The organism is Streptomyces hebeiensis (assembly GCF_052983195.1).
The window spans coordinates 3,448,861-3,506,008 of record NZ_CM129812.1; the positions used below are offsets into that span (position 1 = coordinate 3,448,861).

Annotated in this window: 53 protein-coding genes and 1 tRNA gene (2 of these 54 running past the window's edge); 22 read left to right on the forward strand and 32 right to left on the reverse strand. The window is 69.8% G+C overall.

Features of this window, described 5'->3' with window-relative positions; all coding sequences use genetic code 11:
- On the forward strand, positions 1-352 hold the 3' end of the coding sequence (gene sftH, locus ACU6P3_RS15065; protein ID WP_447197550.1) for a DNA 3'-5' helicase SftH. The gene continues 2,141 nt to the left of window position 1, outside the view; 352 of the gene's 2,493 nt are visible here — the last part of the coding sequence; the start codon falls outside the window, past its left edge; it ends in the stop codon at positions 350-352.
- On the opposite strand, the gene ACU6P3_RS15070 is transcribed toward sftH, so the two are convergent.
- The 7 genes from ACU6P3_RS15070 to ssd all read right to left on the reverse strand — a co-directional run bounded on the left by ACU6P3_RS15070 (position 291) and on the right by ssd (position 5,568).
- Complete coding sequence (locus ACU6P3_RS15070; protein WP_447197551.1) at positions 291-626, reverse strand: Rv3654c family TadE-like protein; 336 nt, start codon at positions 624-626, stop codon at positions 291-293. The genes sftH and ACU6P3_RS15070 overlap by 62 nt on opposite strands.
- A gap of 125 nt (positions 627-751) precedes the next feature.
- Positions 752-1,216, reverse strand: coding sequence for a TadE family type IV pilus minor pilin (locus ACU6P3_RS15075; RefSeq protein WP_447197552.1), 465 nt, complete (start codon positions 1,214-1,216; stop codon positions 752-754).
- Complete coding sequence (locus tag ACU6P3_RS15080) at positions 1,203-1,340, reverse strand: DUF4244 domain-containing protein (protein WP_234314865.1); 138 nt, start codon at positions 1,338-1,340, stop codon at positions 1,203-1,205. Before ACU6P3_RS15080 ends, ACU6P3_RS15075 begins: the two co-directional genes overlap by 14 nt.
- A 292-nt stretch (positions 1,341-1,632) precedes the next feature.
- Positions 1,633-2,382: a type II secretion system F family protein gene (locus ACU6P3_RS15085; protein ID WP_447197899.1), complete on the reverse strand. Its 750-nt coding sequence runs from the start codon at positions 2,380-2,382 to the stop codon at positions 1,633-1,635.
- Between the two features lie 26 nt (positions 2,383-2,408).
- Entirely contained in the window at positions 2,409-3,299 is an 891-nt protein-coding gene (locus ACU6P3_RS15090) for a type II secretion system F family protein (protein WP_447197553.1), read from the reverse strand.
- On the reverse strand, positions 3,296-4,471 hold the full coding sequence (locus ACU6P3_RS15095) for a TadA family conjugal transfer-associated ATPase (protein ID WP_447197554.1): 1,176 nt from the start codon (positions 4,469-4,471) through the stop codon (positions 3,296-3,298). Before ACU6P3_RS15095 ends, ACU6P3_RS15090 begins: the two co-directional genes overlap by 4 nt.
- Complete coding sequence (ssd, locus tag ACU6P3_RS15100; protein ID WP_447197555.1) at positions 4,468-5,568, reverse strand: septum site-determining protein Ssd; 1,101 nt, start codon at positions 5,566-5,568, stop codon at positions 4,468-4,470. The genes ACU6P3_RS15095 and ssd overlap by 4 nt, the downstream gene beginning before the upstream one ends.
- Positions 5,569-6,082: 514 nt before the next feature.
- On the opposite strand from ssd, the gene ACU6P3_RS15105 reads away from it, so the two are divergent.
- Positions 6,083-6,922, forward strand: coding sequence for an HAD family hydrolase (locus tag ACU6P3_RS15105; RefSeq protein ID WP_447197556.1), 840 nt, complete (start codon positions 6,083-6,085; stop codon positions 6,920-6,922).
- A 394-nt stretch (positions 6,923-7,316) separates the two neighbouring features.
- Here ACU6P3_RS15105 and ACU6P3_RS15110 read toward each other — a convergent pair whose 3' ends face one another.
- Positions 7,317-8,207 carry a Fic family protein gene (locus ACU6P3_RS15110; RefSeq protein WP_447197557.1) on the reverse strand — a complete coding sequence of 297 codons (891 nt, stop codon included), beginning with the start codon at positions 8,205-8,207 and terminating at the stop codon, positions 7,317-7,319.
- 102 nt (positions 8,208-8,309) lie between these two features.
- Here ACU6P3_RS15110 and ACU6P3_RS15115 point away from each other — a divergent pair, with 102 nt between their 5' ends.
- The gene (locus tag ACU6P3_RS15115) at positions 8,310-9,296 is read left to right on the forward strand and encodes an ATP-binding protein (RefSeq protein ID WP_447197558.1); all 987 of its coding nucleotides are present in this window, start codon (positions 8,310-8,312) and stop codon (positions 9,294-9,296) included.
- 218 nt (positions 9,297-9,514) lie between these two features.
- Here the strand turns inward: ACU6P3_RS15115 and ACU6P3_RS15120 are convergent, their stop codons facing one another.
- Complete coding sequence (locus tag ACU6P3_RS15120) at positions 9,515-10,798, reverse strand: polysaccharide deacetylase family protein (protein ID WP_447197559.1); 1,284 nt, start codon at positions 10,796-10,798, stop codon at positions 9,515-9,517.
- Positions 10,799-11,319: 521 nt separating this feature from the next.
- On the opposite strand from ACU6P3_RS15120, the gene acs reads away from it, so the two are divergent.
- From acs to ACU6P3_RS15145, 5 genes are all read left to right on the forward strand, one after another.
- Positions 11,320-13,275 (forward strand): acetate--CoA ligase, encoded by a 1,956-nt coding sequence (gene acs, locus ACU6P3_RS15125; RefSeq protein ID WP_352088598.1) that lies wholly within the window; start codon positions 11,320-11,322, stop codon positions 13,273-13,275.
- Between the two features lie 251 nt (positions 13,276-13,526).
- Positions 13,527-14,966 (forward strand): Na+/H+ antiporter NhaA, encoded by a 1,440-nt coding sequence (gene nhaA / locus ACU6P3_RS15130; protein ID WP_447197560.1) that lies wholly within the window; start codon positions 13,527-13,529, stop codon positions 14,964-14,966.
- 66 nt (positions 14,967-15,032) lie between these two features.
- Positions 15,033-15,527: a phage holin family protein gene (locus ACU6P3_RS15135; RefSeq protein ID WP_447197561.1), complete on the forward strand. Its 495-nt coding sequence runs from the start codon at positions 15,033-15,035 to the stop codon at positions 15,525-15,527.
- The gene (locus ACU6P3_RS15140) at positions 15,524-16,609 is read left to right on the forward strand and encodes an alpha/beta fold hydrolase (protein ID WP_447197562.1); all 1,086 of its coding nucleotides are present in this window, start codon (positions 15,524-15,526) and stop codon (positions 16,607-16,609) included. Before ACU6P3_RS15135 ends, ACU6P3_RS15140 begins: the two co-directional genes overlap by 4 nt.
- A 187-nt stretch (positions 16,610-16,796) precedes the next feature.
- On the forward strand, positions 16,797-16,979 hold the full coding sequence (locus ACU6P3_RS15145) for a hypothetical protein (protein WP_344269973.1): 183 nt from the start codon (positions 16,797-16,799) through the stop codon (positions 16,977-16,979).
- A gap of 205 nt (positions 16,980-17,184) precedes the next feature.
- Here ACU6P3_RS15145 and ACU6P3_RS15150 read toward each other — a convergent pair whose 3' ends face one another.
- The 3 genes from ACU6P3_RS15150 to nth all read right to left on the reverse strand — a co-directional run bounded on the left by ACU6P3_RS15150 (position 17,185) and on the right by nth (position 20,536).
- Entirely contained in the window at positions 17,185-18,384 is a 1,200-nt protein-coding gene (locus tag ACU6P3_RS15150; protein WP_447197563.1) for a MarP family serine protease, read from the reverse strand.
- 203 nt (positions 18,385-18,587) lie between these two features.
- On the reverse strand, positions 18,588-19,322 hold the full coding sequence (locus tag ACU6P3_RS15155) for an NUDIX hydrolase (RefSeq protein ID WP_447197564.1): 735 nt from the start codon (positions 19,320-19,322) through the stop codon (positions 18,588-18,590).
- A 356-nt stretch (positions 19,323-19,678) separates the two neighbouring features.
- Positions 19,679-20,536: an endonuclease III gene (gene nth / locus ACU6P3_RS15160; protein ID WP_344269967.1), complete on the reverse strand. Its 858-nt coding sequence runs from the start codon at positions 20,534-20,536 to the stop codon at positions 19,679-19,681.
- A gap of 327 nt (positions 20,537-20,863) precedes the next feature.
- On the opposite strand from nth, the gene ACU6P3_RS15165 reads away from it, so the two are divergent.
- Positions 20,864-21,538, forward strand: a complete 675-nt coding sequence (locus tag ACU6P3_RS15165) for a Crp/Fnr family transcriptional regulator (RefSeq protein WP_030353254.1) — start codon at positions 20,864-20,866, stop codon at positions 21,536-21,538.
- A gap of 131 nt (positions 21,539-21,669) precedes the next feature.
- Here ACU6P3_RS15165 and ACU6P3_RS15170 read toward each other — a convergent pair whose 3' ends face one another.
- From ACU6P3_RS15170 to sp36, 4 genes are all read right to left on the reverse strand, one after another.
- Positions 21,670-22,500 (reverse strand): MBL fold metallo-hydrolase, encoded by an 831-nt coding sequence (locus ACU6P3_RS15170; RefSeq protein ID WP_447197565.1) that lies wholly within the window; start codon positions 22,498-22,500, stop codon positions 21,670-21,672.
- Entirely contained in the window at positions 22,497-23,441 is a 945-nt protein-coding gene (locus tag ACU6P3_RS15175) for an NUDIX hydrolase (protein WP_447197566.1), read from the reverse strand. Before ACU6P3_RS15175 ends, ACU6P3_RS15170 begins: the two co-directional genes overlap by 4 nt.
- 83 nt (positions 23,442-23,524) lie before the next feature.
- Entirely contained in the window at positions 23,525-24,022 is a 498-nt protein-coding gene (locus ACU6P3_RS15180) for a RidA family protein (RefSeq protein ID WP_344269959.1), read from the reverse strand.
- Entirely contained in the window at positions 24,019-24,180 is a 162-nt protein-coding gene (gene sp36 / locus ACU6P3_RS15185; protein WP_075033571.1) for a Sp36 family protein, read from the reverse strand. Before sp36 ends, ACU6P3_RS15180 begins: the two co-directional genes overlap by 4 nt.
- A gap of 195 nt (positions 24,181-24,375) precedes the next feature.
- Here sp36 and bagA point away from each other — a divergent pair, with 195 nt between their 5' ends.
- Positions 24,376-25,341 carry an ATPase BagA gene (bagA, locus tag ACU6P3_RS15190; RefSeq protein WP_447197567.1) on the forward strand — a complete coding sequence of 322 codons (966 nt, stop codon included), beginning with the start codon at positions 24,376-24,378 and terminating at the stop codon, positions 25,339-25,341.
- Positions 25,338-26,744 (forward strand): ATPase BagB, encoded by a 1,407-nt coding sequence (gene bagB / locus ACU6P3_RS15195; protein ID WP_447197568.1) that lies wholly within the window; start codon positions 25,338-25,340, stop codon positions 26,742-26,744. Before bagA ends, bagB begins: the two co-directional genes overlap by 4 nt.
- 596 nt (positions 26,745-27,340) lie before the next feature.
- On the opposite strand, the gene ACU6P3_RS15200 is transcribed toward bagB, so the two are convergent.
- The gene (locus tag ACU6P3_RS15200; protein ID WP_030353248.1) at positions 27,341-27,685 is read right to left on the reverse strand and encodes a WhiB family transcriptional regulator; all 345 of its coding nucleotides are present in this window, start codon (positions 27,683-27,685) and stop codon (positions 27,341-27,343) included.
- A gap of 450 nt (positions 27,686-28,135) precedes the next feature.
- On the opposite strand from ACU6P3_RS15200, the gene ACU6P3_RS15205 reads away from it, so the two are divergent.
- The gene (locus tag ACU6P3_RS15205; RefSeq protein ID WP_447197569.1) at positions 28,136-30,448 is read left to right on the forward strand and encodes a transglycosylase domain-containing protein; all 2,313 of its coding nucleotides are present in this window, start codon (positions 28,136-28,138) and stop codon (positions 30,446-30,448) included.
- Between the two features lie 205 nt (positions 30,449-30,653).
- On the opposite strand, the gene ACU6P3_RS15210 is transcribed toward ACU6P3_RS15205, so the two are convergent.
- A complete protein-coding gene (locus tag ACU6P3_RS15210) occupies positions 30,654-31,121 on the reverse strand; it encodes a GatB/YqeY domain-containing protein (protein WP_030751179.1) in 468 nt (155 codons plus the stop codon).
- A 76-nt stretch (positions 31,122-31,197) separates the two neighbouring features.
- Here ACU6P3_RS15210 and ACU6P3_RS15215 point away from each other — a divergent pair, with 76 nt between their 5' ends.
- The 3 genes from ACU6P3_RS15215 to ACU6P3_RS15225 all read left to right on the forward strand — a co-directional run bounded on the left by ACU6P3_RS15215 (position 31,198) and on the right by ACU6P3_RS15225 (position 34,249).
- On the forward strand, positions 31,198-32,124 hold the full coding sequence (locus ACU6P3_RS15215; RefSeq protein ID WP_447197570.1) for a metallophosphoesterase: 927 nt from the start codon (positions 31,198-31,200) through the stop codon (positions 32,122-32,124).
- A gap of 171 nt (positions 32,125-32,295) precedes the next feature.
- Positions 32,296-32,369: transfer RNA gene (locus ACU6P3_RS15220), tRNA-Pro, on the forward strand.
- A gap of 239 nt (positions 32,370-32,608) precedes the next feature.
- Positions 32,609-34,249: a PE-PGRS family protein gene (locus ACU6P3_RS15225; RefSeq protein WP_447197571.1), complete on the forward strand. Its 1,641-nt coding sequence runs from the start codon at positions 32,609-32,611 to the stop codon at positions 34,247-34,249.
- On the opposite strand, the gene ACU6P3_RS15230 is transcribed toward ACU6P3_RS15225, so the two are convergent.
- The 4 genes from ACU6P3_RS15230 to ACU6P3_RS15245 form a co-directional block, all read right to left on the reverse strand.
- Positions 34,179-35,021 (reverse strand): PE-PGRS family protein, encoded by an 843-nt coding sequence (locus ACU6P3_RS15230; RefSeq protein ID WP_447197572.1) that lies wholly within the window; start codon positions 35,019-35,021, stop codon positions 34,179-34,181. The genes ACU6P3_RS15225 and ACU6P3_RS15230 overlap by 71 nt on opposite strands.
- Before the next feature lie 157 nt (positions 35,022-35,178).
- Positions 35,179-36,708, reverse strand: coding sequence for a LacI family DNA-binding transcriptional regulator (locus ACU6P3_RS15235; protein ID WP_447197573.1), 1,530 nt, complete (start codon positions 36,706-36,708; stop codon positions 35,179-35,181).
- A gap of 48 nt (positions 36,709-36,756) precedes the next feature.
- Positions 36,757-37,122 (reverse strand): helix-turn-helix domain-containing protein, encoded by a 366-nt coding sequence (locus ACU6P3_RS15240; protein ID WP_447197574.1) that lies wholly within the window; start codon positions 37,120-37,122, stop codon positions 36,757-36,759.
- Between the two features lie 66 nt (positions 37,123-37,188).
- Positions 37,189-37,467, reverse strand: coding sequence for a helix-turn-helix domain-containing protein (locus ACU6P3_RS15245; RefSeq protein WP_447197575.1), 279 nt, complete (start codon positions 37,465-37,467; stop codon positions 37,189-37,191).
- Positions 37,468-37,954: 487 nt separating this feature from the next.
- On the opposite strand from ACU6P3_RS15245, the gene ACU6P3_RS15250 reads away from it, so the two are divergent.
- From ACU6P3_RS15250 to ACU6P3_RS15270, 5 genes are all read left to right on the forward strand, one after another.
- Complete coding sequence (locus ACU6P3_RS15250) at positions 37,955-38,878, forward strand: hypothetical protein (protein WP_447197576.1); 924 nt, start codon at positions 37,955-37,957, stop codon at positions 38,876-38,878.
- A complete protein-coding gene (locus tag ACU6P3_RS15255; RefSeq protein ID WP_447197900.1) occupies positions 38,875-39,570 on the forward strand; it encodes an ATP-binding protein in 696 nt (231 codons plus the stop codon). Before ACU6P3_RS15250 ends, ACU6P3_RS15255 begins: the two co-directional genes overlap by 4 nt.
- An 89-nt stretch (positions 39,571-39,659) precedes the next feature.
- Complete coding sequence (locus tag ACU6P3_RS15260; RefSeq protein ID WP_447197577.1) at positions 39,660-41,000, forward strand: hypothetical protein; 1,341 nt, start codon at positions 39,660-39,662, stop codon at positions 40,998-41,000.
- A 45-nt stretch (positions 41,001-41,045) separates the two neighbouring features.
- Positions 41,046-41,684, forward strand: coding sequence for a plasmid mobilization protein (locus ACU6P3_RS15265; protein WP_447197578.1), 639 nt, complete (start codon positions 41,046-41,048; stop codon positions 41,682-41,684).
- The gene (locus ACU6P3_RS15270; RefSeq protein ID WP_447197579.1) at positions 41,685-43,409 is read left to right on the forward strand and encodes a relaxase family protein; all 1,725 of its coding nucleotides are present in this window, start codon (positions 41,685-41,687) and stop codon (positions 43,407-43,409) included.
- A gap of 727 nt (positions 43,410-44,136) precedes the next feature.
- Here ACU6P3_RS15270 and ACU6P3_RS15275 read toward each other — a convergent pair.
- The 3 genes from ACU6P3_RS15275 to ACU6P3_RS15285 all read right to left on the reverse strand — a co-directional run bounded on the left by ACU6P3_RS15275 (position 44,137) and on the right by ACU6P3_RS15285 (position 45,979).
- Entirely contained in the window at positions 44,137-44,391 is a 255-nt protein-coding gene (locus ACU6P3_RS15275; RefSeq protein WP_447197580.1) for a hypothetical protein, read from the reverse strand.
- Positions 44,392-44,730: 339 nt separating this feature from the next.
- Positions 44,731-45,210 (reverse strand): hypothetical protein, encoded by a 480-nt coding sequence (locus ACU6P3_RS15280; RefSeq protein ID WP_447197581.1) that lies wholly within the window; start codon positions 45,208-45,210, stop codon positions 44,731-44,733.
- 82 nt (positions 45,211-45,292) lie between these two features.
- A complete protein-coding gene (locus ACU6P3_RS15285) occupies positions 45,293-45,979 on the reverse strand; it encodes an SPDY domain-containing protein (RefSeq protein ID WP_447197582.1) in 687 nt (228 codons plus the stop codon).
- Positions 45,980-46,241: 262 nt separating this feature from the next.
- On the opposite strand from ACU6P3_RS15285, the gene ACU6P3_RS15290 reads away from it, so the two are divergent.
- Entirely contained in the window at positions 46,242-47,480 is a 1,239-nt protein-coding gene (locus tag ACU6P3_RS15290; RefSeq protein WP_447197583.1) for an IS256 family transposase, read from the forward strand.
- A gap of 1,074 nt (positions 47,481-48,554) precedes the next feature.
- Here the strand turns inward: ACU6P3_RS15290 and ACU6P3_RS15295 are convergent.
- The 7 genes from ACU6P3_RS15295 to ACU6P3_RS15325 all read right to left on the reverse strand — a co-directional run bounded on the left by ACU6P3_RS15295 (position 48,555) and on the right by ACU6P3_RS15325 (position 55,721).
- On the reverse strand, positions 48,555-49,142 hold the full coding sequence (locus ACU6P3_RS15295; RefSeq protein WP_447197584.1) for a hypothetical protein: 588 nt from the start codon (positions 49,140-49,142) through the stop codon (positions 48,555-48,557).
- Positions 49,143-49,543: 401 nt separating this feature from the next.
- Positions 49,544-50,566 carry a glycosyltransferase gene (locus tag ACU6P3_RS15300; protein ID WP_447197585.1) on the reverse strand — a complete coding sequence of 341 codons (1,023 nt, stop codon included), beginning with the start codon at positions 50,564-50,566 and terminating at the stop codon, positions 49,544-49,546.
- Position 50,567: 1 nt separating this feature from the next.
- Positions 50,568-51,860, reverse strand: a complete 1,293-nt coding sequence (serS, locus tag ACU6P3_RS15305; RefSeq protein ID WP_447197586.1) for a serine--tRNA ligase — start codon at positions 51,858-51,860, stop codon at positions 50,568-50,570.
- Positions 51,853-52,563, reverse strand: a complete 711-nt coding sequence (locus ACU6P3_RS15310; protein ID WP_447197587.1) for a histidine phosphatase family protein — start codon at positions 52,561-52,563, stop codon at positions 51,853-51,855. Before ACU6P3_RS15310 ends, serS begins: the two co-directional genes overlap by 8 nt.
- Positions 52,560-53,486: an aminoglycoside phosphotransferase family protein gene (locus tag ACU6P3_RS15315; protein ID WP_447197588.1), complete on the reverse strand. Its 927-nt coding sequence runs from the start codon at positions 53,484-53,486 to the stop codon at positions 52,560-52,562. The genes ACU6P3_RS15310 and ACU6P3_RS15315 overlap by 4 nt, the downstream gene beginning before the upstream one ends.
- Entirely contained in the window at positions 53,486-54,736 is a 1,251-nt protein-coding gene (locus tag ACU6P3_RS15320; RefSeq protein WP_447197589.1) for a methionine adenosyltransferase, read from the reverse strand. The genes ACU6P3_RS15315 and ACU6P3_RS15320 overlap by 1 nt, the downstream gene beginning before the upstream one ends.
- Positions 54,737-54,827: 91 nt before the next feature.
- Positions 54,828-55,721, reverse strand: coding sequence for a phosphotransferase family protein (locus ACU6P3_RS15325; protein WP_447197590.1), 894 nt, complete (start codon positions 55,719-55,721; stop codon positions 54,828-54,830).
- Between the two features lie 215 nt (positions 55,722-55,936).
- On the opposite strand from ACU6P3_RS15325, the gene ACU6P3_RS15330 reads away from it, so the two are divergent.
- A protein-coding gene (locus ACU6P3_RS15330) for a helix-turn-helix domain-containing protein (protein WP_447197591.1) crosses the window boundary here: on the forward strand, positions 55,937-57,148 show its 5' portion. The gene runs 9 nt beyond the window's last position; 1,212 of the gene's 1,221 nt are visible here — the first part of the coding sequence; it begins with the start codon at positions 55,937-55,939; its stop codon lies beyond the right edge, outside the window.

The window sequence follows — 57,148 nt, forward strand, 5'->3', positions numbered from 1 at the left end:
ACTCCCGCTCTTCGCCACCTGCGACCGCCGGGACATCGGCGGCGTGTCCGTACCGCTCCATCCCGACACCTCGCTGCCCACCGTCTTCGTCTACGACGGCCACCCCGGCGGGGCGGGCTTCGCCGAGCGCGCCTTCCGTACGGCCCGTGCCTGGCTCACGGCGACCCGCGAGGCCATCGCCTCCTGCGAGTGCGAGGCCGGCTGCCCGTCCTGCATCCAGTCCCCCAAGTGCGGCAACGGCAACGACCCCTTGCACAAGCGAGGAGCCGTACGCCTCCTGGCCGAGTTGCTCAGGTCGGCCCCGGCGCCGAACGAACCGGCCCCTGGCTCACCGGCCCCGCCCGTGCCCTGACCTCCGGGCCGTACGGACCGGCCCGCACCCGGGCCGCCACCTCCGCGGTCTCGCCGCTCACGGCACAGCGCACCACCTCCGCCCCCTGTGCGGCCGCCACGTCGGCGGCCTCCCGGCAGGCCGCCGCCGGGCCGAGCAGCGCGCGGTCCGCGGCGGCGAGTGCCGCCAGGTCGGCGGCCGCGCCGACCCGGTGCCGGGCGACGATCGCCTGCCCCAGGGCGAGTGCGACGGCGAAGACCGCGCACATCGTGGCCGCCGCAAGTGCCACCCACACCGTCGCGGAGCCCCGGTCCGGGTACCGGATTCGGTCATGAACACGGAGATGAACACGGAGACGGACTCGGTTTCGGGTCCGGTGACGGATCGGGTTCCGGACCATGGAGCGGTTCGCCGCCCGCCTCATGACGCCGACCTCCCCGGGTCCGGAGCCGGGGCCCCGCCCGCGGCGCCTTCCCCCGCCGCGGATTCCAGCCCGTCCTCCGCCGACGCTGCCGCCTCGGCCGAGAGCGTCAGGCCCAGCGCGCCGGGCCCGGGTGCTCTGGCGTCCACCCGTACCCGCCACAGACCGTCCGTGCGCTCGACCGTCACCGTGGCCCCGTCCGGCGCCGCCGCCCGGGCGGCGGTCTCCGCCACGGCCCTGGGCTCGGACCGGGCCGCCGCCCGGGCCCCGGCCCGGGCCGCGTCCACGCACTGGATCTGCGCCGCGGCCGCCGTCAGGGCCCAGACCAGCGCCAGCGTGAACCCCACCAGCACCGGTACCGCCACGGCCGCCTCGGCCGTCACGAACCCTTCGTCCGCACCGCACCGCCGGCCGGCCCGGCCGGTGGGGCGGCGCGGATCCCGGTCCGTCTCAGAACTGCGCACTGAGCGCCTTCCCGATCAGCGATTCCAGCGCCGCGGCGACCGGCCCGCTCGTGGCCACCTTGTAGAGCACCCCCGCCAGCGCGCAGGCGGCGATCGTCCCCACCGCGTACTCGGCCGTGCTCATGCCCGCGTCCGCCCGTGCCCGGCGCAGCCACTCCCGTGGCATCCGCCGCAGGCCCGGGACATGCCGTGTCCGGGGCGCCTGTCCCGCCCCCGGGGCCCATCGCGCCCCCGGCGTGCGGCGCGCCCGCCATTCGTGTCGCGCACACCGTGCCCACCGCATCCGGTGCGTCTGCCGTGTACTCGTCCGCATGTCTGCCTCCCCGTTGGGTCGTTTGATCGTTCGCACATAAATCCCGGTCCAACGCGGCCGAACCTGTCGGCCACGGCTCGTCCGGCGGCACGCCGCCAGGCACTCAGCCGCCTGCCAGCAGGCCACTCGCCAGCCCGATGACAACCGGCGCCACCCCCACCGCCAGGAAGGCGGGCAGGAAGCACAGCCCCACCGGCGCGGTGATCAGCACCTGGGCCCGCTGTGCCCGGGCGAGGGCCCGTCGGGACCGCTCGGCCCGAAGGCCCTCCGCCAACCGGGACACCGGCTCCGCCGCCGGCGCTCCCGTCGCCCCGGCCCGCTCCAGACAGCGGGCCAGCCCGGCCGCGCCCGGTATCTCCCCGAACCTCCCCCATACGGCGGCCGGTTCGCCTCCGAGCCGCAACTCGGCGGCCGTCCGTGCCAGTCGGTCACCGACGGGCCCGCCCAACGACTCCCCCACCGCCTCCGCCGCCTGACGCGGTCCTGCCCCGACCGCGAGGCAGGCGGCCAGCAGATCGGCCGCGAGCGGCATTCGCCGCGTCATCTCGTCCGTCCGGGCGCGGTCCTCGGGCTTCCTCGTCCGCAGCCACCCACGGAGCGCGTACGCCGCCACGAGGCCCACCAGCACCCCGGCCGCACCGCCGACCAGCACCCAGCCGGTGGCCACCGCGCCCAGCGGCGGGCCCCAGCGACGCGCTCGGCTCCGCATCCCCGTCCACGTGCCGCCCCCGCCACGCCGCGCCCGCTCCACACCGAGGAGCGCCGCGAGCCGTCCCCTCACCCGTCGTTCCCGCCTGCCGGCCACCACCGCACAGCCCAGCCCGCCGACGGCGGCCAGGACAGCGGCGGCCATCCACAGCCTGCGCATGAACTCCCCCGTCACACCGTCTCCCCCTTCCGTACGATCCGGGCCGCCCACCACAGACCCGCGCCCTCCAGCAGTCCGCCCACCACCAAACAGCCCAGACCGGCGGGGGTGTGGAACAGCACCCGAAGGGGGTCCGCCCCCATCGCCCAGCCCATCGCCAGCCCCACCACGGGAAGGAACGCGAGCACGACGACCGTCGACCACGCGCCGGCCAAGTGGGCTCGCAACCCCTCTCTCTGGTCTCGCTCCGCGCGCAACACCGCCTCCAGCCGGTCCAGGCCGGCGCCCAGCCCGGCCCCGCCGTCCACCGTCACTCGCCAGCAGGCCGCCAGCCCCACGAGACCGTCCGCCCCCGGAGCGCTCCCGGCCCGTCGCAGCGCGCCGGGAACGTCCCCGCCGAACCGGGCGGCGGCCAGGACGGCGGCCTCCGCGCCACCGAGGCCACCGGTGGACCCCGCGGCGGCCGCCAGAGCACTCGCGGGCTGAAGACCGGCCCGTAACTCCCCCGCCATGGCACCGCACAGGGCAAGAACCTGGGAGGCTCGCAGATCCTCCGCCTTACGGCGCCGCCCGGACCGCAGCCGCCGCCCCACCAGCGGCACCGCCAGCACGCCACCGATCAGCGGCAGCACCGACTTCCCCAGCAGGGCGAGAACCACCGCCACCGGAAGACACAGCCACACACCGGGCACCCGACGCGCCCACCCGCGCGCCCTTCGCCTCCACCGCTCCCGCGCACACGCCCCCGGCACTCCGCCCGGCGCCGGGCCACCCGCCACGCCGGCATCCCCGAACAGCGCCCGGGCCCGCCGCAGGCCGCGTTCCTGGCACACCGTCGGCCGCACCGCGGCCACGACGCACACCGCCGCGCCCGCGAGTGCCGCCACCGACCCCCCGGTCACAGCGCATCACTCAGCGTTTCGCCCAGCAGCCGCCGCAACCGCGCCCAGCCCCGCTCGTACGCGAACCCCTCCGCGCCCCAGCGCAGCGCGGGCACCGGAACCACCAGCCCGGCGTCGTCCCGCTCCAGCACATGCACTTCGGCGATCCGCCGGCGCCCGGAACGGTCCCGTACGAGGTGGATCACCACGGACAGCGCCGCGGCGAGCTGGCTGTGCAGCGCGGCCCGGTCGAGCCCCGCCGCCGTCCCCAGTGCCTCCAGCCGGGCGGGGACGTCCGCCGCGGTATTGGCGTGCAGAGTGCCGCAGCCACCTTCATGCCCTGTATTGAGGGCGGCCAGCAACTCCGTGACCTCGTCACCGCGCACCTCCCCGACGACCAACCGGTCCGGGCGCATCCGCAACGCCTGTCTGACGAGGTCCCGCAGCGTCACCAGGCCCGCGCCCTCCTGGTTCGCCGGGCGGCCCTCCAGCCGCACCACATGGGGATGGTCCGGTCTCAGCTCCGCGGAGTCCTCCGCGAGCACGATCCGTTCCCGCTCGCCGACCAGCCCCAGAAGGCTCGACAACAGGGTCGTCTTGCCTGTGCCCGTCCCGCCGCTGATGACATAGGACAGCCGGGCCTCGATCAGCGCCCGCAGCACCCGTTCCCCACCGGGCGGCACGGTCCCCGCCGCGGTCAGCTCCGCCAGCGAGAACGCCTTCGGCCGCACCACCCGTAGCGACAGACACGTCGAGCCGACCGCCACCGGCGGCAACACCGCGTGCATCCGTGTGCCGTCGGGCAGCCGGGCGTCCACCCAGGGCCGGGCGTCGTCCAGCCGGCGCCCCGCCACGGCGGCCAGCCGCTGCGCCAGCCGCCGCACGGAGGCCGCGTCCGCGAACGACACGGACGTCGGCTCCAGGCCACCGCCGCGGTCCACCCACACCTGGTCGGGCGCGGAGACCAGCACGTCCGTCACCGACGGGTCGGCGAGCAGCGGCTCCAGCGGTCCCGTCCCCACCAGCTCGCACCGTAATTCCTCCGCCACTCCCAGGACTTCCGTGTCCCCGAGCAGCCGGCCCTGGGCGCGCAGCGCCGCCGCGACCCGGGCCGGCGTGGGCTCGGCCCCGCTCTCCGCGAGCCGTTGCCGTACGGCGTCGAGCAGTCCGCCGCCCGTCGTCACGGCGCTCATGACACCACGCTCCCGTCCCCGGCCAGGGCCCGCTCCCAAAAGGCCGTACAGAACCCGGCCAGCGGCCCGCGCGCACGGGCGCCCGGCGGCATCGCACCCTGGTCCCGGGCGTCGAACAGCCCTGGCTCCAGGGGCAGTTCACCCACCAGCGGCAGCCGCAGCGCGTCGGCGATCCACCGGCTGTCCAGCCCGGGCGCGTACGGTCCGCGCACCACCACCCGCAGGTCGCGCAGCACCATGCCCACTGTCGAGGCCACCCGCCGCGCCGCCGCGACGGCGCGCAGCTCGGCCGGCACCACCAGCAGCCCCACGTCCAACTGCGCCAGGGCCTCCACCACGGCCTCGTCCACCCGGCGCGGAAGGTCCACGACCACCACACCACCGCCTCGGCGGGCGGCGGCCAGTACCGACCGCATGGCCTCCGGCCGCACCACCACGGCATCGCCGCGATCCCAGCTCAGCAGGCGGAGCTCATGCAGACGGGGCAGCGACTCCTCCAGCGCACCGCCCGCGACCCGCCCCTTGGAGGCGGCGAAATCCGGCCATCTTCGACCGGCCTCCCGCTCGCCTCCGAACAGCACATCGAGCCCGCCTCCCAGAGGATCACCGTCGACGAGCACCGTCCGCCGGCCCGCTCGCGCCGCCGTGACCCCCAGGGCACAGGCCAGCGTGGAAGCTCCGGCGCCGCCCCGCCCACCGATCACACCGACCGTGACGGCCTGCCGTCCCACACCCTCGGCCGCGTCCGCGATCCGGTCCACGAGCCAGCTCTCCGCATCGGGGAGCCGCAGCACGCACTCGGCGCCGATCTCCACCGCCCGCCGCCACACGTCCGGATCGTCCTGGTCCCGCCCGACCAGCAGCACGCCCTTCCGTCGGGCGGCGCCCCGGCAGCGGGCGGCGGCGTCGTCGCCGACGAGCACCAGCGGCGCCTCCTCCCAGCTCGCCTTCCGCTCGGGCACCGTGTGGTGCACCTCCGGATCGGCACCCGCGGCGGCACACAGCCTCAGCAGATCGTCGAGCAGCTCCGCGTCCTCGGTGACGATCAGCGGTCCGGTCCGCCGTTCTTCGGCGCCCGGTGAACGATCGGAAGTCATGGATCCCACCACGATCTCCGCCCCCCCTATCTCCGTCCGGATCCGGGATGCGCGAGTGCTTCTCGCGCGATCTCGGAGTGATCCGGTATCTGCGATTCCGGCTACCGCGAACTTCGCCGGCCGGAATCACCGTGCGGCAGAACGGAAAATCGTGTGGATCTTGCTTGAAAACTGTGGACAACCGGCCGGTTGTGAATATCCCGGTAGCTCATACCGGTGACTCCCGGAGAGCAGCGCATCAACTACGCACAGTGACGGGTAGAGGGCCGACAACCGCCGGGCTCGCGCGGCGCGCGAAAGGGGGGAGAGTGGGTCTGGAGGCCGGAAAACACGTCCGGACATGCGACGACCCCCGCCGGGGGGGAGAGCGGGGGTCGTCCCCAGGGCCGACTCGGGGGGGGAGGAGCCGGACCCGGTTAGCACGGTCGCGAACGATCCGTGACTTCCATGGTGTACCCGAGAGCCTTCTCAGGCAAACCCACGCGCCCCACCTTACGCCGAATGGTGGGCGCATATGCTCGGCCCCGTGGAAAACCACTCCTTGCCGCGCACAGCAGCCTTCTTCGACCTGGACAAGACGGTCATTGCGAAGTCATCGACCTTGACCTTCAGCAAGTCGTTCTACCAAGGCGGCCTGATCAACCGCCGCGCCGTACTGCGCACCGCATATGCACAGTTCGTCTTCCTCGCCGGCGGCGCCGACCACGACCAGATGGAGCGGATGCGGGAGTATCTCTCGGCCCTCTGCAAAGGCTGGAACGTGCAGCAGGTCAGAGAGATCGTCGCCGAGACCCTGCACGACCTGATCGACCCCATCATCTACGACGAGGCGGCGTCCCTCATCGAGGAGCACCACACCGCCGGCCGCGACGTGGTGATCGTATCCACCTCGGGAGCGGAGGTCGTCGAGCCGATCGGTGAGCTGCTCGGCGCCGACCGGGTCGTGGCCACACGGATGGTCGTCGGCGCCGACGGCTGCTTCACCGGGGAGATCGAGTACTACGCGTACGGACCGACCAAGGCCAAGGCGATCAAGGCGCTCGCCGAGTCGGAGGGATACGACCTCTCCCGCTGCTACGCGTACAGCGACTCCATCACCGACACCCCGATGCTCGAGACGGTGGGGCACCCGCACGCGGTCAACCCGGACCGGGCGCTGCGCCGGGAGGCGACCGCACGGGAATGGCCGATTCTCGTCTTCAATCGCCCCGTCCGGCTCAAGCAGCGGTTGCCCACGTTCAGCATGCCGCCCCGCCCTGCGCTGGTCGCCGCGGCGGCGGTGGGCGCGGCGGCCGCGACCGCCGGCCTGGTCTGGTACGCCAGCCGCCGTCGACCGTCAGCGCCCGCCTCGTAGACCAAGAGCGCCTGCCGGGACGGTTATCGGGAGCAGCCCGCGGACCGGTCTGTTTCTCCTGTTTGAACCTAAAAGTAAAGAAGTTCGGGCAGGGCTTTCGCATCAGTGGGCTCAGGAGTACAAAGGAATCAACGGCCCGCGAGACCAGTGGACATCCGAGAGGATCACCCGTTAACGCATAGGCCCCACGGACCGAGCACGAAAACGGAGCACCCACGCGACGTCGACCCGTCGATTACGGGCCAGCCGCACCAGGAGACGGGCGAAGTACCCGGCCTGATGGGCAATACATCGAGGACGCCTGGTAACTCCGTGGACGTGCCAGCGGCGGCGCCGGAAGGTGCCGCCGCATTTTCCGTGACCGGAGCATCCGCCCCACCCCGGGTTCCGACGCTCACGCGGCGCCGCGCTGAAGCGCCTCGCACACCGCCGTGGACTCCCTCACTCCCAGTTCGACGGCGCGTCCGCAGTGTGTGATCCACCGGGCCATGCCGTCCGGGGTCCCCGAGAGATACCCCTCGAACGCGGCGGCGTACGCCGCGCGCCCCAGCTCCGCGTGACCGACCTCCGCCGGGCAGACCGACTTGGGATCGAGGCCGCTGCCCACCAGGACGACACGCTCGGCCGCCCGCGCCACGAGGCCGTTGTACGAGCCGAAGGGCCGCAGTGCCAGCAGCTCGCCGTGCACGACCGCCGCCCTCACCAACGCGGGTGCCCCGCTCGCCGCGAGCACCAGCTCCGAGAGGCCCTCCAGTCGTCCGGCCACTTCCGCCGCGTCCGGCAGCGGGGCTTCGGTCAGCGGACCGGTCACCTCACCGCCCTGAACCCCGCCGGGAACCTCCACGACCGGCTCGCCCGCCAGGCGGGGCCGCCCCACCGTCTCGTCCGGGACGCCGGCGCCGCCGGCCGCCACCAGGTGCAGTCGCGCGAGGACCCGCAACGGGGACTGGCTCCAGATGGAAAGGAGTTGACCGGCCTCGGCGTTCAGCCGCAGGGCCGCGCCGACCGTACGGGCCTCGGCGTCGGCCCCGAAGTCGCCACGCCTGCGCACCTCTTCCAGCGCCCAGTCGGCACCGGACAGCGCCGCGGAGCCGCGCGCCGCGCGCAGGGCCGCCTCCGAGGCGACCTCGCTGCCGCGACGCCGCATCACGCGGTGACCGTAGACACGGTCGACGGCCCTCCGTACGGAGTCCACCGCGTCGGGGACCCCGGGCAGCGAGGCAAGCGCGGCCAAGGGGTCTTCGGGCCGTGGCGCGGACGAAGCGTCAGGGGCACTCGTACTCATAGGTAGGGAGGCTACGCGCCCAGGGCGTGCGCCCCACCTTGGAGTGGTCTTCCTCACCCATTACCCTCACCCTTCGAAAGAGAGCGACTACTCTACGCGAACATGAAGATCGCTTTCGTGGGCAAGGGCGGCAGTGGCAAAACCACGCTGTCCTCGCTCTTCATCCGTCATCTGACCGCCAACGAAGCTCCCGTCATCGCGGTGGACGCCGACATCAACCAGCACTTGGGGGCCGCGCTCGGGCTGGACGACGCGGAGGTGGCGGCACTGCCCGCGATGGGCGCGCATCTGCCGCTGATCAAGGACTACCTGCGGGGCGGCAACGCTCGGATCACCTCGTCCGAGTCGATGATCAAGACGACACCGCCGGGCGAGGGATCGCGGCTTCTGCGCGTCGGCGAGGACAACCCGGTGTACGAGGCGTGCGCGCGTACGGTGCGGCTGGACGACGGGGATGTCCGGCTGATGGCCACCGGCCCCTTCACCGAGTCCGACCTCGGGGTGTCCTGCTACCACTCCAAGGTCGGCGCGGTCGAACTGTGCCTCAACCACCTGGTCGACGGTCCGCACGAGTACGTGGTGGTGGACATGACGGCCGGGTCGGACTCCTTCGCCTCCGGGCTGTTCACCCGGTTCGACCTGACGTTCCTGGTGGCCGAGCCCACCCGGAAGGGGGTCTCCGTCTACCGCCAGTACAAGGAGTACGCACGGGACTTCGGCGTCTGCCTGAAGGTCGTCGGGAACAAGGTGCAGGGCCGCGACGACATGGAGTTCCTCCGCACGGAGGTCGGTGACGACCTGCTGGTGACGGTCGGGCAGTCCCCGTGGGTCAGGGAGATGGAGAAGGGCAGGCCGGCCCCGTTCGACCGGCTGGAGGTGGACAACCGCCGCGCGCTCCAGGTCCTCCAGGACGCGGCGGAGGACTCGTACGAACAGCGCGACTGGGAGCGGTACACCCGGCAGATGGTGCACTTCCATCTCCGCAACGCCGAGAGCTGGGGCAATGCCAGGACGGGCGTCGATCTCGCGGCGCAGGTCGATCCGGACTTCGTCCTGAGCGAGGCGCTGGCCGCCCCGCAGCCCACCTGACCGCACCTGTCCGTCGCGCCGTCCGAACCGCGCTCCCGGCCGCGCCGACCGCACGGCACGGGCCAGCGCCGTTCGGCGGCATCACCGGATCCGCACCGTCCGGCCCGCCCGGCCCGCCCCGGCTCGTCGCGACCGGGACCGGGGCCGGGCCGGCACGGCGTGCGTTTCAAGTGGCAATGCGCGGCACGCTTACGTCGGTGCCGTACGTGCTGTCCGGCTCAGTGCCGTACGTGCTGCCCGGCGTGGGCGGCCGCGCGGCCCGACGCGGGTGCGGGGGAAGCCGGGGCCGGGGTGGCCGTGTACCGCTCCCAACCGCCCTCGGGCGCCTGCCCGACACGGAGTGCGCGCAGTTTGTCCAGGGTCTTCGGGTCCTGTGCGTCGAGCCAGTCGACGAGTTGGCGGAACGAGACACACCGCACGTCCTTCTGCCCGCAGACCGCCTTCATCGTTTCCTCGATCGCCCGCATGTACGTGCCGCCGTTCCAGGATTCGAAGTGGTTCCCGATGATCAGGGGGGCGCGATTGCCCTTGTGGGCGCGGTCGAAGGCCTGGAGCAGGCCGTCCCGCATCTGGTCGCCCCAGTACTCGTGCTGCGAAGGATCGCCGCTGGCCGTGCCGGACTGGTTGTACATGAAGTTGTAGTCCATGGAGAGCGTCTCGAAATCACGGCCGGGCACCGGAACCAACTGCAGGGGGATGTCCCAGAGGCCGTCCTTCTTCTTCGGCCAGACCTGGTTGCCGATACCGCTGGAGTCGTAACGGAAGCCCATCGTCCGCGCGGCCCGCATCATGTTCTTCTGCCCTTCCAGGCAGGGAGTTCGGCCGCCGATCATCTCCTTGTCGTAGTCGAAGGGCAGCGGCGGCTCGTTGTTCAGGCCCGCATTGGTCTTCCAGTTCTTCACGAAGGACTTGGCCTGTTTGATCTCGCTCCGCCACTCCCCGACGGACCACTGCCCGACACCGCCCTCCTTCCCGCAGAAGTGACCGTTGAAGTGCGTGCCGATCTCGCTGCCGTCGCGCCACGCTCCGCGCAGCTCCCGCAGCGTGTTCTTGATCCCGTCGAGGTCGTTGAAGCCGATGTCGGAGCTGCCGCGCGGGTGCTGGGGCGGCTCGTACAGCGATGCCTTCTCCTCCGGGAGCAGGTAGACACCACTGAGGAAGTACGTCATCGACACGTCGTACTTCTTTCCCACCTCCCGGAAGTGGGAGAAGAGTTTCTGGCTGTCCTCGCCCGCGCCGTCCCACGAGAACACCACGAACTGCGGTGGTTTCCGGCCCGGCTTGAGGCGCGCCTGTTCGGAACGGTGCGGTTGCGGGCCGGTGTACGCCGTCGAGCCGTCGCCGATGAGCCGGACGACGTTCTTCGGTGCCCCGTGTGCCCCTTTGGCGCCATGGGCTCCGGCACGTCCTTCCGGGGAGCCGGAACCGGAGCATCCGGCGACACCGACGGCGAGCGCCGTGACGGCGGCACCGAAAGCGACTCTGTTCGTGGCGGCCAGCATCCGCGCACCCTCTTCCTTCGAGTTCTCGTACCGAAGTGCCGGGCGGCGGCGGTCCGGCCGGCGCCGAGCGCCGACAACGTCCCATCAAGAATGAAGATATGAATAAACGACAAGCCGTATGAAATTACTAATCACTAGCACAGGTGAATAACTACGCTATTTGCCTCGAATATCTCACCAAAATTTTTACCGTCCATTACGATTCATTTACCGATTCTTGAATCAGCCAAGGAAGCGCGCCGCTCCAGGCGGCGCCGCGCGCGAGGTGGTGTACGGGTCCCGGACGTGCCCCAGCCGGTCGCGCGCCTGAACCGCTCCCGCGCCCCGTCCGTGAGAGTGTGTGCCCCCTTCCCCCGCGCCCCGGGGGAGCGGGCCGCCCTCCGCCGGACCGGGCGTCACCTTGGAGGGCGCGCCGTGCCATACAGGTCTAAACCAATTTTCCGGAAGACCCCTTGTCACCCGGCCACTCGACTGATGAGCTGGTCAGGGACACATAGGACGCCCTGGGAAAGGGAGATGTCGTGAGCAAAGAAAGCCTGGCCAACCTGCTCAAGGAGGAGCGGCGGTTCGCACCACCGGCCGAACTCGCCGCGCACGCCAATGTGACGGCGGAGGCGTACGACCGGGCCGCGGCGGACAGGCTTGGTTTCTGGGCCGAGCAGGCGAGGCGGCTCACCTGGGCCACCGAACCGACCGAGGTCCTGGACTGGTCCAACCCGCCGTTCGCGAAATGGTTCGCCGACGGCGAGCTGAACGTCGCCTACAACTGCGTCGACCGCCATGTGGAAGCCGGCCACGGCGACCGGGTCGCGATCCATTTCGAGGGCGAGCCCGGCGACAGCCGCTCGATCACCTACGCGGACCTGAAGGACGAAGTCTCCCGCGCCGCCAACGCGCTCACCGAACTCGGCGTCCGCAAGGGGGACCGGGTCGCGGTCTACCTGCCGATGATTCCCGAGGCCGCGATCACCATGCTGGCCTGCGCGCGGATCGGGGCCACGCACTCCGTCGTGTTCGGCGGCTTCTCCGCCGACGCGGTCGCCTCCCGTATCCAGGACGCCGACGCCAAGCTGGTCATCACCGCCGACGGCGGCTACCGGCGGGGCAAGCCCAGTGCCCTGAAGCCCGCCATCGACGCTGCCGTCGCCAAGTGCCCGCAGGTCGAGCGGGTGCTGGTGGTCCGTCGTACAGGCCAGGAGACCGCGTTCGACGCGGCACGGGACGTGTGGTGGCACGACATCGTGGGCCGGCAGTCGGCGGAGCACACCCCGGAGGCGTTCGGCGCCGAGCACCCGCTCTTCATCCTCTACACCTCGGGGACGACGGGTAAGCCCAAGGGCATCCTGCACACCTCGGGCGGCTATCTCACCCAGGTCGCCTACACCCACCACGCCGTCTTCGACCTCAAGCCGGAGACGGACGTGTACTGGTGCACGGCCGACGTCGGCTGGGTCACCGGCCACTCGTACCTCGTGTACGGCCCGCTCGCCAACGGCGCCACCCAGGTCATGTACGAGGGCACCCCCGACACCCCGCACCAGGGCCGGTTCTGGGAGATCGTCCAGAAGTACGGGGTGACGATCCTCTACACCGCGCCGACCGCGATCCGTACGTTCATGAAGTGGGGCGACGACATCCCCGCCAAGTTCGACCTCGGCTCGCTGCGCGTGCTGGGTTCGGTCGGCGAGCCGATCAACCCCGAGGCGTGGATCTGGTACCGGGAGAACATCGGCGCGGGCAAGGCCCCGGTCGTGGACACCTGGTGGCAGACCGAGACCGGCGCCATGATGATCTCCCCGCTGCCCGGCGTGACGGAGACCAAGCCGGGCGCGGCACAGCGCGTCCTGCCGGGTATCTCGGCGACAGTGGTGGACGACGAGGCCAACGAGGTGCCGAACGGAGGCGGCGGCTACCTGGTGCTGACCGAGCCGTGGCCCGCGATGCTGCGTACGATCTGGGGCGACGACCAGCGGTTCGTCGACACGTACTGGTCCCGTTTCGAGGGCGCGTACTTCGCCGGGGACGGCGCCAAGAAGGACGACGACGGGGACATCTGGCTGCTCGGCAGGGTCGACGACGTGATGCTGGTCTCCGGCCACAACATCTCGACCACCGAGGTCGAGTCCGCCCTGGTCTCCAACCCCAAGGTCGCCGAGGCCGCGGTCGTCGGAGCGGCCGACGAGACCACCGGGCAGGCCATCGTCGCGTTCGTCATCCTGCGCGGCAGCGCCACGGTCGACGACGGGCTCGTGGCGGAGCTGCGCGACCACGTCGGGTCCGCCCTCGGCCCCATCGCCAAGCCCAAGCGGATCCTGCCGGTCGCGGAGCTGCCGAAGACCCGTTCCGGCAAGATCATGCGGCGCCTCCTGCGGGATGTCGCCGAGAACCGCGAGCTCGGAGATGTCACCACCCTCACCGACTCGTCCGTCATGAAGCTCATCCAGAGCCAGCTGCCGTCGGCGGCGAGCGAGGACTGAGCGGCCCGGTCCCGCCGAGGGACGAGGGGGCGCCCGGCACGACGCGCGCCGGGCGCCCCTCGGAAAGCGCCACTTCCCGTCCCGGGCCGGGGGCTGCCCGTCGTGGTCGAAGATCGCCCTGTGCGGTTGTCCGACGTCGCGGGTAGGGTGAGTTCCACGTCAACAACTCAACAAGACGTTCAGGGTGCGCCGGGAAGTCTGGTCGGCATGTGGTAAGTCGTGTCCGCCTACCGTCCCGGAGGTCTCCGCCCGTGCCCGCTCCCGTCCCCACCGCTCGTAAGGCCGCTGCCTCCGGCCGTAAGTTCCTCGGCCGCCTGCCGCTGCCCGAACGGACCTATCTCGCGGACGCGCTCCGTACCGAAACCGTCGGCGGGGTACTTCTCCTCATCGCCGCCGTCGCCGCCCTGATATGGGCGAACACCCCGTTGAGCGGCAGCTATGAAGCCGTACGCGACTTCCACGCCGGTCCCGGCGCGCTGGGGCTCGACCTCTCCGTGCAGCACTGGGCGGCCGACGGCCTGCTCGCCGTCTTCTTCTTCGTCGCCGGCATCGAGCTCAAACGCGAACTGGTCGCCGGAGAGCTGCGCGACCCCAAGGCCGCGGCCCTCCCCGTCATAGCGGCGCTCTCCGGCATGATCGTGCCCGCGCTCATCTACGTGCTGGTCAACAACCTCGGCGGGGGATCGCTCGGCGGCTGGGCCGTCCCGGTCGCCACCGACATCGCCTTCGCGCTCGCCGTCCTCGCCGTGATCGGCACCTCTCTGCCCTCCGCGCTGCGTGCCTTCCTGCTCACCCTCGCCGTCGTCGACGACCTCTTCGCGATCCTGATCATCGCCGTCTTCTTCACTGGGGAGCTGAACTTCGCGGCGCTCGGCGGCGCCTTCCTCGGCCTCGCCCTCTTCTGGCTGTTGCAGCGCAAGGAGGTGCGTGGCTGGTACGTGTACGTCCCGCTGGCCCTCGTCATCTGGGGCCTGATGTACAACAGCGGTGTCCACGCCACCATCGCCGGCGTCGCGATGGGCCTCATGCTGCGTTGTGTACGGCGCGAGCACGAGGACCGTTCGCCCGGGGAGCGCATCGAGCACCTGGTGCGGCCGCTGTCGGCCGGGCTCGCCGTACCGCTGTTCGCCCTCTTCTCCGCGGGCGTCTCGGTCTCCGGAAGCGCGCTCGCCGGCGTCTTCACCCGGCCGGAGACGCTCGGCGTGGTCCTCGGGCTGGTGGTCGGCAAGGCGGTCGGCATCTTCGGCGGTACCTGGCTGGCCGCGCGCTTCACCAAGGCCGAACTCAACGAGGACCTCTCCTGGCCCGATGTCCTCGCCCTCGCCTCGCTCGCCGGAATCGGCTTCACGGTCTCCCTGCTCATCGCCGAGCTGGCCTTCACCTCCGACCCCGTCCTCACCGACGAGGTGAAGGCCGCCGTGCTGGCGGGCTCCCTGATCGCCGCCGTCCTTGCGACGGTCCTGCTGAAGCTCCGGGTCCGTACCTACCGCGCGCTGTACGAGGAGGAGGAGCGCGACGAGGACCAGGACGGTGTCCCGGACGTCTATGAACAGGACGATCCCGGGTACCACCTGCGCATGGCCGAGCTGTACGAGGCGAAGGCCGCGGAGCACCGGGCCCGTGCCGCGGAACGCCGTCGGCTGGCGGAACACGCGGGGCCGTCGCACGATGACGACGACAGTCCGGCATGATCTGACCACGGACCGATGGTCGAGCAGAGATCTACGGTCGAGCAGAGCGAGAAGAGGGAGTCACCGATGAGCGACCCCGGCAGGCACGGCGCCGACACTGTCAGGACCGGCACGGTGGTCGAGCCCGTCAGCAGCGACCGCACCATCGGACAGCTGGTCGCCACCGCGACCGCCGAGATGTCCGCCCTGGTGCACGACGAGATCGCCCTGGCCAAGGCCGAGCTGCGCCAGGACGTCAAGCGCGGCGCGTCCGGCGGCGCGGCCATCAGCATCGCCGGTGTCCTCGCCCTGTTCTCGCTGCCGGTGTTCAGCTTCGCCGCCGCCTACGGGATCCACAACCTCGGGCTGGGACTCGCCTGGTCCTTCCTGATCGTGGGCGGGGCCTATCTGGTGCTCGCGGGGGTGCTCGCGCTGCTCGCGCGGAGCAAGTTCAAGAAGGTCAAGAAGCCGGAGAAGAGCATCGCCTCCGCCAGGCAGACGGCGGCCGTGCTCCAGAACGCGAAGCCGCATCCGCGCGAGGGCCAGGACCACGGCCGGACTGTGGCACGCTCGTCCACATGACCGCCCCTGATTCCGACCGGCCGGACAGCACTCCCCCGGACCGGTCGACGCCCCCGGACCGGTCGACGCCCCCGGACCGGTCGACGCCCCCGGGCCCGTCGGTCCCCTCGGGGTCGTCGGTCCCCTCGGGGTCGTCGGCGTCCCCGGGCCCCTCCGCGCACGGCGCGACGACGCCCGCCTCGGCCGTACGCCTCGACGGGCCGTGGACCCACCGCGATGTGGCGGCCAACGGCGCGCGCTTCCACATCGCCGAGATGGGTGACGGCCCCCTGGTACTGCTGCTGCACGGCTTCCCGCAGTTCTGGTGGACCTGGCGACACCAGCTGCCGGCCCTGGCGGAGGCCGGTTATCGCGCGGTGGCGATGGACCTGCGCGGCGTCGGCGGCAGCGACCGTACGCCTCGCGGTTACGACCCCGCCAACCTGGCCCTCGACATCACCGGCGTGGTCCGTTCGCTCGGTGAGCCCGACGCGGCGCTCGTCGGCCATGACCTGGGCGGCTACCTCGCCTGGACGGCGGCGGTGATGCGTCCCAAGCTGGTGCGCCGGCTCGCCGTGACCTCGATGCCGCACCCGCGCCGCTGGCGCTCGGCGATGCTCTCCGACTTCGCGCAGAGCCGGGCCGGGTCGTACATCTGGGGCTTCCAGCGGCCGTGGCTGCCGGAGCGTCAGCTGGTCGCGGACGACGCGGCGCTGGTGGGGCGGCTGATCCGGGACTGGTCGGGGCCGAAGCTCGCCGACGACGAGGCGGTCGAGGTGTACCGACGCGCCATGACCATCCCGTCGACCGCGCACTGCTCGATCGAGCCGTACCGCTGGATGGTGCGTTCGATGGCACGCCCCGACGGCGTCCAGTTCAACCGGCGCATGAAACGTCCGGTGCGGGTGCCCACGCTCCAGCTCCACGGGTCGCTCGATCCGGCGATGCGGACGCGCAGCACGGCGGGGTCGGCAGAGTACGTGGAGGCGCCGTACCGCTGGCGGCTGTTCGACGGGCTGGGGCACTTCCCGCACGAGGAGGACCCGGTCTCCTTCTCCTCGGAGCTCATCCACTGGCTGAAGGACCCCGAGCCGGATCGCTGACAAACCGACAAGCCGACAAGGCGTCGGCCTCCGGCCGTGAACCGACAGGCGCCCACCACGGCGGCGGTGGGCCGCCTGGCCCCATGGTGTGAACGCTTGTCCTACGAACAGCCAATTGCCGCCCGCATAGGCCAATTGGCCCTCCCTCTGGCGGTTACCGACCATGGGGCCCGGGAAACGTCGGGGTATGGGCTGGACGCACGACTACGGTGACGCAGCAGCACGCAACCGCCGCTCGGCCTCTGCGCCGATCACCCACAAGAGGGGCGGTCCGGGAGACCAGGGAGACGATCCCCGGCTCGGCATTTCCCTCATCCTCCGCCGCAGGGCCCGCTGGGTGTCGGCACGGCTGCGTCATCAGCGTACGTAGCGCTTCCGCGAACGGTTGTCGGGTGTATGCGACCGATTGTCGCTGTGCTGCCGCCCGTTCGGGCCCGGTTGCCGCCGGCCCGGGCTCCCGAGCGCTCGCGAGCGCGACGAAGTCACCACACCGCTCGTGGGCGCCGCAGGTCGGCGACGCCCACGACGAGCGGTGACGGCCTCGCCGCACACAGCCCGAGCTCACGCAGCCCGGGCTACAGCGCGCACTGCTGGGTGTCGACCTGCTGATTGGCCGCCCGGCCGAGCGTGATGTCCTCGCGGATCTCATCCGCCGTCAGCGCGTAGCCGGTCTGGGCGTCGTCCAGCGACCTCGCGAAGATCACTCCGTACACCTTGCCCTCCGGGGTGAGGAGCGGGCCGCCGGAGTTGCCCTGGCGCACGGTCGCGTAGAGCGAGTAGACATCGCGGCGCACCTCACCACGGCGGTAGATGTCGGGCCCGTTGGCGTCGATACGGCCCCGGACGCGCGCGGAGCGCACGTCGTACGCCCCGTTCTCCGGGAACCCCGCGACGATCGCGCTGTCGGACGTCTTGGCGTCCGTGTCCGTGAACTGGAGCGGGGTCGCGGGGAGGTTCGGCACGTCCAGCACGGCGATGTCGCGCTGCCAGTCGTAGAGGACGACCTTGGCGTCGTACAGCCGGCCTTCACCGCCTATCTGGACCGTGGGCTCCTCCACGCCGCCGACCACGTGCGCGTTGGTCATCACGCGGCGCTCGGAGAAGACGAAACCGGTGCCTTCGAGGATCTTTCCGCAACTGGAGGCCGTGCCGACGACCTTGACGATGGACTTCTGGGCTCGGGCCGCGACCTCGCTGCCCTCGAGCGCCGGGTCCGGCGGGCTGACCTCGGGGATGGGCTCGTTGGCGAAGGGGCTGAAGACCTGCGGGAGGCCGTTCTGGGCCAGGACGGACGAGAAGTCGGCGAACCAGGTGGACGCCTGGGTCGGCATCACCCGCGAGACCCCCTCCAGCACCTGTGAACTGCGGACCTCCTTGCCGAGCGTGGGCAGCGGGGTCCCGGCGAGCGCGGAGCCGATCAGCCAGGCCACCATCAACATGGCCACGACATTGACCAGCGCCCCGCCGGTGGCGTCCAGGGCACGGGCGGGCGTCCAGGTGATGTGCCGGCGCAGCTTGTTGCCGAGGTGCGTGGTGAACGCCTGCCCGACCGAGGCGCAGACGATCACTATGACCACCGCGACGACGGCGGCCGTGGTGGAGACCTCGGAATTCTGAGTGATCTTCGCCCAGACCATGGGCAGCAGGTAGACGGCGACCAGGCCGCCGCCGAGGAATCCGATCACCGACAGGATGCCGACGACGAAACCCTGGCGGTAGCCGACGATCGCGAACCATACGGCGGCGAGCAGCAGCAAAATGTCCAGCACGTTCACCGTCAATAGCCTCGCTTGCCTCGCGGATCGGTCTCCGGGTGCCTGGCCCGGGGGGCGGTACGAACACCCGTTACGGGTGGTCCCGGACGGATGGCCGGGTGGGGTCCGGCCCGGCCGAGCGGTGTCACCGGACCCGGCGACGTCGACGGGCCGCACGTGTCACAGTCCCGGGCAGGGCGGGGATGAGCATGTGAGTCAGCCTGTCATGCCCGCCAGTCCAACGAGACGTGCCTGGCCCGGTCCCACGGCCGCTCCCACCCCGCGAAGTGCAGCAGGCGGTCGATCACGCCGGCGGTGAACCCCCAGACCAGGGCCGAGGCGACCAGGAAGGCGGGGCCCTGGTGGCCTCTGGGGTGCAGGGCGGTCGCCCGGTTGGCGGGGTCCGTGAGGTCCGCCACGGGCACCGTGAAGACCCGGGCCGTCTCGGCCGGATCGACGACGCCGACAGGGCTGGGCCTGCGCCACCAGCCGAGCACGGGAGTCACCACGAAACCGCTCACCGGGATGTACAGCTTCGGCAGCACCGCGAAGAGCTGGACGCCCGACGGATCGAGGCCGGTTTCCTCCTCCGCCTCCCGCAGCGCGGCCCGCAGCGGCCCCGCTCCCTCCGGATCCCCGTCCTGCGGGTCGAGGGCGCCGCCGGGGAAGGACGGCTGGCCCGCGTGCGAGCGCAGGCTGCCGGCCCGCTCCATGAGCAGCAACTCGGGGCCCCGGTCGCCCTCACCGAAGAGGATGAGCACGGCGGACTGCCGACCGCCGCCGCCCGCCGGCGGCAGGAACCGGCTGAGCTGTTCCGGCTTCACGGTCCGCGCGGCGCGCACGACGGGCGCGAGCCAGTCGGGCAGCCCGTCTGCCGTGACCGTGACGGCATCAACGGCGCCGACGGCACCAACGACCTCCGCCGCGGGTCCGTCGTAAGTCTCTCCAGCGCACGTCATAGGCACCCCTGTCGTACAACGCCTGGCCCTACAACGGCTGCCGTCCACCGGATCGTTCCGCCCGAGCGCGGCTCCACCGGCCCACTCCCCATCCGACTTCCCTCCTTCATGCCTTCATACGGCCCCGGTCCGGTCCGTGCTCACCGGCACGGGCCGAAGCCGCGTGCGTCCCGCGCGTGTCCCGTGTTCCTCCCGGGCCGCACGCCGGGCTGCCGGGCCCCTCCCCGCCGTACGGGCTTCCCTCGGTGCATGTCCCGCGCGGCCGGATCTCATGCCGGGTCCTCGCTCCAGGCCCTCGCTCCGTGGCCCCGGTCCGTGGCCTCGGTCCGTGTGCCCCGGTCCGTGTGCCCCGGTCCTCATGCCGGGTCCGCCGTGGCGCCCAGGGGCGGCGCCGGCCTGCCCGGGTAGTCGGGAGGAGGACTCAGGCGCTGACCCGGATATCCGCCCATCTCGTACTTGAGCAGCTTCTTCGCCTTCTCCGGGTCCGTCTCGCCCTCTCCGTACGACGGGCACAGATGCGCGATGGGACAGGCGCCGCAGGCGGGCTTGCGGGAGTGGCAGATGCGGCGGCCGTGGAAGATCACCCGGTGCGAGAGCATCGTCCACTCGCTCTTGGGGAAGATGTCCGCGATCTCCGCCTCGACCTTCTCCGGATCCTCCTGCTCGGTCCATTTCCAACGGCGGACCAGGCGGCCGAAATGCGTGTCGACGGTGAGCCCCGCGACACCGAACGCGTTGCCGAGGACGACGTTCGCCGTCTTGCGGCCGACGCCGGGCAGGGTCACCAGGTCGGACAGGGTGCCCGGCACCTCGCCGTCGAACCGGTCCCGCAGAGCGGTGGACAGCCCTATGAGGGACTTCGCCTTGGCGCGGAAGAAGCCCGTCGGCCGGATGACCTCCTCCAATTCCTCCGGCACGGCCGCGGCCATGTCCTCGGGCGTGGGGTACTTCGCGAAGAGGGCCGGCGTGGTCTGGTTGACGCGGAGGTCGGTCGTCTGGGCGGAGAGCACCGTCGCCACCAGCAACTCGAACGCGTTCCGGAAGTCCAGCTCCGGGTGGGCGTACGGATAGACCTCGGCCAGTTCACGGTTTATCCGGCGGGCCCGGCGGACCATCGCCAGTCTCGATTCCGGCTTACCGGCCGCACGTTTTGCGGCTTTTTTCGGTTTCGCCGAGGGTTGTTCGCCCACAGCGGAATTACGCTCCGCGGACACTCTTCCAGCCCCCTTGGCCTGCGCTGTCGCCGGACTGTCACCGGCTGGTCGGAACACTCGGCCAGCGTAAAGCCCGGCGCTGACATCCGTCCCGGGCCCGGCCGGTCGCCACCCGAATCGGCCCCCGGGGCCCGGCACGGCGGGCCCATAGGTCAGACTTGTGACTGATCACATGGTTTCGCGCAACCGGAATCCGGTAGATGGGCGAAGCAGCCCAGGATGCCAAGCCACCCGAGAAGAAGCGGCAGGTACGGCATCATGGGGACGACGGTCCCCGGAGCAGGTGGGGACCACAGTTCCCTGAGCAGGTCGACAAGGAGAGAACACGTGGACGACGTTCTGCGGCGTGCCCCGCTCTTCGCGGCGCTCGATGACGAGCAGGCGGCGGAGCTCCGCGCCTCGATGAGTGAAGCGACGCTCGCCCGCGGTGATGCGCTCTTCCACGAGGGCGATCCCGGCGACCGGCTGTACGTGGTCACCGAGGGCAAGGTCAAGCTCCACCGCACCTCCCCGGACGGCCGCGAGAACATGCTGGCCGTACTCGGCCCCGGCGAGCTGATCGGTGAGCTGTCCCTGTTCGACCCGGGCCCGCGCACCGCCACAGCCAGCGCGCTGACCGAGGTGAAGCTCCTCGGCCTCGGCCACGGCGACCTCCAGCCCTGGCTGAACGCGCGCCCGGAGGTGGCCACCGCTCTGCTGCGCGCCGTCGCCCGGCGGCTGCGCAAGACCAACGACCAGATGTCCGACCTGGTCTTCTCCGACGTTCCGGGCCGGGTGGCCCGTGCGCTCCTCGACCTGTCGCGCCGCTTCGGCGTGCAGTCGGAGGAGGGCATCCACGTGGTGCACGACCTGACCCAGGAGGAGCTGGCCCAGTTGGTCGGTGCCTCCCGCGAGACGGTCAACAAGGCGCTCGCCGACTTCGCGCAGCGCGGCTGGCTGCGGCTGGAGGCACGCGCGGTGATCCTGCTGGACGTCGAGCGGCTGGCGAAGCGCTCGCGCTGATCACGCGCCGTTCCCGGGAATCCCTCGTCCCGGGAACCTCTCCTTCCTGGAGATCTCCCGTCCCTGGAAATCTCCGGATCCGGGGCCCCGCGACCCGGGAGTCCCTGGAGCCGGAGACCCCTACCGGGGCCCTAGATGAGGCCGTGTTCGCTCAGGTACTCCAGTTGTGCCCGCACCGAGAGCTCGGCCGCGGGCCACAGGGACCGGTCCACCGCCGCGTACACCTCCGCCACCACCTCGGACGGTGTACGGAGGCCGTTCTCGACCGCGGTCTCCACCTGGGCGAGCCGGTGCGCCCGGTGGGCCAGGTAGAACTCCACCGCGCCCTGGGCGTCGTCCAGGACCGGGCCGTGGCCCGGCAGGACCGTACGGACCCCGTCGTCGACCGCGAGGGAGCGCAGGCGACGGAGCGAGTCGAGGTAGTCACCGAGCCGGCCGTCCGGATGTGCGACGACCGTCGTCCCGCGGCCGAGGATCGTGTCACCGGTCAGGACGGCGCGATCGGCGGGCAGATGGAAGCAGAGCGAGTCGGCGGTGTGCCCGGGGGTGGGTACGACGCGTAGTTCCAGGCCGCCGGTGGTGATCACGTCGCCCGCCGCCAGTCCCTCGTCCCCGAGGCGCAGCGCGGGATCCAGTGCGCGAACGGACGTACGAGTGAGTTCGGCGAACCGTGCCGCGCCCTCCGCGTGATCGGCGTGCCCATGGGTGAGCAGGGTCAGCGCGACGCGCTTGCCGGCCTTTCCCGCGGCGGCGACGACCGCTTCGAGGTGTACGTCGTCGAGCGGGCCGGGGTCGATGACGACCGCCAGCTCCGAGTCCGGCTCCGAGACGATCCAGGTGTTGGTGCCGTCGAGGGTCATCGGAGAGGGATTCGGGGCGAGCACGCTGACGGCACGGACGGTAGCCGGTCCGGACAGCACGGAGCCGCGCGGCTGACCGGGGAGGGCGGCCGCGTCGGTCATCGGCCCTCCCCGAGACGGCCGGCGGTCCGGGAGGACCGGGGCACGGCGGTACGACCGGGCGCCACGTCCCCGGAGGCGGCCGAGGGCGTCGCGTCGACACGTCTGGTGAACTCGTCGTGGCCCGGCCAGCTGAGCACCAGTTCCTCGCCCTCCAGCCGGGCCGTCGCCAGCACCGGCGCCAGATCCCGCCCGGCCGCGGCGGCCAGCGCCTCGGCGACGGTGCCGTACGGCCGGAGCTGACGCAGCGTCGAGATGGTCGGCGGCATCATCAGCAGCTCACCCCTGTCGTACGCCTCCGTCGCCTCGGCGGGCCGGATCCACACCGTGCGGTCGGCCTCGGACGAGGCGTTCCTGGTCCGCTGCCCGGTCGGCAGGGCGGCCACGAAGAACCAGGTGTCGTAGCGTCGCGGCTCGAACTCCGGCGTGATCCAGCGCGCCCACGCGCCCAGCAGATCACTCCGCAGCACCAGCCCGCGCCGGTCCAGGAAGTCCGCGAAGGACAGCTCACGGTCGACCAGGGCGGCCCGGTCGGCCTCCCAGTCGTCACCCGTGGTGTCGTCCACCACGGTCCGTGCGGTCGCCCCGGCGAGCAGGACGCCCGTCTCCTCGTACGTCTCCCTGACCGCCGCGCACACGACGGCCTGGGCGGACGCGGCATCGACGCCGAGGCGCCGCGCCCACTCCGCCCGGTCGGGGCCCGCCCAGCGGACGAGCGGGCCGTCGTCACGCGGATCGACCCCGCCGCCCGGATACGCGTACGCGCCGGCCGCGAAGGCCATGGACGTACGGCGGCGCAGCATGTGGACGGCGGGCCCGCCCAGCTCGTCCCGCAGCAGCAGGACGGTCGCGGCCCGCCGGGGCGTCACCGCCACGATCTCCCCCGCGGCGAGGGCACGGATCCGCTCGGGCCACTCGGGCGGGTACCACTGACCATTGGGCATGGCCGGATGCTATGCGCTCACGCCAGGATGTTCGAGGGGCTGTCGGGGCCGTCGGGGCCGACAGCCCCGTCGGCCCGTCGGTCTCAGTCGTCCGTCAGCTCGACCTGGAGCTCGACCTCGACCGGCGCGTCCAGCGGCAGCACGGCCACGCCCACGGCGCTGCGCGCGTGCACGCCCTTGTCGCCGAAAGCCCGCCCGAGCAGTTCACTCGCGCCGTTCAGGACCCCTGGCTGGCCGGTGAAGTCCGGGGCGGAGGCCACGAAACCCACCACCTTGACGATTCGCGCGACGCGGTCGAGGTCGCCGATGACGGACTTCACCGCGGCCAGTGCGTTCAGCGCACAGATCTCGGCGAGTTTCCTCGCCTCCTCCGGGGTGACCTCCGCGCCGACCTTGCCGGTGGCCGGCAGTTCGCCGTCCACCATCGGGAGCTGCCCGGCCGTGTAGACGTACGCGCCGGTCCTGACGGCCGGCTGGTAGGCGGCCAGCGGCGGGACGACCTCGGGCAGCGTCAGCCCCAGCCCGGCGAGGGCGGTCTCGACGGCTCCCGGGGCGCCCACGGCCCCGGAGGCCGCACTCACGCGGACTTCTCCCGCTTCAGGTACGCCACGAGCTGCTCGGGGTTGTTCGGCCCGGGGACGACCTGGACGAGCTCCCAGCCGTCCTCGCCCCAGGTGTCCAGAATCTGCTTGGTCGCGTGCACGAGAAGGGGCACGGTCGCGTATTCCCACTTGGTCATGCAGCCGACTGTAGCCGCACCGTCCGACAGCCCCGTGCCGAGCCCGCCGATCTCCCCGTGTCCGGAGCCGCCCGAGCCGCGGGCCTCCTCCTCTCGCGGTCCGCCGGCCTCCCCCGCGGTCCGCCGGCCTCCTCGCTCGCGCTCCGCCGGCCTCCTCATGCGTAGCCCACGGCCTTACTGGTTAGGCTCGCATACGTGAGCAGGCTCCAGGTCGTCAGCGGCAAGGGCGGTACCGGTAAGACGACGGTCGCCGCCGCCCTCGCGCTCGCCCTCGCGACCGAGGGCAAGCGCACCCTCCTCGTGGAAGTCGAGGGCCGACAGGGCATCGCACAACTTTTCGAGACGGAGGCGCTTCCCTATGAGGAACGGAAGATCGCCGTCGCTTCGGGCGGCGGCGAGGTCCACGCACTCGCCATAGACGCCGAGCGCGCGCTTCTCGACTACCTCCAGATGTTCTACAAGCTCGGCAGCGCGGGCCGCGCGCTCAAGAAGATAGGCGCGATCGACTTCGCGACGACGATCGCGCCGGGCGTACGGGACGTCCTGCTGACGGGCAAGGCGTGCGAAGCGGTGCGCAGGCGCGACAAGCAGGGACGGTTCGTCTACGACTACGTCGTGATGGACGCGCCGCCCACCGGCCGTATCACCCGTTTCCTGAACGTGAACGACGAGGTCGCGGGGCTGGCCAGGATAGGGCCGATACACAATCAGGCGCAGGCCGTCATGCGGGTCCTGAAGTCGCCGGAAACGGCCGTCCATCTGGTGACGCTGCTGGAGGAGATGCCGGTCCAGGAGACCGCGGACGGCATCGCCGAGCTGAAGGCGGCCGGGCTCCGTATCGGCAATGTGATCGTGAACATGGTGCGGCCCCACCTCCTCGACGAGGCCGCCGTCCGCGCGGCGGCCGGGGACCACCGCAAGGAGGTCGCCAAGGCGCTCGCGTCGACCGGGGTGGCCGCGCCCACCAAGCTCGTCGGCCCCCTCCTCGAACAGGCCGCGGAGCACGCCCAGCGCGTCGAGCTGGAGCGCGAGCAGCGAGCGGTCCTGACCAAGCTGGGGCTGCCCACGTACGAACTCCCCCTGATCGGCGAGGGAATGGACCTCGCCGGGCTCTACCGGCTGGCGGGGGACCTACGGCAACTTGGAGAGGCCTTCGCATGACCCTGGACGCGGCCGTCGCCCCGCTCGACGTCGATCCGCTGCTGGACGACCCGGAGACACGCATCATCGTGTGCTGCGGTTCGGGCGGCGTCGGCAAGACGACGACCGCGGCGGCCCTCGGACTGCGGGCGGCGGAGCGTGGCCGGAAAGTGGTCGTCCTGACCATCGACCCCGCCCGCCGACTGGCCCAGTCCATGGGGATCGACTCGCTCGACAACACACCGCGCCAGGTCAAGGGCGTCGAGGGCAGCGGCGAACTGCACGCCATGATGCTCGACATGAAGCGGACCTTCGACGAGATCGTCGAGGCCCACGCGGACAAGGACCGGGCCCGCGCCATCCTGGAGAACCCCTTCTACCAGTCCTTGTCGGCCGGTTTCGCCGGTACGCAGGAGTACATGGCGATGGAGAAGCTCGGGCAGCTGCGGGCCCGCGACGGCTGGGACCTGATCGTCGTCGACACTCCCCCGTCGCGCTCCGCGCTGGACTTCCTGGACGCGCCGAAGCGGCTCGGTTCCTTCCTCGACGGGAAGTTCATCAGGGTGCTGATGGCTCCGGCGAAGGTGGGCGGCCGGGCCGGGATGAAGTTCCTGAACGTCGGCATGTCGATGATGACCGGGACGCTCGGCAAGCTGCTGGGCGGTCAGTTCCTACGGGACGTCCAGACGTTCGTGGCGGCGATGGACACGATGTTCGGCGGGTTTCGCACACGCGCGGACGCCACGTACCGGCTGCTCCAGGCGCCGGGTACGGCGTTCCTGGTGGTCGCGGCGCCGGAGCGGGACGCACTGCGGGAGGCCGCGTACTTCGTGGAACGGCTGGCCGCCGAGGGGATGCCCCTGGCCGGTCTGGTGCTCAACCGCGTCCATGGCAGCGGCGCCGCGCGCCTGTCGGCCGAGCGGGCGCGCGCCGCGGCAGAAAATCTTGAAGAGGGGCGCATTGTGGATCAACGAGGCGGGAAAGCTGTTGATCGTGGCGCCGATGCCCCGGACAGCTCCTCCCCCGCAGCGTTCGAGGCGCATGAGGCCCCCCAAGCCCCCGCATCCGCCGGAGCCACCACGTCGTCCGAGCCCTCCCAGCCGTCCGAGTCGTCCGAGTCAACAGATCCACCGGAGCCGTCCGATCCGTCTGCGACGGGTTCTACGCGCGCGCCCGCGTCCATGTCCGCGCCGACGTCCGCTGCCTCCGCCACCACGGTGGAACAGCTGACTGCGGGTCTGCTGCGGCTGCACGCCGAGCGCATGCAGGTACTCGCGCGCGAGGAGCGCACGCGCGATCGTTTCACCGCTCTGCATCCCGAGGTGCCCGTGGCCGAGGTGGGCGCCCTGCCCGGCGACGTTCATGACCTCGCCGGGCTGAGGGCGATCGGCGACCGTCTCGCGGCCGGTCGGGCTGCGACCTGAGCCACGGCAGTCGCCGGTGACCAGTGGCCGGTGCGGCTGATCGAGCCGCGACGGCCGTGACGTACCGCGTGCGTTGCGTACGACCACACACGTTGCGTACGAGCACGCGCAAGACTCCGATTGCGGACGGCGCGGAAGGCGCACGACTGTCCCGCTCGGTGCCCGCGGCGGACGGCACCGCGCACATGGCCCGACGCGCCTTGGGGATCGAGGCGCACCGAACCGAGCACTGCCGCCCGCCCTGGGCAGACCGACCACACCGCTGTTCAAGCACCCGGCGGACACCCGCCCTGTGCAGGGCACAGGCACTCGGCGTCCAGCGTCCGTCGCTCGCGCGGCTTACGCGGGACAGCCCGTACACGCATGGCCCGCACGCGCCTGGCCCGCACGCGCCTGGCCCGTACAGCGCGACCGTCCGTACACACCACGGCCCGCACGTACGGAACGGACCACGCGGGCCGCACCGCAGCCCGCCGACGCTCGCCGCCCGCCGCACCAGCCGGCCGTACGAACAGGTCACCCGCGCAAGCAGGTCGCTCGTACGGATCAGCCGGCTGCCCGGGGCTTGGCCGCGGTCCTTGTCGGCGGCGGCCGGCCTACCCCACCGCCGCGTAGGTCTCGTACGTCTCGTCATCCTCCAAGCCCACCGGCAGCAGACCCGCGCTGCGCTCGTACTCCGTACGAGCGGTCTCGAGCAGCCGTCGCCACGAGGTGACGGTCGGCCGCCTGCGCAGCAGCGCCCGGCGCTCGCGCTCCGTCATTCCGCCCCAGACACCGAACTCGACGCGGTTGTCGAGCGCGTCGGCCAGGCACTCGGTCCGCACCGGGCATCCGGTGCACACCGCCTTGGCCCTGTTCTGCGCCGCACCTTGAACGAACAGTTCGTCCGGATCGGTAGTGCGGCAGGCAGCCTGCGCACTCCAGTCGGTTACCCAGCCCATGCTGGCGCCGTCCTCTCCCGAATTGAGGCTCCCCCACGGCGGCACCGGCATATTCACCGTTGCCAGTTGAGGACGTTACGGAAGGTGGGCACAGCGCAACACCCCCGTCGGGCCCAATCTTGAATGGCCCGAACGGACTATGGGTACGCGGCAGATCACCCAGGGGAGTGACCCAGGGGCATAACTCGCCAACCCGACAGAGCCGGAGATTTCGGTTACCCCAAAAGGGAATGTTCCATGACACGCGGGGAGGACTCGGGCAGCAATGTCCCGCAGTTCAGGCTCATCGGAATTGTTCACCAGAGATGTCATAGATCTGTGATGACGGCTGGTGAGAACCGGTGAAAGCTTGCAGATGCTTGATACACGACCGCACTGCTGTGACAGTTGGGGGCAGCTTAGGCCAGAGCATTGACGCCTGTCCGGCGATTGAGAACGTAGGCTTCGTCCATGCCAAAGACGCGTTCGGGCGGGGGTCTGTCCGGGACCCAGCAGGCCGCCAAGTTCCTCGGTGTCAGCGTGCTCGCGGGAGCCGTGCTCGCCGGAATCGCCCTGCCCGGCTTCGGAGCACTGGGGCTCGCCGCCAAGGGGACGGTCGAAGGCTTCGACGAGATCCCCGCCAACCTCAAGACCCCGCCCCTGAGCCAGCGCACCACCATCCTGGACTCCGAGGGCGGCCGTATCGCCACGGTCTACTCCCGTGACCGGACCGTCGTCCCGATCGAGGACATCTCCCCGTACATGCAGAAGGCGATCGTCGCGATCGAGGATTCGCGCTTCTACGAGCACGGGGCGATCGACCTCAAGGGCGTGCTGCGCGCGGTCAACCGCAACGCGCAGTCGGGCGGCGTCGCGCAGGGCGCCTCGACCCTGACCCAGCAGTATGTGAAGAACGTGTTCGTGGAGGAGGCCGGGGACGACCCCACCAAGGTCGCGCAGGCCACCCAGCAGACCCTGGGCCGGAAGATCCAGGAGCTGAAGTACGCGATTCAGGTCGAGGAGGAGCTGGGCAAGAAGAAGATCCTCGAGAACTACCTGAACATCACGTTCTTCGGCCAGCAGGCGTACGGCATCGAGGCCGCGGCCCAGCGCTACTTCTCCAAGCCGGCCAAGGACCTGAGCCTGGAGGAGTCGGCGATGCTGGCCGGCCTGGTCCAGTCGCCGAGCCGCTACGACCCGGTGAACGACGAGCAGGAGGCCGCCAAGCGGCGCAACACCGTCCTCCAGCGGATGGCCGCCGTCGGCGACATCTCGCAGGCGGAGGCCGACCGGGCCAAGGCCACCCCGATCAAGCTCAAGGTGACCCGCCCGAAGAGCGGCTGCATCACCGCGGTCAGCGGGGCCGGTTTCTTCTGCGACTACGTGCGGAAGGTGTTCCTCACCGACCCGGTCTTCGGCAAGACCCGGGAGGAGCGGGCGAAGCTCTGGAACCAGGGCGGCCTGACGATCCGTACGACCATGGACCCGCAGGCGCAGGAGTCGGTCCAGCAGTCGATCAAGAACCATGTGAACCAGAGCGACTCGGTCGCCACGGCGGTGACCCTGGTCGAGCCCGGCAGCGGCAAGATCCTGGGGATGGGCCAGTCCAGGCCGTACGGCTACGGCAAGAACGAGACCGAGATCAACCTGTCGGTCGACCACGACATGGGCGGCTCGAACTTCGGCTTCCCGACGGGATCCACCTTCAAGCCGTTCCTGGCCACGGCGGCCATCGAGCGTGGCGTACCGGCGACGCAGTCGTACCCGTCGCCGTACAAGATGCCGTACCCGGCCTCGATCCAGACGTGCAGCGGCAGGCCGTGGGTCAACACGGACAACGACACGGCGGAGAACGAGAACGAGTCCGAGGTCGGTCCGTACGACCTGAAGGAGGCGATGGCCCTTTCGGTCAACACCTACTTCGTGCAGATGATCGGGCAGATCGGCATGTGCCCGGTGACGGAGTCGATCGCGAAGCTCGGCGTGGTCCAGGGTGACGGGAAGAAGCTTCCCGAGTCGCCGTCGGCTCTGACGCTGGGCTCGCAGGGCATCTCGCCGCTGCGGATGGCCAGCGCGTACGCGGCCTTCGCGAACCAGGGCACCTACTGCACGCCGATCGCCCTCTCCTCGATCAAGACGGCGACGGGCGAGAGCCTGAAGGTGCCGAAGACGAGCTGCAGCCGGGCCATGTCGGAGAACACGGCGAACACGATCAACACCCTGCTGATGGGCGTGACGGACTCGGGTACCGGTAAGACGGCCGGCCTGACGAGCCGGGACAACGCGGGCAAGACGGGTACGACCGACGGCCGCAAGAACGCGTGGTTCGTGGGCTACACCCCGAACATGTCCGGCGCGGTGTGGGTCGGCAGCCCGTCGCAGCAGGTGGAGATGACGGACATCACCATCGGCGGCGTCTACCACGACCTGGTCTTCGGTGGCGCGGTGCCGGGACCGATCTGGAAGGACGCGGTCACGGGCGCGCTGGACGGCAAGGAGGCGCCCAGCTTCACGACGGTCAACATCCCGGACGGGCCGAAGGGCGGCGACCAGGACAAGCCGGACGACGGCGGGAACAACCAGGACCCGGGCCGGGGCAACGACAAGCCGGACGACAAGCCGGGCGACGGCAATCAGGACGGCAGCCCGTGGCCGCCGCCCGTCGAAGGCGGCAACCAGAACGGCGGGAACGGAAACGGCGGGAACGGAAACGGCAGGAACGGCGGGAACGGCTGGCCCGGGTGGCCCGGAGGCCCCGACGACGGCGGCGGAAACTTCCCGTAGGCCATCCATAGGAGACGCCTGAACGAAGGCGATTCCTGAACGAAGACGCCCGGCCGGTGACACTTCTTGGTCACCGGCCGGGCGCTTTCGTACGGGTACGGGTACGAGTCCTGAGCGCCCGCGGACAGAAGCCGCAGGCCGGCCGACGTCACCCGAGAAGAGGTGTCAGCCGAGAAGGGGTATCAGCCGAGGACAGGGGTCATGATCATCCGGCGGCGAGGGACTTCTTCACCAGGGCGGCGACGCGGCCCCCCTCGGCCAGCCCCGCGACCTTCGGGCTGACGATCTTCATCACGGCACCCATGGCCCGCGGCCCCTCGGCCCCCGCGGACTTCGCCTCCGCCACGGCCTGCGCCACGATCGCGGCCAGTTCCTCGTCGCTCAGCTGCTGGGGCAGGTACGCGTCGAGAACGGCGCTCTCCGCCTTCTCCCGCTCGGCCTGCTCGGCGCGGCCACCCTGCGTGAACGCCTCCGCCGCCTCCCGGCGCTTCTTCGCCTCCCGGGCGATCACCTGGCGCACCTCGTCGTCGGAGAGCTCGCGCGCCGACGTGCCCGCGACCTCCTCCTTGGTGATCGCGGAGAGGGTCAGCCGGAGCGTGGCGGAGCGCAGCTCGTCACGCGCCCTGATGGCCTCGGTGAGGTCTTCCTTCAGCTTGGACTTAAGGCTGGTCATGCGGTCAGTGTGGCAGGTGTGCCGAGGTGGCCGCCCACGGATTTCACACCGGTACGGCGTCTGCGACGATGGGCGCATGCGCGCACGCTACGCAGTACCTCTGGGAATCTCGGCAGTCGGCGCGGCCGGCCTCGCCTACGCCGTCGGTTTCGAAGCACGATCGTTCCGGCTACGCCGGATTTCCGTGCCGGTGCTTCCGAAGGGGATGCGTGATCTGCGGGTCCTCCAGGTCTCCGACATCCACATGGTGAGCGGTCAGCACAAGAAGCGGCGCTGGCTCCAGTCGCTGGCCGGCCTGCGCCCCGATTTCGTCGTGAACACGGGCGACAACCTGTCCGACCCCGAGGGTGTACCGGAGGTGCTGGACGCCCTGGGACCGCTGATGGAGTTCCCGGGGGTCTACGTCTTCGGTTCGAACGACTACTACGGGCCCAGGCCCCGCAACCCCGCCCGCTACCTCCTGGAGAAGGTGCAGGGACGCCACGGCCTGAACGGCAATCCGCCGGTCGTCGGGGCGGTCCACAACCCCTGGGAACCGATGCGGGACGCCTTCGACGCGGCGGGCTGGGTCGGCCTGAGCAACACCCGTGGCCGGCTGAAGCTGGACGGCCGCGAGATCGCGTTCACCGGCCTGGACGACCCGCACATCAAGCGGGACCGGTACGAGCGGGTCGCGGGCGGCCCCGAGGCGGACGCGGACTTCTCCGTCGCCGTCGTCCACGCCCCCTACCTGCGCACCCTGGACGCCTTCACGGCGGACGGTTACCCGCTGGTACTGGCCGGTCACACCCACGGGGGCCAGATCTGCGTCCCCTTCTACGGAGCGCTGATCACCAACTGCGACCTGGACACGGACCGCGTCAAGGGCCTCTCCACCCACCGGGCCGAGGGGAACACCGCGTACCTCCACGTCTCGGCGGGCTGCGGCACCAACCGCTACACCCCCGCCCGCTTCGCCTGCCCCCCGGAAGCCACCCTCCTGACCCTGACCGCCCGCGCCTGACCCGCCGACGCTCCCCGGCCCCCGGGCGCCTGGTCCCCCCGGCCCCTGCGCCCGGGGGGACCAGCGCCTGCGGAGCCCGGTGCCCGGGCGGGCTCGGGCACCGTAATCCGGATTTCGTCTCCGGCCTGCGGTGGGCTAAAGTAATCGATGTCGCCGCGACAAGGGCGACATCGGGGTGTAGCGCAGCTTGGCAGCGCGCTTCGTTCGGGACGAAGAGGTCGTGGGTTCAAATCCCGCCACCCCGACAGTCGAAACAGCAGGTCAGGCCCGGTACTGAGAGATCAGTACCGGGCCTGATTTGCGTTTCGACCCTGTTTTGGGAGCCATTTGGGAGCCAACTGGGTGTGATCTTCGGGAGTCGGCTCCCAGGTTGGCTCCCGAGCAGTGGCCTTCCGCCGCCTCCTAGCGCGATGTACGCCTCGCGCCGCGAGTGAGTCACTGCACGGCTTGTGCCAAGCAGACCTGAGACGGTACGACGATCGCTATGCACCCTTGGTCTCCGTTAAATGACCGGCAGCTCGCGCTCCTCACCCGCATCGGAGGCGGAACCGACCCCGTCACTTCTGACAGCCCCGAGCTCGCCGTCACGGCTCGCGCGCTCAGGGACCGGGGCTTGGTGACCATGCCCAGGAAGAAGGGGAGGTGGCAGGCGGAGATCACTGACGCGGGTCGCTTCTATCTGGAGCACGGTCACCATCCCGACCGTCCGGAACTGGCTCCACGCAAGCCTCGCGCGGCGGCGTCTGAAGCCGAGACGCCGGTTGCCGCTGGCCCTCGGCAGGATGCCGATCCTCCGACGGAGTCGAAGCCCGTATCGAAGCGTGCCGTGCAACCTCCGCGCCCGTCGCCGGCGGCTGTCGGGCCGGCGCTCATCGCGCAGGTGCAGAAGGCCGGACGATTCCTTCGGATCCCGGACCCTAGTGCCGAGGAACGGGCTCGGTATCGCAGGGCGTTCGACGCAGCACGGCAGTGCGCTCCGGACGGGTACCACCTGAAGTACAGCGGGCGGGCGAAGGGAGACTTCTTCCTCGGTCTGCTCCGGGTGACTGGTGAGGACGACACCGAGTGGAATCGGATCCGCCTGGCACGCAGCCGTGTGATCACCGACGTCGAGGACGTGCTCGCCGCGGTTGCCAAGGACCACAGCGCCTTCGAGATCTCCGAAGAGGTCCTGCCGAGGGTGCTCGCGCTGATCCGGCTCCTGGCCGATCAGGCACTCGCGCGGTACGGCGAGATCGCAGTGTCCAAGAAGCGCAGGCAGCCGAGGCCGCTGCTCACTGTCCACGGCAGGACGTACGAGGTCGGCTTCCGTGAGCGGCAGAAGCAGGTCCGGTACGTCCCCAAGCAGCCGGGCCGACGCACGTACGACTGGCAGCGGGTTACGCCTGCCCACAAGTCCGAGCCGTCCGGCGAACTGGAGCTGCTGGTCAGCGAGAACTCGGGTTACAGCTACAGCTACGGCTGGAAGAAGGATTGGGCTGACACTGCCAAGAAGCCGTTGGAGGAGCAGATCGGCTCCATCTTCCGGGCGTTGAAGGCACGCGCGGAGGAGCAGGAGCGGGCCCGGCTGGAACGAGAGACGGAGCAGCGGCGTCTGCGAGAGGAGCGGGAGCGGCAGGAGGCCGAGCGTCGGCGGCTGGCGGCGGAGCGGGAGGAGCGCGAGCGGCGGGAGTGGGAGGCCGCGGTAAGTGCGGCTTCGGTCAAGGCGGTTCACGCCGTACGAGCCGAACACTTCGGCACGGCCCTGGAACAGTGGCGGGCCGCAGGTGAGATCCGGGCGTTCTGCGCCGCGCTGGATGAAGTCGCCGCCGCGTCGGAAGATGCCTCCGAAGCTGAGAGGCTGCGTGAGTGGTCGGCTTGGGGAAACTCGGAGGCCGATCAACTCGACCCCACTACCAACGGTCAGGGCCTGGCCGCCCGTGACTTCCACGCGGAGCCGACGAAGAAGCAACTGCGGCCGTTCCTCGACGGGTGGCACCCGGACCGGCCGGAGAAGGAGAAGCCTCCGGCTCAGCCAGCGCCTCCCATGGCGGAGCTGGACCCATGGCGCGGCGTCATCGACGCACGTCAGGATCAAGGGTGGCGATATGGACGCCAAGGTCGCGCTCAATGGTGGAGGCGATGACACCGTGACCTCGGTCGCGTAGGGCCTTGACCGCTTTCTCGACGAGTTCTCCGAGCCGGATGACCTCGGCTCGCAGGGCTACCAACTCATCGTAGCGGTCGGCCTTGTCTTCGCCGCACCAGGCCCGGACGGTTCGCAGGACAGCTGCCTCCGCGTCCAGCTTCCGGTCGTCCCGCCGACTGTAGGAGTACCAGGAGGACTGGGCACGCTCCTGCTCGATGCCCTGTTGCTTGCGGTCCACCTCCGGAAGGATCTCGTCGGCGAGGCGGCCGGCGACCTGGCGGGCGACCCGCTCGGTGACCGCCCACCCAGCCAGGCACATGCCGTGGCGGTTCTCGTAGACCATGGCGTCGCCGCGGAGTTCAGCTGCGTCCATGCCGATGAGCGGTGCCGTCTCATCGAGGCGGCTCAGCTCCAGGACCCCGGCGTCGGCCACCGTTCGGCGCAGGCGCAGCCTGTTCTTCGGGCGGACGAAGCCGAGGATCATGCGGGCGGCTTCGAAATCCGTGCTGCCCCGGACGTGGCGAGAGGACTCCGCCAGAGCCAGCTCCGCCACGTCATCCGCGCGGAACGTATCAACATCCGCCCACGGTGCTACGAGGGAGCCGGAACTGACCCACTCCTGCAGGCCAGCGGCATCGCCTTCGAGGAACCGCACGTGGACCCAGCCAGACCTGCCGGGGCCGCCAACGCGTACGACCTCCACTTGGCGGACCTCGCTGCCCAGGTCTTTCGGCCTCGCGCGGTACACCCAGTGCTCGCCAATCTCCATGTGCCTATTGAGCCAGGTCTGCCGGCCCTCTCACCGGGCGTTTGCCATAACCTCCGGAGCGAGGTGACTTCCAGGAGGTTGACGCTGCTCCACAAGGCGTCGCCAGAGACGGCTGTGCCTCTGGAGGTGACCGCCAGAGGCACAGCCGTATTCACCGCTAGGACTCCACAGGATCACGTGATTCCCTGCGTGCACGTAGGACATCGCCGAGTACGCGTACTGGTGACGTGGGGCTCATCGCCAAGCGGGCGTCGAGTGCCGTCTCCCAGTGCTCGGTCAATCCGAGCATGAGGCGCGTGCGCATCCCGGGGGTGACGTGGGCATAGCGCGCCGAAACGGAGCCGTCGATGTGGCCCATGCGGTCGTCCATGAGGACCCTCTCGGTACCGAGATCCTCCATCACCGTTCGGTGGGTGTGGCGGAGGCCATGGGGTGTGAGGCCCTTGGCGATCGGGAGCCAGCAGGCGTCGGCCCGGTCGCTGGCGCCACGCCCTCGGGCTGGGACGCCGGGCCACGGCTCACCGAGGAGCGGTACGGGGCGGGCTTCCTGCGGTGCCTTCTTCGGGTACCAGCCGGAGACCGCCGGGGTGAACAGCCAGGTGGCGAAGCCGTTTCGGCGCCAGTGGGCTGCGTGCTGCGATACGGCGCCGCCGCGCACGAACCCCAGGTCTGTGATGGCCTGTTCCACCCTGACCCGCTTGGCTTCGGTGACGCGATCGGGGTGGTTGAGGACGTTGGATACCGTGCCGGTGGAGACTTCGGCTCGGCGGGCGACGTCGACGAGTTTCGCGCCGTGGTGGCCGCCGGTGCGGGCTGTGCCCTGGCCCCGGAAGACGTAGGTCTTGCCGTGGCACGGGCAGGGCTTCGGCTTCGTGCGGGCGACATGGTCGGCGACCAGGGCCGACAGCCAGTCCATCGCGTCGATGGTGCGGTAACTGTCGTCCTTGGGCGGGCAGCGCACCAGCTCGCCGGTGTCGAGTTCGTACAGTTGCCACTCGACGCGGACGGCCCCGGGGCGGGCGAACTCCGTCTCCAGGCCAACGATTTCGCCCCAGCGCATGCCGGTGTACCCCTTGAGGACGACGGCCACAAACTCGTCGTCACGGCCGGAGAGCACGGCGGCGCGCTCGGCAGTGAGCAGGATTCCAAGCGGGTCGGTGACGACCTTCTCCGGGCCGCGGTCGCGGGAGCGGCCGGCGCGCTTGCCGCGTCCGCGTCGTCTGGCAGCCGGGTTGGACGTGATCAGACCCTCGTCGATCGCGTCCTCGAAGATCAGGTGGAGCGTCGAGCGCCAGGTTTTGACGCTGGAGGCCGCATAGACGGCCTTCTCCTTCTTCTCCCACAGGTCGACGTCCGTGCGCAGGATGCCGGCGAGCGCCTTGTCCTCGAAGTCGGGGAGCAGGTGCTCCTCAATGTGGCGCTTGTAGTTCTGCATGGTCGAGGCGGCCAGGTCCTGGGCCTCGTACCAGCGGTTCGCGTACTCGCCGAAGGTCTCCTGGCCGAGTGCCGGGTCGCGCCAGTCGCCGCGCCGGTACTTGTTCTCGGCCTCGCTCGCGGCACGCTGAGCCTCCCCCTTGGTGGCGAACCGGATCGCCTTGCCGGTGTCGTCGACCACCGTAAGGTGCTTCCCGGGCGCGGTCTTGTACCGGCCGCGCCAGTAGTTTCCGCGCTTCTCCGCGAAACCCAACTTCCGTCTTCCTTCCCTGTTCTTGGCTTGTGACTGAGCGTGGGCGCGCTACGCGACGGTCTCGTACTGGGTGCGGCGCGGCGGTCGGGCCCGCAGACGCCCTGTCGTCGGAGCCGTAGTCGGCCCAGGAGGCTGGGCGGCACGCGTTCGTGCAGCGGGTTGTCTTGTTGCTGCCGGACTGGCCGACGCGCTGCTGACGGATCGCCTCGGGCGTTCTTCGTTGAGGCGCACGATCTCGGCGAGGTGTGTGGCGGTGAAGCGATAGGCGCGGCCGACGCGGGTGTGCGGGATGAGTCCGCGTCGGGCCCGGTCCTTGACCCACCAGGCGGAACAGCCGAGGGCTTCGGCGATTTCCTCGGGGCGGTAGAGACGGGGCAATGGAGCTCCGCCCTCGGTGCCAGGAAGGCGTCGCACGAGGGCAGGGGGTATGTCGGAGTGGTGCAAGAAGGGCGGGTCCTCACTGGGTGGGAGCGTGCTCTGTCAGCGGCGCTGGGCGAGCCTCGTCACGTGGCGGTCGGTCTGCAGCAGCACGAGAGGCGAGACGAGGAGCGCTTCGGCGATCACGACGAGGTCGTCGGCATCACAGCGTCGCTGAGCGCGTTCGATACGGGACAGCATGGTGTTAGACATCGGGTGGCCAAGGGCGGTCACGCGGCCAGCCAACTGCCGTTGTGACAAGCCTCGTTCGGTGCGGAGGATTCCAATATTGCGGGCCGCCTGTATTCCAGCGGGTCCGACTTCCAATGAGCGTGGGGGCATGACTCCAATTGAAAGGTCCAATCGCCGGTTTTGGTAACCGGCGATCGTCGGCTATGTTGCGCTCGCGCGGTTCGCCGCGAAATGGTTCCTGAGGGACCGGGAACGGCGCGGAGCGGTGCATCAATCAGGGCTGTGACGTGGGGTGTTGTGTTGTAGCTTCCCTGTCGGCGGCGCGTCAACGGCTTGCCGATGTGATGCTTCTGGCTCTGCGGTCCGGGCAACTATTTGGTCAACAGCGGATCGTGCCTTACGGTTTTCCTCCCGCCCGCCACCCAGCCCCGTTTCTCGCAGCCTTTCTGCCGTGAGAGATTGCGCCGGATAGGGCTGGACTTGCGCGACGGGGGTGTGGCTATGTTGACGACACCCCCGGAAGCGCAATCGCTTCCCGGCGCGCGTCCGCGCCAACGTCTCCCGCTCGAATCCCGCCCCGACCGACGGTGAGCCGTGCTGTCCGCGCACAGGCCACCGAGTGAGGACCGCCCCGCACTTGGCACGAATCCGCACCATCAAGCCCGAAGCCTTCGTCTCCGAGTCCTTGGCCGCCGTCTCCCTGACCGCCGAGCGCACCTTCCTCGGCCTGCTCACCCAGGCCGACGACCAGGGCCGCCACCGCGACCACGCCGCGATCATCGCCGGACAGTTGTGGGTCCTGCGCCCGGAGCACACCCCGTCCGATGTCGAAACGGACCTCGCGCAGCTCGCCGACGCCGGGCTGATCTGCCGCTACAAGGCGCCGGATCACAAGCGGTACCTGCACATCGTCACCTGGGGCCTCCATCAGAGGATCAACCGGCCCAGCAAGAGCCGCCTCCCTGCATGCCCGCATCACGAGGTTCCGGCCGGAGTCGCACCGAGCCCAGCCCAGGCCGAATTCGCGGAGCCCTCACTGCCGTCTCACGGAGCCCTCCGCGAGGACACAAGGGGAATGCGCGAGCCCGCAGCGAATCCGGGCACCACATGCGAAACCGCAGGTCAGGACAGATTCATGGAGGACTCCATGAAGACTCATGAAGTCCTCCCGGAGCCGTCGGTGAACCCTCACTGCTCGGATCTAGGACCTAGGACCATGGATCTAGGAGATACCCCTTCGGGGGGCGCAAGCGCCCACGCGCTCGACACCGTCTCGGCCAAGCAGCTCCTCGGCGAGTACATCGCGGCGTGCAACCACCGCCCGCCGGACGCCTTCCTGAACCACCTCGGCAAACAGGTGCGCGCACTGCTCGACGAGGGCATCGCCCCCGCCCACCTCCGGGCCGCCCTCGAACGCCACCGGGCCAAGGGGCTGTCCCCGAGCGTCCTGCCCAGCCTCGTCCACGAGGTGATGAACGCCACCTCCCCCGCCACGCCCGCAGCCCACCGGGCATGGACGAACCCCACCGACGTCGTCTCCGCCTACGGAGATGAACTCTGACCGCCACCCTCACCCGCGCACCCCAGCGCGTCGGCCCGCTCGCCGACCGGCTCAACACGATCCTCGCCAACCGCGGCATCGACCCCGCCGCTGCCACCCAGGAGCCGGCGCCCGAGACCGTCACCGCCCTGGAACTCGCCGACGCCCGCATCCCCGCCCGCTACCGCCGCGCCCTGGCCGACCACCCCCAGATCACCACCTGGGCCGACCAGACCGCCCGCGCCGGACGACCCGGCCCAACCGGACCCGGCATCGCCGAGGGCCCGTCGCTGCTGATCGCCGGTCCCACCGGCACCGGCAAGACCCACCAGGCGTACGGCGCCGTACGCGCCCTCCTCACCCGAGGCGTCCGCCTGCGCTGGGAGGCCACCACCTCTGCCGACTTCCACGCACGGCTCCGCCCCCGTGCCGGCCACGACGGCGAACGAGAACTCCAGACGCTGGCCCGCTGCCCGCTGCTGCTCCTGGACGACCTCGGCGCGGCCAAGACCAGCGAATGGACCGAGGAGCTGACCTACCGGCTGATCAACCACCGGTACGAGCACATGCTCCCCACCCTCATCACCACCAACCTCCCCACCGCCGAGCTGCGCACCGCACTCGGCGACCGCGTCGCCTCCCGTCTCGCCGAGATGACCGAGCGGGTCATCCTCACCGGGCCCGACCGACGCCGCACCTCGCCCGCCGCCTGACGGCAGCCCGCGTCTCCCTCCTTCCACCACCTCACTCCGCCCGCGCACAGGCATGCCCTCGGCCGCGCGAGCCCTTGGAGAACCCCTGCATGACGTCCGGCAACACCGTCCCCGCAAGCGCCGAAGAGACTCCCACCGCATCCGTGGCGCAATGGATCACCTCGCCCACGGCAGTCGCACTCCTGCTCGCTGTCCTCGCCTCGGTCGCAACATGGCAGTGGCAGCGCTCCCGGAAGCCCGACAAGGGGCAGCGGGGTGGCACCGCCGCGATTCCGGTGGCTGCCGTCGCCGCGATCGGCTGCACCGCCTACAGCGCGGACACCAGCTGGCGCTTCGCCGCCGACTACCTCGACATGGGCGGCACCATCGAGCGCGCCGCGATGTTCGCCGCCGCCGAGCTCGGCCTGTTTGCCACCGCTCTGATGGCCCGGCAGAATCTCCACGGTCCGAAGCAGGCGCCCGGGCTGCCGGGCACGCTCACCTGGGTGATCACCGGCGTGCAGATCCTGCCCGCCTACGCCGAATCCGGACCAGTGGGCGGAACCGTGCGAGCCTTCGTCGGCCCGGTCCTGGCAGCCATGCTGTGGCACCTGGCCATGGGCATCGAACTGCGCAACCGCAGCCCGCACGCCGACTCCCACAGCCTGGCAGCCGTCCTCGCCCGGCAGATACGTGAACGGCTGCTGGCCCGCCTGGGAATCGCCGACCGGGACGCGGACGCCGCTCGGATCATCCGCGAGCGCGCCCTCGATCGGGCCGTCACCCTGATCCTCCGGGCAGAGACCATGACGCCTGAGCGGCGTTCCAAGATGCGAGGCCGACGCCTCACCCGCCGCCTGCACCAAGCACTGGAGCAGGCCGACGTCGACCGCGACGAGCGCCAGGACGAGTTGCTGCTGCGCAAGCTCGCCACCCGCCAACAGGCCCTCGCCCTGGCCGCCATCCCGCTGCCCGCCCGCTGGCTCGGCTCCTCCCCCGGTTCTCCGGGGTCTCCGGGCGGATCCACGATCGCCCGCCCGCAAGCCGCAGCAGTGACGCAGGCAGAGCTTCCCGGCAGCCCGCCTTCAAAGATCACGGGCGATTACGCCGCCAATCGGGCAGCTCGCCCTCAGCCCGAAAACCGCCCACGACAGCCCGGCCGTACCGCGGTCAGCCCGGAGTCGAAGCCGGGCGAGGAACCGCCGGACGTCGATCCGGGCAAGGCCGCACGGGCGAAGCCGAATCGCCCGGGTCACAAGGCACGGGCGACACCCGAGCTCCTCACCACCTACGCCCAGCGCCTCCTCCGCGAGACCGGACGTCTCTCCCGTGACCTGTTGGAGGACGCCGTACGCAAGGACGGCTACAGCGTCGCCAGCGACACCGCTGGAGAAGTCGTACGCAGCGTCAAAGCCGACCTGCGGGCCGGGCCTGCCGACCACCCGCACTGAGAACCAGACCACCCCTGCTCCCAAGCCCCGAGGAAGACCGCTCCGATGCACGACTCGCACCACGAACTCCCCATCCCTCAGCAGGAGATGGCTACCGGCCTCAACAGCGCAGCAAGCAATGGCGATGGACCGTCCACGGGCCGGTCCATCGCGGACTCCTCCGCCCCGGGGGTGGCGGAGGAGCTGCTCCGGCGCGAGGGCGCGCCGGAGCAGGAGGGGGTGGGCGTCGGCGAACCGTCGGACCCCACCCCGTTGGGGGCCAAGCAGCGTCCGCCGCACCGCCGCGCGAACCTCGAAACGCGGCGCGCCAAGCCCGTCACCGTCCGCTTCGCCCCGCACGAGAAGCACGACATCCAGGCGGCGGCGGACACCGAGCACGTGACCATGGCCACCTACATCGCCGACGCCACCATGGCCCGCGTACGAGGTGAGATCACCGTCGCCCCCGTGCGCACGATCTACGACGACGCGATCGACGAACTCGTCTCCCTGCGCACGCAGATCGCCCGGATGGGTAACAACGTCAACCAGATCGCCCGCCGTCTCAACACCGACGGCAATCCCCACCCTGTGGACGCCGCGATCCTCCAACGGACCGACCGGCTGCTCGCCACCGCCCACGACACGGTCCGGGCGATCGACGACGCCGCCTTCCGGGCAGCCGAGCAGAACGCGGCGGCCTGAGTGATCGCAAACATCGTCAAGCCGGGCAGCAACACGTACGGCGTGCTGGCCTACCTCTTCGACAAGGGCCGCGCCAACGAGCACACCAACCAGCACATCGTCGCCTCCTGGGACGACTTCACCCCCGACCCCGGCCCCTGGGACAGCCCCGGACACGAGCAACGCCTCGGCCAGCTCACCAAGGCCCTGGATCTGCGGGTCAAGCAGGCTGGCGACAAGGCTCCGGACGGGCATGTGTGGCACTGCTCGGTGCGTGCCGCACCCCAGGACCGCGCCCTGAACGACGCCGAGTGGGCGACGATCGCCCGCCGCATTCTCCACGCGACCGGCATCGCCCCAGAAGGTGATCCGGACGGCTGCCGTTGGGTCGCTGTGCGCCACGCGGCCGACCACATCCACATCGTCGCCACCAAGGTCCGAGGCGACCTGCGCCCACCGCGGAACTGGAACGACTACCACCACGCGATGACCGAACTCACGGCGATCGAGAAGGACTTCGGACTCACCCAGGTACCGCGTGGCCCCGAAGCAGCCGCCGACACCCCGGCCGCGAAGCGCCCCACCCGCGCCGAGCAGGAGAAGGCCAAGCGGCAAGGCAGTGGCATGACGACGCGCGAGTGGCTGCGGCACACCGCGCGCGCCGCGCTCTCCCACGCCCAGGACCTGGACGACTTCTTCAACCTGCTCGCCGACGCCGGCCTCCAGGTCGAAACCCGCACCCTGCCCTCCGGCGTCCTGGCCGGCTACAAGGTCGCCCTGCCCGGCGACACCAACAGTGAGGGCGAGCCCGTCTGGTACTCCGGCTCCAAACTCGCGACTGACCTCTCCCTTCCCCAGATCCGACAGCGCCTGGCCGCCACCGAAGCGCCCGCCGCGCCCGCGGACTCACCGGTCGGGCACCGCCGCCCCAACGCATGGCACCAGGCCACCGCCGCCGCGGAGCGCATCCCGCACCACCTCGACCACGCCGACGAGGACATCGCCCAGGCCCACCTGACGGTCTTCGGCGAAGTCCTCTACGCCCTGCCCGCCCACGCCCCCGCCCACCTGAAGGCCGAACTCCAACGGGCCGCACTCGCCTTTGAGCACGCCGCTCACAGCCGTGCCCAGGTCGACCACCAGCACGCTCGCGCCCTGCGCGGCGCTCTGAAGGGCATGCTCTACCAGCCCGCCGACCACACCGCCCTGGCCATGCTCCTGGACGCCGCCATCCTCGTCGTCCTCGCCACCCAGCGCCGTAGCACCCTGCGCCACCATGACCGGCAGGTGGCCGCCGCCGGCCAGTCGCTCATCCATCTCCAGGCCGCCTACGACCAGATCGCCCCCATCAGCCTCGCCGCACTCGCCCGGCACCGCCCCACCGACGGAACCGTCCACCAGCACGTCCGCATCCTGCACGAGGTCCTGCCCGCCCACGCCGAGCAGATCCTCACCGAGAACGCCTGGCCAGCCCTCACCACCGCCCTCGCCGCCGCCGAAGCCGTCGGCCACGACCCCGCCACCGTCCTCCAACAAGCCGCCCAGCAACGCCCTTTGGACGACGCCAAGTCGATCGCCGAAGTCCTCGTCTGGCGCATCCAACGCCTCAGTGAGCGGCACACCCCCGGTCCGAGTGCACGAGCCGCGCAGGCCCGCAGCGCTCGTGCTCAGGCCGCCTCACAGACCGGCGCCGGGATCCCGAAGGTGTACACGCCGCCGTCATCCCGCACAGACCGGTCCCGGTAGGAGGGCGACGGATCGTAGGCGTACACCCCCGGTTACCGAAACCGGGGATTCTCCGGACCTTTTGTATGGCCCACCCCCACGAACCGCTGACAAGGAGAACCTCGCATTCCCACCCAAGATCCCCTCCCCCAAGTCGTCATCCTGCTGTGCGACCTGTACCAGGACTACGGCTCTGGTGACTGGTTCCACCTCGACGGAAGGCCCATCACCGAGGAGGAATACAACATCGCTCACGAGGCCACACTCGAAGAGATCCGTGAGGCTGACGCGCAGACATTTCGCTACTACAAGTACCGGCTCAGGTGGCTCGAAGCACCCGAGGTTCTAGACCGGTTCCTCCAACCGTTCCTGGACCAGCTCGACGAGAAGCCCTTCGGTCACGCCATCGACATCATGAATGTGGACGAGCTAGCGAAGTTCCAGCAACTGGTCGATGCGGTGGCTGAACCCCTGCGCCCATTCACCCCGTACACCTTCTGACAGACAGCGGCGTAGTCCGCACACCGATATGACGAAGGGGGGCGGTGGCAGGGATTCATCCCTGCCACCGCCCCCCTTCGCACTGCTGAGGTCAGCGCCCGCGTTGGCCCTTGTCCACGGCCTTCGCCATGTGGGCGTCGACCAAGCCAGGGCTTCCGGAAACGACCACGACCACTGTCCCGATGCGGACGGCCGTCTGCTTCACTATGCTGCTGCGCCCGCCAAAGGAGAACGTCAGCCACTGGCTTCACTGCTCATCGCCCAAACGGTCGGCAAGCGCCTTCTGAGCCGTGACCGTGACGGAGGTACTGCCGCCGAGGACTCGGTACGTGGGGCAGGAGGTCATCGCCTCGAATATCCAGGCCACGCCCGTCTCGGTGTCGCTGTACAGCTCCTCGGACACCTCGGAACCCTCGTCACCGACGTAGGTGAAGGACACCTTCGCCCTGTGGGAGAAGTCGAGGCTGCCACCGAGCTCCTCGAGCGCCGGACAGCCGATCACGGACACGTCATCGTGCCGCTCTGCGCGCTGCGGCTGGCGACGTAGCCCTCACCCAGATCACTCTCGTCCAGGAGCCGCTTCGTCAGAGTCGGCGACGACAGTGGAACGGACACCGAGGCCCTCCCATCCTCTGAGCTCGCCGAGAGGGCCGTCGAGGGAGTGGGGCCGATGGAATCAGCCCTGCTGGTCGAACACCCGGTCAGGGCAAGGGCCGTGAGGCTGAGGACGGTCGTGGTGCGAAGGCGCATGCGAACCCCTTGATGATCTGCGGAGCGGACAGGTTGACCAGGCCGGCTCTCCAGCGCCGGGCGGGAAGCGGGGCCAAGTGGGCTTCGGGGTTCAGTGGCCGAGGTGGCGCAGCCCGTCCTCAAGGGTGGGGTGCCAGCGGTCGGCCGGACCGGAATGGCGGTTGTACCAGGCCGCGTCCAAGCCCAATTCCCTCGTCGTATGGCCAGCACGGCATCGCAGCCACACCGAGTCGTCGCGCATGCAGAGGACAGCCCAGTTCCGGTACTCGCCGCACTCGGAACACTCGCGGACCTCACCGCCAATGACGAGCGGCTGGTCCCAGCGCATCATGAACCCGGCGACGTCCTGGCGGGACGGCGCCTTGAATTCCGGAGGTAGGAAGTCGGGTTCCCTCGCAGCCTCCATCGCAGCCTCAGCGGTAGTGGCGACCGAGTCGGGTGTATCGGGCCAGGGCATTTCGGCGTGCATCTGCAGCAGCGCTTGGCCCGCACGCTGCGCATCACGGAACCTACGATCGGCGCGGGCACGTCGCTGGAAGATTCGGAACATATGGGTCTCCTTCTCTGCCATCTGGCGAGTTCGGGGGTCGGTCCGCCCAGGGAAATGGCGGGCGGCGGGAGCGGCACAGCAGCTACTGCCGGAACGCGGGTCGTCAGCTGCGACGGACGACCATGAGCCGGCCCTCGGCGTCCTTGGGCAGGGTCCGGCGGGACACCAGGGCCGGCGAGGCCAGAGAGGAGGCGAAGGCGGCGACCAGGTCATGGGGGACGCTGGCGCTGAAGCTGGCGCACCACAGATATGGGGCGCCGAGAACGAGTTCCGCCCACGCCTGCCACCCCATCAAATCAGGGCGTGGATCCGCGTCCTGGACCAGTGACGGCTGCAGCCCCAGGGAGACGGTGGCGGAGAACCCGGGGTCCATAGCGGTGGTGTGGGGGCTGTCCGGGTCACGGACCCAGCCTTGGGCACCGAGTGCGTTGAGGACCGTCTCGGGGTCTTCGAAGCCGATGTCGGGTGCCTCGCGAGCGTCGATCGTCACGAGGAGGTCGGCGAGTGCCTCATACGGGATGCCGGCGGTGAAGTAGGCGTTCCACTCCGTCATGGCGGAGTCGGCACGCGGGCGGGCGCTCAGTTGCCAGGCCACGGGCAGTCCGCCGAGTTCGAACGGGTAGGCCGAGAGGATCCACTCGGCGCCGCACAGCCCGTCCGGGCTCACGTACAGCAAGGTGTTGCGGGAGGTGGGCCACATGCGCCAGCCGAGGCCGGTCAGGGTGGTCCCGATCTGCTCGGCTAGAGCGCTGTCGTCACCGGCCAAGTGGCGCGGGGTGACCCAGTACAACGGCTCCTGCGAGTCGGGGCAGAGGGGATCGCTGGGGTGGTGCGGGTACAGGGGCGCCTCCGTGGGTTCGGGGGTGGGTGTTCGGGCAGGGCGTTGTACGTTGACATGACTTGCGGCCGGGCAACAGTGGTTGCGTCCAGGGAAGTGGTGTACGGGTTCGACCTGATCCGGGGGTTTGCTCCGGCATCGGGATGGTGCCCGCATAGATGAACGGCCACCGGCTGATCTTCGAAGTGTCGAAGCCTCGAAGGAGATCAGCACGATGACCGCACCCGACAGTCTGCCCCTGCACGCCCTCGCGGAAGACAACCTCGCCGCGGCGAGTCCCGATCTGCTGCGCGCGATGGTGAAAACGTTCGCCGACGCGCTCATGTCCGCGGAGGCCGATGCCCTCTGCAACGCTGAATACGGGCAGGTCAGCGACGAGCGCGTCAACCACCGCAACGGATATCGCCCGCGTGAGTGGGACACAAGGGCCGGGACGGTCGAGCTGGCTGTTCCCAAGCTGCGCCAGGGCAGTTACTTCCCGCACTGGCTCCTCGAACGGCGCCGTCGGGCCGAGCAGGCCCTCATCTCGGTCGTCGCGACCGCCTACGTGCTCGGCGTGAGTACACGCCGGGTCGAGAAGCTCGCCGCATCCCTCGGCGTCACCCAGCTGTCGAAGTCGCAGGTCTCGGCGATGGCCAAGCACCTGGACGAGCAGGTTGCCGCGTTTCGCAACCGGCCCCTGGACCAAGGGCCTTACGCGTTCGTCTGGGTCGACGCACTCACCCAGAAGGTCCGCGAGGGCGGTCGGATCATCAACGTCCATGCGCTCATCGCGGTCGGCGTCAATGCCGACGGCCACCGCGAGATCCTCGGCATCGACGTCGCCACGGCCGAGGACGGTGCCGGCTGGCTCGCCTTCCTGCGCTCGCTGATCGCCCGCGGCCTGTCCGGCGTCCAGATGGTGATCTCCGACGCCCACTCCGGCCTCGTCGATGCCATCGGCGCGGTTCTGCCAGGTGCTTCCTGGCAGCGCTGTCGAACTCACTACGCCCGCAACTTGCTGAGCCAGGTTCCGAAATCGGCCCAGCCGTGGGTGGCCACGCTGCTGCGGACGGTCTTCGAACAGCCCGACACCGACGCCGTCCAGGCCCAGATGCGGCACGTCCTGGACGCATTGGAAACCAAGTTCCCCAAAGCCGCAGTCCACTTGGACGCCGCTCAGCACGACCTGCTTGCGTTCACGGCCTTCCCGCGCGAGATCTGGCGGCAGATCTGGTCGAACAATCCGCAGGAGCGGCTGAACAAGGAGATCCGGCGTCGCACCGACGTAGTCGGAATCTTCCCCGACCGCACCGCGCTGATTCGCCTGGTCGGAGCGGTCCTGGCCGAGCAGAACGACGAATGGACCGAAGCCCGCCGCTACATGGGCCTCGACCTGCTGGCCAAGGCCCGCCTCCACCCGATCGAGTCAGAAACCGACGAGACCACCCTGCCCACCGAGCTCACCGCATAGTCTCAAACGAGATCACCGAGTGGCCGTCGATACACCACTCCCGCGGACGTGACCGCAACAGTCCTTTCTTGGGCTTTCCTGTCTGCCCCGGGCGAACTGAAAGGAAGCGGGACGCATTTACCCTCGTATGCGGGGGTGGATCGCGTTCACTCTGCCTGTGCACGGGAGCAGTGGTCCGGGTCCACCGTGCTCCGGAGCGTCCGCGAACTGCTGATGGTCACCTGGCTCGCGCGGAAGCCAGCGCCGATCCGCGCGCCGCCGAAGAAACCGAGAAGCGAGTCGAGACGCTGCGGTCAGGTGGCTCACGGCGGGCTTGGTCACCGCTCTGAGAGAGTCCGGCTTGAAGCCAAACGCGGAAGCCGCAGGCTTGTTCCGCGAAGTCGCGGAACTCCATGGCCGCCTCATGCGCGAACAAATGTCGATGCAGCCCGTTCAACCACGAGTGTCCCGGGGACGCGTCTGCTCCTCCCGGGAACAAGACCAGTCTTCGGACCAGGTGCCGCATCGTCGGGACTATCGTGCGGCGGGTGCGCGAGGTCGAATACGAGAGCCGCGGTGTGCCGTTGGAGGACTACCAGCTCACTCAGCGGGATCACCGCTGGCAGAAGGACTTGGAGGCCATCTGCCGGGCAGCACGACGGCAAGTCGAACAACACTTCGCCCAGCTGCGCGAGGACCCAGAAATGGCAGCGCGCGATCAGGAGGCTCGGACACGAGTCCTGCAGGAGATCCTTTCGTGCAGGACACCTGATCACCTGATCATGCGCTGGCGGGTACGCCTCTACTGCGGTCACATCACCGAAACCACACGCCACGCGGAGAACGCCCAGCCCACGCTCCATGGATCTTCCAAGATGCGGTGCCCAGAGTGTGGGCAGGACCCATCGGCCATTGTCGCGTTCGAGCCCATCGGCCTCGTCGCCGAGCCATCCTCGCCGCCAACACCGTCATCGCCTCCGCCTTCGAGAAAGCCAACACGAGGAGAGCTCGAACGTCGTGTGGCCGCCTTGGAGGCGGAGAATGCACGCCTTCGTACTTCTCGATCATCAGGCTGACAGGCAACGGGATTCGCACCTACAGACGCATCTCTTCCTCGATGGCACGGGCGATCTCTGGCCACGGTGCGCGCAGCGCACCAACGAGCGACCAGTAGGCGTACATGTCCCGGACCAGAGCCCCAACGCCAAGACGTGCGGCACCTCGGTCGATGGTGCCTATGACACGTCGGGTGATTCCTCCCGCCCCTCGGGCAGCTGGGGTGATCCCGTGTCCGAGGAGGAGCGTGGCCGTGCGGATGGCATCCAGCGTGGGCGGCGGCGCAGTCCCGGCGAAGCTGCCGTAGATCAGCTGGTGCCAGCGCTCTTGGGTGCGAGCCCATGCCAGGCGTTCCAGGCCGCTACCGAGGTCTACGGCCATCCGACCGGGGTGTTCGGTGTTCCCCAGGAGGACGATGTCGCCAAAGGTGTGGCCCAGATGGCGGAAGCGCAGTGTGACGCCCTCGACCTGACGCCGGCGCCACGAGGTCAGGTCGCCGTCGAAACTCAGGTGCCTTGCGTGGAAGCCGAGTTGGGAAAGAACTGTCAGCCAGCCATCGAGAATGGCGCCGTACTCGTCCAGGCTGCCTATGGGTTGGACCCGGGACACATTGACGAAGGAGGTCAAGAAGCCGTCCTTCAATTGGCCTGTGGCATCACGCTGGCCTGTGAAGCGGACGACTGGCTGGGGAAGGAACCCGCTTCGGTGCGTGCGAAGTTGGCCGTCTTTGAGGAGTGGGTCGAGTGCCTGGACCGCGGAGATGGTCAGTTCGGTCTCCCGCCCCCAGCGGAGAGGAAGGCAGGCATCGCGTGGGGCCCCAACTCGCGCGAAGCCAGTCTCCAGGGAGTCGAGTAGCTCCCCCCATGAGGGCGGCCTGCGCGGTGACCTGTAGGGGGTACCGCGGTTCGGGTGGAGGATCTGGATGTGACGGCCGTCGACCGTGAACTCCCAGTGGGGGCCTAACGCAGCACGCAGTACACCGGGTATCTGCTGGGGCAGGTCGTCCCCGAGCACGCGGTTCGCGCGGGTCAGCACGATCGCGTCGCCATCGCCTGGAAGTGGCGGACCGGGTCGAAGCGCTGCATCCCGATGGCCTGGACCCGGCGGTGGTCGAGGTCTTCCGCCTGCTGGATCTCGTCGGCGAGCATTCGCGCTGCCGTCTCGTCGTCCTCCAGCGTGTCAGCGACGGCGACCCCACCGGTCTCGTTGCACAGGGCCGCCTGGGCGCATGTCCCTTCCCGCCAGGTCAGAGCCGCCATGGGGGTGCCGGCGCGAAGGGATTCACCGAAGACAGCGGCACCGGCTTCCACGTACGCACGGGCGTACGTGTAGACGAAGACGGACGCCTCGGCGATCGCGGCCGTCTTGGCGGTGCCGCCAAGTTCCCCGACCCACTCCACGTGTTCGGCGCCGAGGAGGTCCTCGTGGCGGCGCACATATTGCTTGTCGAAGACCGGGCCGACAATTCGGATCCGGCGGCCGAGGATCTGTGCCGCCCGCACCGCGATGTGTGGGGCCTTGTCCTCGTCGATCCGGCCTAGCCAGACGAGGTCGGTTCCGGCGGTGGCCGGAGGTTCCTCCTCGTGGAGGCCCAGGTGAACAGCAAGTTCGGGTATCGGCCGGTGGCTGGCATAGCGCTCGGTCATCTCGGGCGAGTAGCAGTAGAGCCGCGAACGCTTGCCGTCGAAGGCGGTGTCGGTGTGCTGGAAGACCGGCGAGTGCTGGAACGTGGCGACGTCGCAATCCAGCTCGCACCATGTGCGGGTCCAGGCCGGAAGGGACGGGTACTCGTGTCCCACGATCAGGAGGTCGTAGCCGCTGTCGCGCAGCTCTCGCTCGGCGAGGGTTCCGGGCTTGATGTCCTCCAGGCGGACCGGCTTGCGGACCCAGTCGTGTTCCAGGTCCGTGAGCCAGCCCGGCCCAAGAAGGTGTACGTCGGCGCCTGCGGCTCGGGCGCCTGTGGCGACCGCCCACAGCCATCGTTCGATCCCGCCGTAGCCGGCGGGTGGAAAGGCGTAGCTACCAGGGAAGTCGCAGACGCCGACGAGCACGTTATGCCTCCGGTGTTCCGTCCACCGAGATACGGCGGAAGCCGAGGTACGGGACGAGAGATTCGGGCAGGAGGATGGAACCGTCCTGCTGCTGGCACTGTTCAAGGAGAGCGGCCAGAGTGCGGCCGATAGGCAGACCGGAGCCGTTGAGGGTGGCGACGAGCTTGGGCTTGCCGTCCTCGCCACGAGTCCGGATGTTGGCCCGGCGGGCCTGGAAGGTACCGAAGTTCGAGACCGAGGAGATCTCTCGGTACGTGTTCTGGCTCGGAATCCAGACCTCGATGTCGTACGTGAGCTGGGCGGAGAAGCCAGTGTCACCGGCAGCCAGCTTGACGACGCGGTAGGCGAGGCCGAGTTCCTTCAGGCATGCCTCGGCGTGGCCGACCATCGTCTCCAGCGTGGCGTCCGCGTCCGCCGGATCGACCATCTGGACGATCTCCACCTTGGCGAACTGGTGCTGACGGATCAGGCCCCGGGTGTCGCGGCCGTACGACCCGGCTTCGGACCGGAAGCACGGTGTGTGCGCGGTGAGCGCCAGCGGCAGCTCGGCCGGAGGGATGATCTCGTCGGCGTAGAGGTTGGTCAGCGGCACCTCGGCCGTCGGGATCAGGAACAGCTCGCGGTCGGCGACGCCGGTCTTGAACAGGTCCTCCTCGAACTTCGGTAGCTGCCCCGTGCCAGTCATCGTCTTGCGGGTGACCAGGTACGGGACCGCGTGCTCGACGTACCCGTGCCGACGGGTGTGCAGGTCGAGGAAGAGTGTGGCCAGGGCACGCTCCAGCGCTGCTCCGGCGCCGCGCGAGACCGCGAAGCGCGGGCCGGACAGCTTCGTCGCCCGAGCGAAGTCAAGAATGCCGATGGCCTCACCGAGGTCGACGTGGTCCTTCGGCTCGAACGGGAAGGCCGGCGGAGTACCGACCCGCCGGATCTCGACCGCGAAGTCCTCGGAGTCGCCGTCCGGGGCCGCGTCGTCCGGCAGGTTCGGGATGCTGAGGAGGAGGTCGCGGAGCTGTTCCTCGACCTGCACCTGCCCGGCCTCGATGTCCCGGATCTGGTCCTTCAGCTCGCGGGCGCGCTCCTTCAGCTTGGAGATGTCGCCGCCCAGCTTGGCCGTCTGCTGGACCTCACTCGCCACCCGCTTGGACTCAGCCCGCAGCTCGTCGGCCGAGCGGATGTTCTGGTTGCGCCGAGACTGGAGGGACTCCAGCTCGGACAGGTCCAGAGAGTAACCGCGGCGAGCGAGCCGACGAACCGCTTCGGCACCCATTTCAATCAGGGCGCGGGCATCATGCATGAGGAAGATCCTTTTGATCCGGCTGGTGGGATACGGAATCGACGGTAGCAACCGCCGAGCCCTCACCGATCCGGAATATGTCCGCGCCACCGCGGTCGGCGCGATCTCCGGGAACCTCCCTGTCGAGATCACTCATCAGCGCCGTGATCCAGTTCGGCAGCTCGTCGTCGGGTATGGCGATCGGCTCGACGTACGGCGCCTCCGGGAAGAAGAGCGGCATGGCCTCTTTCGGAGATCGGTTCTGATGCCAGAGGAGCACGGAGGCCAAAAGGCCGTGGCCTACGAGAACGCGGGGCCCGGGTCGGTCCAAGGTGGCGAGCAGTCCGGTGAGCATCCTCCGGATGCCGTCGCGCTGGGACTCGGTACCGCCCGCAGGGCGCTCGTTCGGACCCTGGCCGTCCAGCCAGACCGCGTACTCCAGGAACGGGCGGCCCTCGAACTCTCCGTAGTCGAGTTCATTCAGGCGAGGCTCGATGACCAGTTCCGCCGCCGGCACGCCCATCAGCAGAGAAGCTGTCTGCTGGGCACGCGGGAACTCGCTGGTCAACCACGTCCGCACGGTGTGGAGGGGAAGGGTGGACCAGCCCAGGCTCAGCGATTGTCGACCCTCCTCGGTCAGGTGGATGGGTTGGGACGGGTCGCCGTTGACGAGGTACCGCTTGCTGTAGTTCGTCTGGCCGTGGCGGAGGACGTAGGTGGTCACACGCCCCTCCTCGGGGTCGACGCGGAAAGGCCGGCGAGCACTTCCGCCATCCGCGGTGCTCTCGGGTCCCCGGCCTCCAGGTAGTAGAGGAGTCCGTCGAGGGCCAGCGCTCGGCACCACGGCGCGAGTACGGGAACGGGGATCCGCGAGATGCGGGCGGCAGCGGCCAGCCGCCCGTCGGTCCCGTGCCCGAGGTCGTAATAGACGGCCCAGAAGGCCCAGTCGAATGCCGCGTCGCCCAGCATGGGCAGCGGATCGAGCAGGCGAGGGTGCCCCAGCAAGTCGAATGGCACGTTCTCCCGATACAAGTCCGCGTGCAGGACAGTCATCCTGCCTGGGTCTTCCTGCAGTCCGGCGAGCGCCGGGAGCGCGGCGTCGACGAGCAGACGCCATGCGTCGAGGTCGAGCGCCTCCATCCGTCGCCGAATCCGCGGCAGCATCTCCGTGCCAAGGTAGTCGGTGAGCAGCGGGAAGCTGTTCGCTCGCCTTCGGCGCTGGCCGAGGGTGTGCAGCCCCTGCAGTGCAGCCGCCACCATCTGAACCTCGCGCGCTGGCCGCTCCGCGCCACCAGGGCGCCCTCCCACCAGCTCCAGGGCAGCCACCGCCAGGTCGTCAGCGGCCTCGATGACGTCCGAAGTCGGTCCGCCCGCCCACAGTCGCAGTGCGCTCACTTCGTGGCGATACCGGGCGGAGTCGGCCCATGCCTTGAGGAGCAGCGGACGCCCGTCGAGGGCGGTCGCTGTCGCAATCACCGAGGCGTGTCCGGCGTCGTGATAGTCGCCGAGGGACAACTGCCAGCATTCCGCGGCCTGTTCCAGCAGGGCTGGTGCTGCGTCCAGCCAAGCCTGGGCTTCGGGCCCGTAGTGCGCGAGCAGCCGCTGTCTGCACCCTGCGGGAACCTCTCCGAGCGTCCGCATCACCATCAGCTCAGCACGATCCCGTCAGAAACCAGCTCGTCCGTCAGGGCCGGGAACTCGCCGAGCGCCTCAGTGACCAGGGCCTGCACCTTGTCCACCTCGACGTCGGGAGAGGACAGGCGGACGAGGACGCGCCAGGGCTGATCGAGCCGCTGCCCAGTCGTGCTCACCAGGTGCACCTCGGCGTGCCCACCGGTCGCCTCGTGGAGCCGGTTGGCGAGGCGCTGCGCGGCGACGTTGTACAACTTGCCCACGTGGTAGACGGGGTTCTTGCCGTTGGCGCCCTCAAGGTTCATCGGGCGCAACGGTGTAATCAGCCCGTTGACCCGGTTTCCTCGCCCCACGACGCCTTCGTCACCGGACTCGATCGAACTGCCGGTGTAGGTGAGGTACAGCTCGTCCTTCTCCGGAACGTCGCGAGCATTCAGCCGGAAGCGCGCCTCCGCTCCAGGCAGCCGGAGGCCGGCGAGGCGGTGGCACTCGGCGAGGACGGTCTCCGCGTTGCGGACGTACTCCGCCCGGCTGGCGACGTGACGCGACTTCTGGGGGACGCACAACACGATGTCGGCCTGAGTTCCGTCCCAGTAGCCCATGAGTTTGACGTCCGAGCCGCACCAGGCGTGGGCGAGCGTGAACTCGCTCTTCCCGGAGAAGTGGTCCACCAGTTCCCTTACGAACGACTCGAACGGGCTCTCCGGCGCCCAGCCGGTGCCGAGGGACGTGTCGTTGGAGAGCCGTACCCGCCGCTCGCGGAGATCCTCGACGGAGCGCGGGTTGAACCAGCGGGTGCGGTCGGGCACCCCGTTGCCGGTGAGGACGGCACCGGGGCTCGAATTGCTGGTGATGTTGAAGACGATGTCGAGGTGGGCCGAGACCTCGGGCAGTCGCTCGGCGAAGAACGCCCGGACCTCGGCCTCCACGATGTCCTCGACCGGAATCAACTCGCCGCCGCACAACGGCGCAGCCCTCCCATTGACCAGGACACGCACCGGCGATGTCATCCGGCCGGCCCCGTACCGCACTTCGCTGGCTCCACCGAGGAGGGCTAGCTTGTCGAAGTTGTGGTGCAGGACGGCGCCGAACTGCTGAACGGTGTAGCGGCTGTAGGCGCGGGACAACCGCTCGGCGAGATGGTCGGCCAGGGTGTCCGGATGGCCGAGCCCCTTGCGTTCCACGATGGTCGTCGCGTCCGGCTGGGCCATGCCGGTGTCGATGACGATGTGACTATTGTCGATGGTCGTGCTCGTACGAGGCATCACGAACTCCCTTTCAGGGATGGGCAGAAGGGGATGAGAAGGGGATGAGCGCAGGCGTCAGCACGCCTGGACGAGCGGTGGAGCGGAGAATTCAGCGAGGGACGCCAGCAGCGCGGAGGAGCGCGACCGACTGAGCAAGCGACCGGTACGCGGAGGCAGCCTGTTCCTCGGCAGCGAGTCGATAGACGTCTTGGGTGGTGATGAGGTCGATGTCCCTCGTCCGACGGCGATCGAGCCAGAGGAGGAGGCGCCAGGCCAGGACCGGCCCGCTGAACGGCAACCGGGTCAGGAGATCGACCGGGATGCGTCCAGGCGGCATACCCCCGTACAGCAGGTCGCGTACGAGGTGGAACGCCACGTCGGTGTAGTCGAGTACGGCTGGTCCGCAGGCACTCGCCTCCCAGTCGAGGACGTGCAGGCGCTCACCGTCGATGAGGAGGTGCTCGGGCTTGAGATCACCGTGCAGGCGAACGACCGGATGGGAATCGATCGGTTGGAGGGCCTCACTCAGTGCCGCCCACCAGGGAAGCGACCGACAGTGAGAAGAGAGCTGATCGAGCAGGAATTGGTGCGAGGAAGCGACACTTGCTTGCCGTGCTTCCCAGCCGGAGCCGGGAGTGGCGCCAGCGGCAGGCCGGTGCAGCCTGCCGCTCACAGCCACGACGTGACCGATGTACTCCTCAATCGCTGAGCGCGTGCTTACCGAGCACGGCGCGCCGTCCACCGTTCGGAATGCCGTCCAAGACCCGGCCCCATCGTTTCCCGTGGCCAGGACCGCCGGGACCGAGATACCCCACAGGGCAGCGCTCTCGACCGTTTCGACCTCACGCTGGCGCCGTCCCTCGGGGTCGATGCCCACGTAGATCTTCAGCAAGGCACTGCCGTCCGTGGCGAACCGCATTCTTGAGTACGGCTTGAGGGCTGCCGGGCCGAACGGGCCTAGACCCTGCTCGATCCATGGCTCCGCCGTCTTCGTGCTGCGCACCCTCCGCACCTCCAGTCCGTATCAGCCAGCCGCGCCCTGCTTCCATTTGAGAGGCAGGACTGATCACCAAAGCCAGCCGAAGCGGAGGGAGTTGACCTCTCTGCCCGGCGGCATTTTCGATCTACTGCGACAGTAGGTACGGCACCCCGCAGCACCCCGGAAAATCCTTCCGGGGTCGATTCCGGCCACGAGGTGATGCTCAGGACATGCGAGGGATGACAGAGAACCTGACCATCGGCGAGCGCGTCGCCTGGTACCGGCGCCGGCGCGGCCTTTCCCAAGAAGTCCTGGCCGGCCTTGTCGGGCGGACCACGGACTGGCTGAGCAAAGCGGAGAACAATCGGATCGAGCTCGACCGGCTCTCGGTGATCACCTCACTCGCCGAGGCCCTCGACGTCTCCCTCGGAGACCTGCTCGCCGAACCGACCCTTATGGAGTGGTCGAACGACAGCGGCCGCCGCACGGTCCCCGCCCTGCGCGAAGCCCTCATGGACTACAAGCAGCTCACGCCCCTGCTGGGGCCTCCGCCCGATGACGAACCGCCCGGCTTGGAGGACCTTCGGGCCAACGTGAGGGAGATCCTCGACGCCTATCAGGCGTCTCGATACGGCTTCGCCACACGACGCCTTCCCTTCGTACTGGCCGATGCCCTCGCCGCATCCCGCGGGTACTCGGGGCACAAGAGGGAGGAAGCTCATGCCCTGCTCGCCCTGACTTACCAAGGCGCAGCCATGGTGCTGGGCAAGGTCGGGGAGTCGGAGCTGGCATGGATCGCCGCCGACCGCGGCCTGGCGGCCGCGCAGCACAGCGGCCAGAGCGTGGTGACGGGCTCGCTCTTCCGGGCGGTCACACACTGCCTGCTAGCCACCGGGCGCTTCACCCCGGCGGTCCAGCTGGTGAACGATGCCGCGGCCGTGATGCAGCCCGGCTTGGGCACCGCGAACGACGAATACCTCTCGGTCTACGGCACCCTCTTCCTCGCCGGTGCCATGGCGGCCGCCCGAGCGGAGGACCGGGCGACGACGCAGACCTTCCTTCGAGAAGCCGACGAAGCCGCACAGCGGTTGGGCACCGATGCCAACCACCTGTGGACGGCCTTCGGCCCGACGAACGTGGCCATCCACTGCGTCGCCACCGCCGGAGAGCTCGGAGACATTCAGATAGCCGCGGACCTCGGGCAACGCATCGACACCAGCGGCTTACCTGTGGAACGCCGCGTGAGGCACAACCTGGAAGTCGCCCGAGCACTCAGCGCCTGGAATCGGACCGACGAAGCCCTAGCCACCCTTCTGGACGCCGAACGGGCTGCCCCCGAGCAGGTGCGCCACCACTACCTGAGCCGGGAACTGGTCATCAGCTGGATCCGAGGTACCCGAGGCCGCCCAGCCCAGCCGGTCGCAGACCTGGCACGCAGACTCGGCGTAGTC

What these genes read in the sequence shown, in the direction of transcription:
- ACU6P3_RS15080 (WP_234314865.1), bottom strand. Translation starts at nt 1,340, where the DNA reads ATGAGCACGGCCGAGTACGCGGTGGGGACGATCGCCGCCTGCGCGCTG.
- ACU6P3_RS15085 (WP_447197899.1), bottom strand. Translation starts at nt 2,382, where the DNA reads ATGGCCGCCGCTGTCCTGGCCGCCGTCGGCGGGCTGGGCTGTGCGGTG.
- ACU6P3_RS15095 (WP_447197554.1), bottom strand. Translation starts at nt 4,471, where the DNA reads ATGAGCGCCGTGACGACGGGCGGCGGACTGCTCGACGCCGTACGGCAA.
- ssd (WP_447197555.1), bottom strand. Translation starts at nt 5,568, where the DNA reads ATGACTTCCGATCGTTCACCGGGCGCCGAAGAACGGCGGACCGGACCG.
- ACU6P3_RS15105 (WP_447197556.1), top strand. Translation starts at nt 6,083, where the DNA reads ATGCTCGGCCCCGTGGAAAACCACTCCTTGCCGCGCACAGCAGCCTTC.
- ACU6P3_RS15110 (WP_447197557.1), bottom strand. Translation starts at nt 8,207, where the DNA reads ATGAGTACGAGTGCCCCTGACGCTTCGTCCGCGCCACGGCCCGAAGAC.
- ACU6P3_RS15115 (WP_447197558.1), top strand. Translation starts at nt 8,310, where the DNA reads ATGAAGATCGCTTTCGTGGGCAAGGGCGGCAGTGGCAAAACCACGCTG.
- ACU6P3_RS15120 (WP_447197559.1), bottom strand. Translation starts at nt 10,798, where the DNA reads ATGCTGGCCGCCACGAACAGAGTCGCTTTCGGTGCCGCCGTCACGGCG.
- ACU6P3_RS15135 (WP_447197561.1), top strand. Translation starts at nt 15,033, where the DNA reads ATGAGCGACCCCGGCAGGCACGGCGCCGACACTGTCAGGACCGGCACG.
- ACU6P3_RS15140 (WP_447197562.1), top strand. Translation starts at nt 15,524, where the DNA reads ATGACCGCCCCTGATTCCGACCGGCCGGACAGCACTCCCCCGGACCGG.
- ACU6P3_RS15145 (WP_344269973.1), top strand. Translation starts at nt 16,797, where the DNA reads ATGGGCTGGACGCACGACTACGGTGACGCAGCAGCACGCAACCGCCGC.
- ACU6P3_RS15155 (WP_447197564.1), bottom strand. Translation starts at nt 19,322, where the DNA reads ATGACGTGCGCTGGAGAGACTTACGACGGACCCGCGGCGGAGGTCGTT.
- ACU6P3_RS15170 (WP_447197565.1), bottom strand. Translation starts at nt 22,500, where the DNA reads ATGACCGACGCGGCCGCCCTCCCCGGTCAGCCGCGCGGCTCCGTGCTG.
- ACU6P3_RS15175 (WP_447197566.1), bottom strand. Translation starts at nt 23,441, where the DNA reads ATGCCCAATGGTCAGTGGTACCCGCCCGAGTGGCCCGAGCGGATCCGT.
- sp36 (WP_075033571.1), bottom strand. Translation starts at nt 24,180, where the DNA reads ATGACCAAGTGGGAATACGCGACCGTGCCCCTTCTCGTGCACGCGACC.
- bagB (WP_447197568.1), top strand. Translation starts at nt 25,338, where the DNA reads ATGACCCTGGACGCGGCCGTCGCCCCGCTCGACGTCGATCCGCTGCTG.
- ACU6P3_RS15200 (WP_030353248.1), bottom strand. Translation starts at nt 27,685, where the DNA reads ATGGGCTGGGTAACCGACTGGAGTGCGCAGGCTGCCTGCCGCACTACC.
- ACU6P3_RS15205 (WP_447197569.1), top strand. Translation starts at nt 28,136, where the DNA reads ATGCCAAAGACGCGTTCGGGCGGGGGTCTGTCCGGGACCCAGCAGGCC.
- ACU6P3_RS15210 (WP_030751179.1), bottom strand. Translation starts at nt 31,121, where the DNA reads ATGACCAGCCTTAAGTCCAAGCTGAAGGAAGACCTCACCGAGGCCATC.
- ACU6P3_RS15215 (WP_447197570.1), top strand. Translation starts at nt 31,198, where the DNA reads ATGCGCGCACGCTACGCAGTACCTCTGGGAATCTCGGCAGTCGGCGCG.
- ACU6P3_RS15225 (WP_447197571.1), top strand. Translation starts at nt 32,609, where the DNA reads ATGCACCCTTGGTCTCCGTTAAATGACCGGCAGCTCGCGCTCCTCACC.
- ACU6P3_RS15230 (WP_447197572.1), bottom strand. Translation starts at nt 35,021, where the DNA reads ATGGAGATTGGCGAGCACTGGGTGTACCGCGCGAGGCCGAAAGACCTG.
- ACU6P3_RS15245 (WP_447197575.1), bottom strand. Translation starts at nt 37,467, where the DNA reads ATGCCCCCACGCTCATTGGAAGTCGGACCCGCTGGAATACAGGCGGCC.
- ACU6P3_RS15260 (WP_447197577.1), top strand. Translation starts at nt 39,660, where the DNA reads ATGACGTCCGGCAACACCGTCCCCGCAAGCGCCGAAGAGACTCCCACC.
- ACU6P3_RS15265 (WP_447197578.1), top strand. Translation starts at nt 41,046, where the DNA reads ATGCACGACTCGCACCACGAACTCCCCATCCCTCAGCAGGAGATGGCT.
- ACU6P3_RS15280 (WP_447197581.1), bottom strand. Translation starts at nt 45,210, where the DNA reads ATGGCAGAGAAGGAGACCCATATGTTCCGAATCTTCCAGCGACGTGCC.
- ACU6P3_RS15290 (WP_447197583.1), top strand. Translation starts at nt 46,242, where the DNA reads ATGACCGCACCCGACAGTCTGCCCCTGCACGCCCTCGCGGAAGACAAC.
- serS (WP_447197586.1), bottom strand. Translation starts at nt 51,860, where the DNA reads ATGCATGATGCCCGCGCCCTGATTGAAATGGGTGCCGAAGCGGTTCGT.
- ACU6P3_RS15315 (WP_447197588.1), bottom strand. Translation starts at nt 53,486, where the DNA reads ATGGTGATGCGGACGCTCGGAGAGGTTCCCGCAGGGTGCAGACAGCGG.
- ACU6P3_RS15320 (WP_447197589.1), bottom strand. Translation starts at nt 54,736, where the DNA reads ATGCCTCGTACGAGCACGACCATCGACAATAGTCACATCGTCATCGAC.